The following is a 57,671-nucleotide window of genomic DNA, read 5'->3' on the forward strand; positions in this document are numbered from 1 at the left end:
TACTTATTTTGGTGTGGATATGTATAAAATCCCTACTGACTCTGTCGATAGGGATTTTTGACCAACTAATTTAGCCCTTAGGCCGGAATACCTTCTCTCATAGCTCCTAACCCGCGCCATCCAAAGCGGACTATTTAGCGCTGCGCTTGATAATCGATTAAGTACGAGCCAACCTTCTGGAACACCAGAATTATTTACAGCTACTACAGAGACGGATATTGCTATCATCCATTAAGCCGTTAATGACTCATCCAACTAAGCTATAGCCAGTGTTATAAAACACTATTAATTGAACGAGTTTTAAACTTTAATCTGAATTTATATCTAATGAGCAGTAATAACGTTAACTCTCATTTATGAAATCGTTAAAAGGTACAGCATTGATTATGCTGATTGCATTGTTAATAGGCTCCGGTTTTACTAACCATAAAAAAACCAAGCAACCGCTACATATCCAGATTAAAACAATTCTGAAAGCGAGAGAGCTCTGGGTTAACCTAACCTTCTCCAACCAGTCAAAACAGCCCATTTACCTCAATAAACTGGACATTGGCATGAGCCCCAGACTGATGAATAAGCTCTTTCTGGTCAAAGAAGGCGGGCAGGAGATTGCCTATACGGGTGTGATGGTTAAACGGAGAACACCCACACTAGAAGATTTCGTGTTGCTAGAGCCAGGCAAAAGTGTGAAAACATCGATACGTCTTGATCAATCGTATGCCTTCAAGCCGGGCAAACACCGTTACATTATTCAGTACAGCCACTATCATGGATCACCTAACGATGAGTCGATCCTGAATGAGTTTACGTCAAACCCTTATTCTTTTAGCTTCTCAGCAGTGCCTAAATAGAACTGAGTTTGCGTAATACATTCAAATGCTGAGTCAAAATATCCACAAACGACTTTGACCGTAGTCAGCGTTATCAGTACAGCTAGCCCCTAGATCAGGGGCTTCTGACTTACGAAAAGCTCCGTTTCACTTTGAACGGTAATGAATAATCTTTTGTCGTTCGAGTTGCGGCAAAACCGAAATGCGCTAAATCGTATTGCTACGAGAGGAATTCATATATTAGCAAGGACGGCGCTTGTAGATTAAACTGAAAGCCACAACTTTTGGACTTGATCTTTAAAAATAGCAATGTGGGCGAGTAGAAAACAAAAAAGCACTCAACATTTCTGCTAAGTGCTTGACTTTCAGCGTGATCCCGAAGCGACTCGAACGCTTGACCGTCTGCTTAGAAGGCAGATGCTCTATCCAACTGAGCTACAGGACCAAAAAAGAAAAAAGTTTATAGTTTTTAGCTAAAAGGCTTACAGTTAACAAACCAACTGAAGACCATAAAACCGAAAAACTATAAACTTTTTAGTGTCGGGGTGGCAGGATTCGAACCTACGACCTCCTGCTCCCAAAGCAGGCGCGATACCGGGCTACGCTACACCCCGAAAATTTAGCTTTCTCTTCAGATCGCTCTGCGGAGAGAGAGGGATTCGAACCCTCGGTACCGTTACCAGTACGACAGTTTAGCAAACTGTTCCTTTCGGCCTCTCAGGCATCTCTCCGTAGCCTCTCGTCCGTTCCCGAACGATTGGGACACAAAGGTAGAGCGATTTTTCGTTCATAGCAATAGGTAGCGCATAAAATCTTTTTATAATTATTATTTTCGCCCATCCTCATCAAGTCCTAAACACATGCAACTCTATCACGATCAGGCCCATTACTGTATTTCATGAATTGGTTATATTCGTTATCAAGAACAGATTTTTTTTTATTTGGCCTCTTTTTCTTCTTCTACGGGCTCTATATTTTCAGAACATTCAGGCTCGCTCAGCAGCTTAATACGTCGGCTTGGGGGGTCATACCGAAATTCTTTTTACGTAGTAGTTATCTAATCCTATTAGTGCTTGCACTACTGGGACCTTCTTTTGGCGAAAGCAGTCAAACACTAACAACAACGGGACGCGACGTCTATTTTTTAATTGACGTATCGCGGTCAATGGACGCAACAGATGCCGCTCCCACTCGACTGGAGCGTGTCAAATATGATCTTGGCCAACTATGCGATACCTTACCGAGCGACCGGTTTGGATTAATTCTGACGGCTAATGAATCATTTGTCTTATCGCCCTTGACCGCCGATCACGATGCCCTCAAACGATTTATCCGCGATATACGAACGAATCAGCAGACAGGTAATGGAACTGATCTCTGTTCCGCTATTACGCTGGCTCACCAAAAATTCGTAACTGACTCGTCAACACGTCTAAATGCAAGAGCAATCGTTTTATTTAGCGATGGCGAAAATTTTGGCACCTGTAGTCGAACGAATCTATCTGCCTTACGAACGGCCGGTCTACCACTCATCACGGTTGGCGTCGGTACCGACATGGGCTCATCTATTCGCCAGGGCCGGGATTTTATCCGGGATGATGCCGGGCAAATTGTGCGTAGTCAACTAAATAGATCATTTCTTCAGCAATTGGCCAGCGATGGCAATGGACAATATATCGAAGCAACGAACAATCGGCCATACATACGCGAATTAGCCAGTCTACTTATGGCTCAGCAAGGGTTTCGCATCGATCAAAATCAAGTTTCTGTTTCGTCAAATAAGTATTTTTATTTTCTGATAGCTGCTCTCGTTTTACTTACTTTTGACCTGATGGTAACGGTAAGGACGTTCAGATTATGAAAGCATCTCAAACTTTCGCCTTATTTTTGGCTCCAGATGCGTTAATAACGTAATGACTTATTTATTCATTTTGGTGTGGCTCTGGTGGGAGATGCCTCACTCACTAAACCAGATTTCTCGGAATAATGAAGCTCGGCAGGAGGCTGAGGTCGCTTACGAAGCCGGCGATTACGTGCGTGCCATGCACTTATACGCTAACCTCAGCCGCATCACAACCACTATTGATCCGGGCGTACGCTTAAACTTAGGGCACACCTATTTTCAGCTTAAACGATATGGTAAAGCCCGCTCTCAATATGAGACGCTGCTTCGCTCAGACCGTTCCGATTTACGGACTATTGCTGCTACGCAACTAGGTGTCATTGCCTGCTTTCAGCAGGATTCCGCTTCGGCACTGAAACTATTTGAACTGGCGTTATTGGAGAATCCAGATAACGAAGCAGCTCGCTACGATTTCGAACTAATTAAAAAACGTTTTTCGGGGCAAATACCCAATCAAACATCCCGGAAGAAATCGGCTGAAACCAATTCGCAACAGCCCAGCAAACCACAATCGTCAAGCAGACAACAGGTTGAGCGATCTAATCGGCAGGATGAATTGTTGAATCGTTTTCAACGTCTGAATATTAGCGAAGAACAGGCGCTTCAACTACTCGATGCCATGCAGGACGACGATTTACCGTATGCCTTAACGCAATCGGCACGTCAGTCGACGGCCAAAAAAGCGTCGAATGGTAGCCGCTGGTAGTATAAGCCCTACAATCAGGTTGCTATGTTGTAGTATCGTTGCCTGATTTGATAACTGTAGCCAGCTCAGCATCCATCTGGCTGAACTTAACGAAATAGACCATGAACGAAGTCGTAATAATTTCTGCTGTTCGAACACCTATTGGGTCTTTTGGTGGTATTTTTTCCAGTCTGTCGGCCACAGATCTGGGTGCTGCCGCTATTCGGGGGGCATTGGCTCGCGCGGGTGTTTCGCCCGATCAGGTACAGGAAGTTTATATGGGTAACGTAGTATCGGCTAATCTGGGCCAGGCACCGGCCAAACAGGCAGCTGTTAAGGCCGGACTACCGACCAACATTCCCTGCACTACGATCAATAAAGTATGTGCATCGGGAACGAAATCAATTATGCTAGCCGCTCAAAGTATTCAATTAGGGTTAGCTGATGTCGTGATTGCAGGAGGGATGGAGAGCATGTCTAACGCTCCGTACTACGTCCCTAAGGCCCGTTTTGGATATAAATATGGCAATGGCGAACTAGTCGACGGCCTCGCTCGCGACGGACTGGTCGATGCATACGATCAATGTTCAATGGGTGTCTTTGCCGATCAAACGGCTAGTAAGTACACCATTAGTCGAGAAGATCAGGACAAGTACACCATTCAGTCATACCGACGAGCCGAGGATAGTACGCAGACAGGAGTCTTCAATTCCGAAATTGTTCCTGTTGACGTAACAGGCCGAAAAGGAGCCACGACCGTAACCGAAGATGAAGAATACAAGAATGTCATCTACGATAAAATTCCAACCCTTAAGCCAGCTTTTAGCTCAGAAGGAACAGTAACCGCAGCCAGTTCTTCGCCCATTAGCGATGGCGCTGCTGCACTCGTGATCATGAGTCGCCGGAAGGCCGACGAGTTAGGATTAAAGCCTTTGGCACGTATCGTTGCCTATGCCGATGCCGAACAAGATCCGCAATGGTTTACAACAGCCCCAACGAAAGCTGTACCTTTGGCCCTTGAACGGGCAGGGCTGGCTATTGATGACATTGATTATTTTGAGGTAAATGAAGCCTTTTCGGTGGTGCCACTCGCCTTTAGCCAACTGTTGAACGTACCACAGGAAAAACTGAATGTGCTGGGCGGAGCAGTCTCCATTGGTCATCCTCTGGGTGCATCAGGAGCCCGGATCGTAACGACGCTGACGAACGTACTGCAACAAAAAAGTGGCCGATATGGAGCCGCAGGCATTTGCAACGGTGGCGGAGGAGCCTCAGCCATTATCATAGAAAAACTATAAATAAGGTTGTCACTTTCTCCGGTCTTCACCCACAGAGAGTGATAAACAGACAATGAGTTAATGACTATACAAGAAACCAACTTTCAATTCCCTGGCCAAACGGGCTTCTACCGAGGTAAAGTTCGGGATGTTTATTCCTTCCCCGATAAGCTGGTCATGATTGCTTCTGACCGTATATCTGCTTTCGACGTAGTGCTTCCCCGCCCTATTCCCTACAAAGGTCAGGTTTTGAACCAGACAGCCGCCCATTTCCTGAAAGCAACGGCCGATATTGTTCCAAACTGGCTGCTCGACGTACCAGACCCTAATGTAAGTGTTGGTCTGCGCTGTGAACCCTATGCCGTTGAAATGGTCGTGCGGGGTTATCTGGCTGGTCATGCCTGGCGTCAATACCGCGATGGTCATCGGACGTTATGTGGAGTAGCGCTGCCTGAAGGTCTCCGCGAAAATGATCGTTTGCCAACTCCCATTATTACGCCATCAACGAAAGCCCACGAAGGCCACGATGAAGACATTAGCCGGGAAGAAATCATAAGCCAGGGTATCGTAAAAGAAGATGAGTATGTTCAGTTAGAACAATACGCGTTGGCTTTATTTAATCGCGGTACGGCGATGGCAGCCGAACGAGGCCTGATTCTCGTTGATACCAAATATGAGTTTGGGAATCTGAATGGCAAAGTCTATCTGATTGATGAAGTCCACACGCCCGACTCATCACGCTATTTTTACGCTGATACGTACGAAGCAAACCTAACAGCTAATCAGCCCCAAAAGCAGCTATCGAAAGAATTTGTTCGGGAATGGCTCATTGCCAACGGATTTCAGGGCAAAACGGGGCAAACAGTGCCAGTTATGTCCGACGAGTGGGTAGCCCAGATATCGGCGCGTTATATTGAGCTTTTTGAGACGGTTACGGGACAGCAATTTCAGCCCGCCGACCCAAGTATCGATCCTCAACAACGTATTGAAACCAATATCAGTCAATCACTTTCTAACTAAGTTATCGACGTAGTTTAGTCTGTTATCGCCCATGCAGTGAACGTAGACACACTTGTCGAGCAGTAACGTAACACATGTTTAATGCGGCATTGTTATAAAACCAAAAACCTTCAACCAACTAATTCCATGAATTATACGATTGAAAAAAACGAACAATATGCGCTGATTCGATTAGCCGATGGTGAGTTTAGTGAAGAAATTCCGGCTGACTTCGAGAATCTAAGCCGTTCGCTATTTCGGGAAGGCTACAGCAACATTATTGTCGATATGGCCCCTGTTCAGGCGGTTGATCAGGCAGGCGTAGCGACCATTCGGAAAATAAACCGACAATGTACCAACGAAGTCGGCTTATTGGTGTTAGTGACAAAGAATGATACCTTGATTGACTTTCTGGACAAGTCCAATATCGGCGATTTAACGATTCTACCTACCGTAGAAGAAGCCGTAGATGCGGTGTTCATGAATGAATTGGAGAATGATTTTCGTAGTGAGGAAGACGATGAGTACGACGCAGGAGGAAGCATCGGCAGAGATGCCGATTAACAGTCAACGTTTGCATCAGGATAATGAACACTCAAAACCCGCCAACCCCGCCTTTGCTCTAACGATCTTAGGAGCGGGGTCGGCTACGCCCACATTACGGTATCATCCAACAGCGCAGCTACTCACAGTTGGTAACGACTATATGCTTATCGACTGTGGCGAAGGAACTCAACTTCGATTACTGGAGCAGAAGTTTCGCCCAAACCGGCTGCGATATATTTTTATTTCGCATCTCCACGGCGATCATTATTTTGGCTTACCTCCCCTCTTATCGACACTCAATCTGGCTGGCCGAACAGATGATCTCTTTCTTTTTGGTCCACGGGGTCTGGATGAGGTTTTGACAACAATTTTCCGCGTATCGGACTCCCGACTGGGCTATCGAATCCATTTTCAGGCTGTTGACCCGGATAAAGCGACGATGCTGCTCGACCATCCGCAACTGACGGTTGAATCAATTCCCCTTCAGCATCGAATTGACTGTTCGGGTTATCTATTTCGCGAGAAACCGCACCCACGCCGGTTGCTACGCGAACGTCTACCCAATGACATTCCGGTTCAATACCTGAAATTATTGAAAGATGGGCACGATATTCTGAATCAGGAAGGCCAGATCATTCATGCCTCCGAGGATGTTACGGAACCTGCTCCCCCCGCCCGTTCGTTTGCTTTTTGTTCCGACACACGCTACGTAGAAGGCTTAGTGCCTCAGCTACGTAACGTTGATCTGCTTTATCATGAAGCTACGTTCCTCGAAGACAATGCACAACGAGCCGCCGAGGTGTTTCATTCTACGGCTAAACAGGCGGCTTCCATTGCCGCAAAAGCAGCAGTAGGCCGACTGTTGATTGGTCATTTTTCGTCACGGTATAAACAGTACGAGTCATTTGTTAGCGAAGCCAGGAGTGTTTTTCCTGAAACGTATATTGCAACGGAAGGAGAAACCATAGCCATTGAAAGTTGGAATAAGTAAGATTTCTGGCGGTCCGGTGCCGTTCAGCATGATTTTGTAAACTCCCGCCAGAAACTACTTATATTTAGCCCCAAATATTCGCTATTCATACATGTTAGCCTTTCGCTTAGGCTTTTTGGATGTCGGCTGGCTCGACCTGCTCGACATTTCACTAGTTGCCCTACTGATTTATCAGATTTATAATCTTGTCCGGGGTAGCGTTGCTAGTCGGGTGTTTATTGGCTACCTACTGGTTTATTTAGCCTATCTGTTGGTTAAAGCGCTGGGTCTGAACCTCCTGACTACTATTCTCGAATACTTTATTAGTGTTGGGGCTTTAGCGCTGATTATCATTTTTCAGCAGGAAATCAGGCGCTTTCTTTTGTTAATTGGCAAATCAACCAACGTAGCAAACAGCCGCTGGATACGGCGCTGGCTGCTACGTCAACCGGGTTCTGCTGAACCCATTACTCCGCTACGTCCTATTCTGGACGCCTGCAAAACACTAGGAGCTGAATTTGCGGGCGGGTTAATCGTTATTCGCAAAAACGACGATCTGGAAAAATTCATGCATTCAGGCGAATCGATCGACGCAGAGATATCTAAACCATTGCTCCTGGCTATTTTTAGTCAGTATAGTCCGCTACACGATGGAGCCGTAATTATTGGTGATGGGCGAATTCAGGCGGCTCGTTGTATTCTTCCTGTATCAGACGACGACGAACTACCTCCATCGTTAGGTTTTCGTCATCGGGCTGCTTTAGGGATGAGCGACGCTACCGATGCGGCTACGATTGCCGTTTCGGAAGAAACCGGCCGATTATCGTTAGCCCTTAACGGCGAATTGTTTACCAATCTTACTCTGACCGAATTAGAAGAAAGTTTGGTAAAGTATCTGCAGGAGCCAACTAAAAAAGCAATCGTATAGTTACATTATGCTACTTCATAAAAAAAGGAGTGATTAGGTTAAAACCTAATCACTCCTTTTTTTATGAAGTAAAGAGCTCTTAATAGTCTAACATTCGGGGTAGTTTTTTGGCCTGTTCAACAAAATCAGTCACCTGTTCAACAGACGGCGGACGTTGTGTAAACTGGCGTTTAGTGTTGATCTCGATCAATTTCGCATGCAGATTAACAGCCGAACGTTGCGCCAGTTCAACTACTGTATCAACGCCAGCTTCTTCCATTAGATCGCTATATACACGGCCTATACCTTTAATACGAGCTAAATCAGCACGGTTAGCTAACTCTAACAAAAAAGAAGGATCAATACCTATAGCTGACGCCAATGCTTTACGATCCTGAGGAGTTTTACTGGCTTCGAGCAGCGAATCACTGTCTACCAAGCCTTGTCCTTTCAAAGCGTAAACCATAGCGTCAGTAGTTCCACGAAGTTCTCCTAACGTAATACTCATAACAGATAAATAAGAGGTAGGTAAATTTTTTACTTAGTTACAGATCGACCCTCAATCTGCGTATATACTATTAACGAAATTAACGAACAAGATACTTTTTCCGAGTATCGTTTAACAGGAATTTTTTCTGAACGGTAAAACTATCGGGATGCATCTGTTCGAACTCGTCCTTCCATTCAGCATACCGTTCCGGTTCAGATTCCAGAAAGCGCTGCCTATCAATTTTTTTTAGAATCAGATAATCCTCAAAAGACATATGACAAATTGGCCTCTACTTAGTAACGTTCATACGGCAATTTATTGACTATAACAATAGATAGTAAAAGTAGTGCCGTATTACGTCTCTACTCATCTGACAAATTGACGTAATGTTACCTTAAATATATGAAAAAAACATCCTGGAACAAATCGTGAGCAGACATATGCTCACGTAAACTATAAATCGCATGAACACGCAGTTTGTGGCGTTTACCGATACGGGTTCGCAAGCAGGAAATCCCCCTGGACAAGACCAGGTTCTTCTCGATACGTATTCAAATACAGTCGTAAATGTAGCCAAAAAAGTAAGTCCCTCTGTGGTGCAGATTAAAGTTAGCGCCCGTAGCCAGAACAATGCCCAATCGGCTTCCCCAGGTCGCCGACCCGGCCAATCTCGACCCGGCAATAATGATGGCGGTACGGGCTCTGGCTTTATTATATCAACCGATGGCTATATCATCACCAATAATCACGTTGTTGCCGGGGCAACCAAAATAGATGTTGGTTTGCCAGATGGTCGCGAATTTGAGGCTACCCTCATTGGCCGCGATCCGGCAACCGATGTTGCGGTCATCAAAATTTATGCAGATGGGCTGAAAGCCATTCGTTTTGCTGATTCCAGACAAGTACAGGTTGGTCAGATAGCTATCGCCATTGGGAATCCATACGGGTTTCAGTATTCTCTGACAGCAGGTGTAGTCAGCGCCCTGGGCCGAACGCTACGTTCAGAATCAGGTCGGTTGATCGACGATGTTCTCCAGACTGATGCAGCGCTTAACCCTGGCAACTCTGGCGGGCCACTAGTTAACTCCAACGGCGACGTGATAGGCGTCAATACAGCGGTTATTCTGCCTGCTCAGGGAATTTGTTTTGCCGTATCGTCGAATTTAGCGGCTCTGGTTGCAGGCAAGTTGATTATGGAAGGTCGCGTTCGTAGGGGATATCTGGGCATTGCAGGCCAGCTTATTAATCTAACCGAACGTATCAAACAGTATAATCAGCTCACCATAAAAACAGGCGTAGTGGTTGCCAGTGTAGAAGCCGATGGCGTGGCTGGTAATAGCGAACTATTACAGGGCGATATTATTGTTGGATTTAACGGCGAACCAGTAGCGTCCGTCGACGATTTACACCGATTACTCACCGACGATACAATTGGTCGCCGTATTCAGCTAACCATACTACGTGAGAATCGGCAGAAAGGCGTATTTGTAGTACCCGGCGAACTAAAATAAACCATCGTCAAAACAGGCTTAAAAGCCTATTTATCGGCGTTCGCTCCGTCTCAGTCTGCCAGATCTAAAGATTTTTTCGCTGCTTTGATTAACAATGGCTATAAGTATATAGTTACTGCTATTAAGTTTCAGTAGTTCTTATTTACCATTCATTTCTATTTTTTATGAAACGCATTTTAGCAGTACTCTTCGTTCTAGTCGGCTTTTCAGCTTCAGCTCAGGAATTTAAGCCTTTCAAAGTTAATCTATCGATAGGCTACGCTAAACCACTTAATGCTGGTGTATCGGGTGGTGTCTTGTTCGCCGTAGAGCCTAAATATGGTTTAAGCGATAATTTTGATTTAGGTCTTCGGATTGAATTGGCGGCCGTTGCTCGTGGGATTGAAGTTAATGGCAACACAACCACTGGCGATGTAGGTGCATTTTCGTCTTACTTGCTTACGGGTAACTACCTGTTCGGCAAAGGTGGCATTCGTCCCTTTTTAGGGGTCGGAGCGGGTTTGTACAGCGTAGCTGCAGGTGGCACGGTTTCCGTTACGGATGGCCAAACACCACAACAGGTTAATCTGGTGGCAGCTACCAAATTTGGAGGAATGGTTCGGGCTGGTATTAAAGCTGGGCACTTCGTAGCTGCTGTTGAATATAACGCAGCACCAACTACCGATAACAAGTTGTCAAATACAACCATTACTAGTGAAAACGCTTATCTGGGCGTTAAGGTAGGTTTTGATATTGGCGGTGGCCGTAAATAAGCACGTTTCAGTGCGTATGAATACGAAAAGGGATCTCAGCTGAGATCCCTTTTCGTATTCATACGTACTTATTCTTTCGGCAGTATGAGCGGATGAAATCGAAAGCCTTTTACCCGATTGTATTCAAACGAAGGAGCGGGAATTTTAAAGAACTGAGCTGTGCCAATAAATCGCTGCAAAGAAGGACTGAACGTACCAATTCGGGACAAATCAGCATCCGGCGATATAAAGAATTGTCGATATCGTTCAAACTTTACTTCATTGCCATTTTGGTCGAATACACGGGGGTTATCGTGCCCGCCAATCATACCGCTACCGCTATAACCAAAATCCAGATTTAACCATCGTGGAAACGACGGCCCAACTGGCAATACAGAAGCCAGGTTGACCGATAGCCAATACTGCTGACCGTTATAATCTTTCAGCATCTGCACTCCCGTAGTACGACCTAATATATTGGGGCGATAGGGAGGAAATATAGTTTTTCGGAAGCCGTACTTTAACGTAACAACCTGTTGACCAGAGCCATACTGCTGACCCATAAAAAGGGCTGTCCCTGCTACGTTGGCGATCATATCACCTTTCGAAAAGCCCCATCCTTCCGAATAGCCGTCATACACTTCCAGGGTTGTCTGGAATAGCAAAGCCAGCAAACCACCTGTCAGAATACTAGCTCCTTCGTTTACGCCACTCCACCGCATGAGTTCGTAGCCTCCCCTACTCATGCAATAGGCCGTAGCGGCATGGCCCACTTTATCCATCTGAAGCCACTCGCGATTATCGTTGAACGAATGGAAGGGGACTTTTTTCTTATACCATTGTTTCTTCAGCATCAGCAACGTAACGGTATAAAAAGCGGCTGTTCCAATCAATACGCCAATAAATCGACCTTCACGAATACCGGCCGGATCTGTCGTTGAGGGTATAGGTGTGGCGGGAATAGGCTGAGCCCGAATAGAATGACCTGGAATAGCCACCGCCAAACTCAGTAATACCGCTACCCGCATCCAATGTTTCATGTACCAAAAGTACCAAAACAAGATGCTTAGTCGGTATCCGTTGTCAATTTTCAGATCAGAACCTTATTATTACGTACTGTCGACTACTGCCTAGCTGGTTAGTCAACGCGCAAGTCGTATAGATCGACTGCGCTACGTTAATCGACAAACAAGGATGCTGCTACCCGATCAGCAAACAGTTTACCCGCTTCCGTCAATCGGAGATAGTCGCCATCCTGCATTAGCCAGCCAGCTTCATACATGGCCTGAAGATCGTTGGCTTGCGTTTTAGCAAAATCAGCACTCAGTAATACACTTAACTCGCGTAACGAACAGCCCCACTTGGTGCGCAGGCCCGTCAATAAATAATCGTTCACCTGATCAGATACACTTAGCATTTCGAGCGTAGCGGGTACTTCTCCCCGGCGTATCGCACTGATGTACTGCGCATTATTGGCAACTGTATACTGACGGCTAACGCCATTGTATGAATGAGCACTGGGACCAACTCCTAGATACGCCTTCCGTTGCCAATAGGCCGTATTATGCCGGGCATATTGACCAGGTTTCGCAAAATTCGAGATTTCGTAATGCTCATATCCGGCCCCAGCCAGTGCCTTTGTCAATTCCTCAAACTGCTCAGCGGCCAGATTTTCATCAAGAGCAGCCAGCTTGCCTTTCTGCTGCCATCGACCAAAGGCCGTATCAGGCTCAATCGTCAACGCATAAGCCGACAGATGAGCGACGTCCAGCGACAGCATTTTTTGCAAATCAGTTTGCCATATACCTCCCTGCCGACGCTGCTCTTTCTGGTCGGGAATACCATAGATCAAATCGACGCTCATCGTCTCAAAACCAGCATCTCGCGCCAGTTGAATACAACGTTCAGCTTCTACCGCCGAATGGGCGCGATTCATCCAACGTAGCGTTTCGTCATCAAAAGTCTGGATACCAATGCTGAGCCGATTAACAAAAAGGCGTAATTGATCCAGTTTATCAACGGTAAGGTCGTCGGGGTTGGCTTCCAGCGTAATTTCAGCAGTTGAAGCAACCGAAAAATAGCGATGAATGGTCTCGAACAATTGACCCAATTCCGAAGCGGTCAGTAGCGATGGGGTACCCCCACCCAAATAAATTGTTTCGAGCGTTTTAGTCGGTAAATAATCCTTCTGTAAAGCAATTTCGGTGCAGATAGCGTCAACAAGCGCCGATTTCTGGCTCAGGTTGGTACTGAAATGAAAATCGCAATAGTGGCAGGCCTGCTTACAGAACGGAATATGAAGGTAAAGATGCATCTTACCCTAATGACAACAAAGGCAGGCATTGGGTTCCTGAGTACCGTATACTAACGACACCTGGAACGTATCACTACGTAGTGTTTAACCAATAGATTATGACTTAACTGTATTATTGCCAGTTAATCGTCGGGGCATTTTTTGCAGCGTTTGCCCTTTTTGTACTTCTTACAACATTTTTTCAGGACACATTCGCCACCTACAAACGGGTTGGCTTGAAGGACCGGCTTAGACGTTGTTAACGAAGCAAAAGACTCAGAAAGAATGAACTCAGCAGTCATTTGTACCAATTGTTTACGATACAAAGGTACGTTGTTTAGATTTATTACAAATTAAAATTAACACTAAATATTTTCTGGTAGCCCAAAATGGTGCTCTGGAGCCATTTACTACCTTTCTCTGGCATCCATTTACTACCTGTAGATGACTATATTAGCCATCTACAGGCGGCCGGGCTACATGATTTCGCCCGACAGATAGAGCTGTACCTGCCCTGAAATATCGACTCGTTCGCCTTTTAACAGGCAACGTAGATAACCTCCCCGCTTTGATAATTGAAGCGCTGTAAGGTCATTTTTACCAAGCTGTTCAGCCCAGTAAGGAACGAGCGTAGTATGCGCTGAGCCTGTTACCGGATCCTCGTCAATACCCGACTGGGGGCCAAAAAACCGGGAAACAAAATCAATCCCAGAGCCAGGTTTACCCGGAGCAGTTACGATAACACCACGGGCCGGAACGGTGCTCATCTCCCGAAAATCAGGTTCCAGGGCTTCAATCTGCGCCTGACTTTCGTAAATCAGCATATAGTCGGTTTTCCCTTTATATACCTGCAATGGCTTCTCATTGAGGCTGGTCAGCAAAGCAGGCGGCTGGACGTTCGCCTTGTGAACCGTATCGACCGGAAAATCGAGTGTTAACCAGCCATCCTCACTACGGCATACCTTTAGCTGACCGCTACGTGACTCAAAATAGATATGATCTGTTTCGGGTTTCTGCTCCAGAAAAAACACTACGTAGCCGGTCGCTAACGTAGCATGACCGCATAGATCAACTTCAACGGTTGGCGTAAACCAGCGAATATGATAATTCGCATCGCCCTCTGTTTTCACGTAGAAAGCCGTTTCGGCCAGGTTATTTTCGGCAGCAATTTGCTGCATCTGGTCGTCGGGCAACCAGTCTGTAAGGGGCACTACGGCAGCGGGGTTCCCACTAAAGAGCCGATCCGTAAACGCATCAAGTTGGTAAACACGCATGATTTCAGTGAGAAAAGTCACGAGCGATTTTCATCTTCGAAAGACAGTTATCGCCGGACAAGGTTATAGGGTATAATCTGTTTAGGAGGGTTCTTTTTTACTCATTATTTCGTCCAGCGTTCGTTGCGAAAAAGCCGTTAACGATGGCAGAATTATATCAGCAATATCAAATTTAGGGTTTGTTCGTTCAAATTCGGCAGGCACCGCCACAGTACGCATGCCAGCCGAGTAGGCCGACAAAAGTCCACTACCCGAATCCTCAAAAGTCACACAGTCGGCGGGAGCTACTCCTAACTTGCGGGCGGTCCCCAAATAAACATCGGGAGCGGGTTTGTTACGGGCCTCTAACGTAGCAGAATGCCAAAGCGTCAGATAGTCCCGAATGCGGAGCCGATCAACCACTACTTCAATTAAACTCATCGGCGATGCTGATGCAATAGCGGTAGGAATTTGCTGCCGATAAAAAAACTCCAATGCACCAATAGCACCGGGCATGGGCTCAGCTAACCGGGCAATACGTTCATGGACACCAGCGGTAATTTCTTCGCCCAGGTCGGCATTTGTTCTCCCATTGGCGGCCTGCTCTGTCCAGGGAGCACGGGCAAACCAATAATTAACGACATCTAAAATTGGCAGGCCCGTTGTTTGTTTACATTCTTCATCGGTCAGCAGCAAGCCAACGGTTGCAAACACCTCACGTTCCATAGCTCGCCAGTGGGGTTCCGAATCCACCAGCAGCCCATCCATATCAAATATTGCTGCGCGTATCAAAATCTAGCTGTAAGGGTTAAGTTCAGTCAATTGGATTGGTAGATGGCCGGGTTCGGCTGCTGACTGATACGATCAACCGAAAGCCACTTCTTATACATCGGCTTTCCGGAATGGCTTTACATCGACCGTATCCCAAACGCCTTCAACAATGTAAGGATCTGATTTGAGATAATCGTCCAGTTGCTCCTGCGTGTCAAAATCAAGCAGCAACATGGAACCAATCATAGCACCTGATGGATCGAGCAATGCACCTCCTACTAAAAAATGCCCTTTTGCCTTCAACGCCCGAACACACTCCAGATGGGCAGGCCGAACGGCCATACGGCGATCGAGTGCATTAACATGGTCGTAGGCATGAATAACGTATTGCATTAACGCTGTAACGAATTTTGTAAGGCAAGATACCATCTTTCTGCAAACTAGTAGTAGTCTGGCTTATCATATTCATAAAACTTCATGAAACACGTAATTCCTGACAAGGAATACGTAGCAATCCGCCCAGTTTCACGGATTGGTCAAAAGATTCTTTAGTCTCTTTCGCTACTACGGTATATCGTTAATGAGTTTATAATTAATTTGAGCCTTACAATCTGAATCTGTGTGCTTTCATGACAAAAACTACTCTTCATCACATGCGTAGTAGGTACCCATCACTCCTCATTACGTTGATTTCAGGGCACCTTCTTGCCCAACCGCAACCCACCAAACCCGCTGGTACGCCGGACCGAATGCAACTCACCGTCGAAACCATTATGCAGGATCCCAAGGTTTGGATGGGAACATCACCGTCTAACCCCTACTGGTCCGATGACTCGAAAACGCTGTATTTCGACTGGAATCCCGAGCGGGCCAAAAGCGATTCTCTGTACAAAATCTCGTTCACAAGTGGCAAAACCCTCACGGCTACCAAACCGCTGAAGGTCAGCCCCACCGAGCGTCGGGCCTTACCTACCGAACCGATCTCGGCCTTCAATCGCGCCCGTACGCAGCGCCTGTTTGAAAGACAAGGCGACGTATACTGGCTCGACGTTAAAACGGGTCGTATTCGGCAGCTTACCAATACGGTCGAATCCGAAAGTAACCCTGTTTGGTCGGGCGATGAACAACGGGCTATTTTTCGACGTAGCAACAATCTGTTCAGCATTAATCTGCAAACGGGCGAACTGACTCAGCTGACCGATTTCAGACCAGGAGCTAAAAAAGCAGACCCCAAACTGACCGACTCCGAAAAGTTTTTAAAACAAGACCAACTGCGGCTATCGACCGTTTTAAAGGAACGCAAAGATAAGAAAGATGAAGCCGACCGAATCAGTAAAGCCGACCGACCGAAACGTCCGAAAGAAATCTATCTCGACGACAAAATGCTGTCGATTCCGCAGGTCAGTCCTGATGGCAAATTCATTACGTATCGCCTGGCGAAGAGTCCAACCAATGCTAAAACCGCGCAGGTGCCTAACTACGTAACCGAATCGGGTTATACGGAAGAACTGTCTGCCCGGACAAAAGTTGGCTCTCCACTGCCGAGCTACGAATTTTTCGTGTACGACGTAGCAAAAGACACGGTTCGGACTGTCAGTACTAAAGATATTCCGGGCATAGGCGATAAACCCGACTATCTGAAAACAACCGCCAAGGCGAAAGCCGATACCGCTAAAAAATCGCGGCCAGTCGTTGTCAGTACGCCTGTCTGGTCAGAAGATGGCAAAGTGGCCGTGGTGGTCGTTCGTTCGCAGGACAACAAAGATCGCTGGATTATGCGGTTCGATCCGGAAGCCCTCAAACTGACGCTGCTCGATCGTCAGCACGACGAAGCCTGGATCGGCGGACCTGGCATCGGCAATCAGAACTCCCCCGGCAATATGGGCTTTCTAGCGGATAATCAAACCTTGTGGTTCCAGTCAGAAGCCGATGGCTATTCCCATCTCTATTCGATCAATGTCCTAACGGGTAGCTCAAAAAAGCAACTCACTTCGGGCAAGTTTGAAGTGCAACAGGTTCTATTATCGAAAGACAAGTCTCATTTCTTCCTGCAAACCAACGAAGTACACCCTGGCGAACAGCATTATTACCGGATGTCGGTCAACGGTGGCGAACGCGTTCGGCTAACGACAATGACCGGCGCCAATGAGGTTACCTTGTCTCCCGATGAAACTCGGCTGGCCATTCGCTATTCGTCAAGCAATCAGCCCTGGGAGCTATACGTAGTCGAATTGAAGGAAAAAGGAAAAAGTGAACCGTTAAAACTGACCAGTTCCCAAACCGACGCCTTCAAAAGTTACCCCTGGCGCGAACCAGCCGTCGTGACTATTCCAGCCCGTGATGGCCAAACCATTTACGGACGACTCTACAAACCCCAGAATCCATCGGGAAAGACGGTGGTTTTTGTCCATGGAGCCGGTTATCTGCAAAATGCTCATAAGTGGTGGAGCCAATATTTCCGGGAGTATATGTTCCACAACCTACTGGCCGACAAAGGGTATACCGTACTGGATATTGACTATCGGGCTAGCGCGGGTTACGGTCGCGACTGGCGGACGGGAATTTATCGACATATGGGCGGTAAAGACTTAACCGACCATGTTGACGCCGTTAAATGGCTCGTGCAGAATCATGGCGTCGATGAAAAACGGATTGGCTTATATGGTGGATCGTATGGCGGTTTCATTACGTTAATGGCCATGTTCACCACGCCCGACGTATTTAAGGCAGGGGCAGCGCTACGTCCCGTAACTGACTGGGCGGCCTACAATCATGGCTACACGGCCAATATCCTAAACGAACCGCAGAGTGACTCCCTCTCCTATCGCCAATCGTCGCCGATTTACTTCGCTGAAGGCTTAAAAGGGCACCTATTGATCTGCCACGGTATGGTCGACGTGAACGTGCATTTTCAGGACACTGTCCGACTATTGCAGCGGTTGATCGAACTTCGTAAAGAGAACTGGGAAGTTGCCGCCTATCCAATGGAAGATCACGGGTTTGTAGAACCAACCAGTTGGATGGACGAATACAAACGAATCTTAAAATTATTTGAGGAAAGACTGTAAGGGTAGTTGACTAGTTTCACTCTATAACTAAAAAGGAGCTTGTTGCGATAGACAAGCTCCTTTTTAGTTATTACTGAACCAGTACACGAATAACCGATTTTCGATCACCCGCTTCGGCTTTTAATAAATATAAGCCCGATGAAACGCCCGATAAAGTCCACTCAGCCTGTTGCTTGCCCGTAAACGCAGGCATCTGATAATCGCCTACTACACGGCCTGTTCCATCCAATAACTGCAATTGTATAGGCTGCCGCTTCGTCTGCTCAATTTCGATTCGTAATTTATCGACTATTGGATTCGGCACCACACGTATCGACAAATCGCCCACGGGCTCAGTTGCCGTTAAAATAAACGTCAGCATATTCGACGGTAGCGAAGCACAGCCGCCCTGCGTAACAACAACGTAATAGCTACCACTCTGAAAAGGCAGTAATGTTGGCTGATTGGCATTCGGCACCGGTTTTCCGGCGCTGGTATCCACCTTAACGTACCACTGAATACCGGTCAATACGTCAGCAACCGACAACGTAGTGCTCGTTTGGGTTATAACGGGTTGGGGCGGGATTGGTGCCAGAGCCGAAATAGTAACAAACGTTGTCTTTGTGGCGCAGCGGTTACTATCCAGCACACTAACAGTATAGGTTCCTTCGGCAAGTCCTTTTTGCGACTGCGTCCTAGCCTGAAGCGTGTCTCGCTGTTCCGTTTGCCAGTAGAACGTAAACGGTTTTGTCCCGCCTGTTACCTGAACAGTTGCTTCGCCATCACGCCCACCCGCACAGGCAACATTTTTGATGGTTCCCGGCGAAAGCGACAAAGCAGCGGCATCCGTAACAACGGCTGTAACCGAATCCGTACAGCCAACCTCGTCTGATACCCGGAAGCGGTACGTACCCGGTGGCAGGCTAGGAAACTGATTACTCGCCTGATAACCACGGCCAATTAGCTGGAACTGCCGGCCTGTGCCCGTACCTCCGCCACTGGTAAGCGCTACGCTGCCCGTTGGGCACACACAACACGTTGCGGCAACAGTTGAAGCCTGTACTTTTAGTGGGTCGGCCTTGCCAATCGTTACGGGTAAAAGAGCCGTACAGCCATTTGAGTCGGTTCCTACGACGGTATAGTTTCCCATCGCCAGGTTTTTGAACAGGTTACTTTTCTGCGGGGCCGCCGTGGTCGTTAGCTGGTATTGTACAGAGCCCGTTCCGCCACCCGGCGTCAACGTAATAGACCCGCTATTGTCTCCGAAGCAATTAACCGGTATCACAGCCGCCGTTAAGGATAGTGTACGAGGCTCCGAAACAACAAACGCTTTGGTTCCCAGGCAGCCGTTGCCATCTTTTACTGTAATTTCGTAAGTCTTTGCCGAAAGCCCCGTAAACAATGTTCCTGCCTGAAATGGCCCGGTTCCCAGTTGGTACTGATACGCTCCCGTGCCCCCCGTGCTCGATACGTTAATAGTCCCATCTGAAGAACCTGCACATTTTGGCAAAGCAATGGTTGCTTTTATGTCGAATGATTGAGGAGCCCCAATCACAGCCGTTTGCGACGTAGTACATCCCACACCATCAACGGCTGTTACTACGTAGGTACCTTTGTCTTTCAGATCCAGAAAACTTTCTCCTGTTTGCAGTGGTCCGCCATTAATCTGAAAACGATAAGGCGAATTGCCTCCGCTTGCGGCCACCAGTATACCCCCATCCGATCCGCCCGAACACTTGGCATTTACGGCCTTGACCGTTAGTGTTAACGGCTTGGGATCAGTGATCGTTACGGTCGTCTGAGCACTACAGCCAATAACATCTTTTACAGAAACCTGGTACGTACCGGCTTTTAGATTCGTGAAAATATTTGATTCCTGCCCGCCCTGACCATTCAGCAAATATTGTCTTGGTCCGGTTCCACCGGTCGACGTAGCAAAAATCTGTCCGGTGCTGGTTCCGGCGCAGAGTGCCGGACTTGGCGTTGCGCCGATGGTTACTCCCGGCGAGAGCAGGAGTTGTGCTGAAGCGCTATTGACAGTCCCACATTGGTTCGTTAAGGAAACAGCATACGTACCGGCCTGCGATCCCTGTACATTCGCCAGCGACAATCTAGAACCGTTGGCACCGGCTATAGCAGCTCCGTTACGTGTCCAGGTATAGGAAATACCGCTTCCATTAGCCGAAACCTCAAAAACGACTGTTGAATTTTCACAAGCCGACTGCGACACGGGCGATCCAACAATGGATATTGGCTGATTTACGGTGACGGTACTGTTCGCGGTAGCCGTTGTCGTTCCCTGAGGCCCCGTTACTGAACAAGTTGCTTCATACGTAGTTGTTTGGGTTGGTCTTACCGTTATGCTTGCGGTTGTCTGCCCGCTTGCCCATTGGATTTTTCCGGCAGTTGGACAGCCGGCCAAATTCAACGTAGCACTTCCACCCGAGCATATGGCCGCTGTTGCTGGTGTAATCGATAGCGAGATAGTAGCGGTTGGCGCGGCTGAAATAGACGTCACGGCATAAAAATCATTTACGCCTAACGAATCTGGTTTGGTACGTGCTTTGCCTAAGCTACTGGTAGCCATACAAAGGCCTAATGCCCATATGAGTAGTAAGCCTGAATGCCTGAATAAGAAAGAAGAAGTAGAAGGTAAACGAACGCTCATGAACTAACCGATTTAACCACAGAGCAGCAAAGGTACCTCTTTATGCTATGTAACCCACAGTGCCCTTCATTCGTCAGAACGGTTTTTTAGCACAAGGCAACCTGACTGCTATGTACAGACCCTTTTTCTTAGGGTACGGTTCGAAGTGATGGCCTTATCGGCCTGCCGAACGGGAGTCAGCTTTGTTTGTCAATAGAAAACCCGAGTTGCGGCCCGGGTTTCAGATACTGTTAATAAAATAGGCCCCAGTCGTCCGGAGCATCATTGTCTTTATCAAAACCGTTTACCCACTCTACAAACAGCAGGCGAAACTGTTCGATCTCATCGCGCAATACATTCAGATAAGCAGGAGTAGCCAGTTTTTCAGCTTTGCAGTAAGACGTTTGTGCCAGCAACTCGCGAGCGTGCATTTTAATAATCACTGCGTTTTCCATCCGCAACGTATAGAGATCTCCGCCCTCAGCACCCACAATTTTAGGGGCCAGCATCATAGCGTTGGCGAGCATTTGCTCATGCATCATCAACACATCATCCTCCTTGTTGATCGTTTCAACAATGGCCTGAGTGAGTTCCATGATTTCATTAGCTTTCCGTAAGATCGGCAGATTTTTGATCCGTCGATTCTCCGCTTCCATTTCAGCACGAGCTTCTTCAGGATCGTAATCCTCATCAAAACCGTCCCAGTCCATGAAACTATCGTCGTCGTCCTCGTCGTCAAAGTTCATTGCGAATCGGCGAAGGGGTTCATTACCTTCTCATGGACAAAGTAACACAAACCTTTCGCTAAAACAAACCTATATCCTTAAAAACTAACAATGACGTAACGCTACATTCCAACCCATTTACAAGAATAGTCCATTAAGTAACAGCTTGTAAAATGGGGCATTTTACCATATGTAAATCTATACAAATCAAACCGTTACAGTTTTACATCTCAAGTAAATGATGTAGTATAACGAAAAGATATGCTTTCTTTGTTAAGCCACTCAATAAACTAGCCAATCGGATACGTAGCACAGCGCCTTCAAGATTCCCTGAAACGCTCAGTTCATAACCAAATAGCTACCATCTACATACTTTTCCATCAGGACAAACTCTTATAAAGCCTCCATATGCCATTAAGAGACTACAAGCCATCTTTTTAGTTAACGTATTTTACATAAAGCACACCAAATGCCATTAAATAGTATATATAAAAATTATTGAATAATCTATCTGTAGCCATTTGTTCGAAGACAGGATACAGTTTATTTTTGATTAACGATTGCTTTATCCCTCATGAATTTAACGCTAAAACTTATTCGATCTCTACTTCTTGTTGCCTCTCTATGGCTATTTGAGATCTCTCTGGCTACGGCACAACTCAACGTTTCGTTCCCCGTAAACCGAATGATTATTCAACGTAACAATGCCAACCAGGCAGTTGCCCAGATTGCCGGCAGCTACTCCGTTGACATCGACGCGGTGGAAGCACGAGCGGTTGCCCGTGCCCAGGGACAGGGTACTACAACCGGCTGGACAACCATTCAGACAAGTCCATCAAATGGTCAATTTAACGGTACGCTTACCATTATGGGTGGCTGGTACACCCTAGAAGTTCGTGGAAAACGTAACGGCCAGGTCGTAGCCTCGGTATCGGTAGATCGTTTTGGCGTAGGTGAAGTTTTTGCCATTGTTGGTCACTCAAACGCCCAGGGGTCGGCCTGCTTTATTCCAAGTGATAATTACACTATCGATCATTGCCCTACTACGTCAGGAGCTGTCGATGACCGGGTAACGGTGGTGTCGTTAGATCAATCAACGCCTGAGTTTCAGCAATATGAGAATACAGCCAATACGCGCTACTTACCAGGTCTTATATTCAGCCAGTTGTCAACCTGGAGCGGTATTTCGCCGTTCGCAAGAATGTCTTGGTTCTGGGGGCGTATGGGCGATAATCTGGTTCAGCGTATTCAGGTACCGGTCCTTTTCTACAACGCGGGGTTTGGTGGTTCCAATATGGAACAAACCTACAAAGCTGCCTACGACATTCCTTTCGATCATGGCTTCATCAAATATTCTATTCGGATGCCTTACGTAAACATTCGAAATCTGATGAATCTGTACGTTCCCACAACTGGTATTCGAGCCGTTCTTCTTCAGCACGGCGAAAACGACCGGGGCAATCCTACCGACCTGATTGTTTCCCACCATTATGGCGTAATAGACAAAGTACGGCAGGAATTTAATAAGCCTAATTTATCCTGGATCATTGCGCTTTCGTCGTATGCGGGCGGACGCTTTGATAACGTTCGCCAGGCTCAACAGCAAGTCATCAACCGATCGAACTATTTAACCTTTCAAGGCCCTGACCTGGATAATATATCTTCGCTGGAAGATCGCCCGGATGGTATTCACTATTCGCCTTCTGGTCAGGAAAAAGTAGGACTTCTGTGGGCGCAATCGATAACGAACAGTTATTTGCAAACAATGCAACCGTATATGGCCGAAACTCAACCGTTGGCCAGTATTGCCTGTGCAGATGGCAACCAACTAACACTAACCCAACCAGCAGGTTACCAATATATCTGGAACAATGCGGCCAGTTCTCAGGCCCTAACGGTAGGTGAAGGTATTTACTCCGCTCGGTTAATCAACGGGCAGAACAAAGTCCTGTTTTCTCCGCCCGTCGCCGTACCCAGTTCCGTCAGACCGGCCAATCCTACTATTACCACGAGTGGATCAGTATCCTTATGTCAGCCAGGCAGCGTAACGCTTACATCCAGTTATGCGGGTTCGAATGTATGGAGCACTGCCGAATCGACTCGCTCGATCGTTGCACCTTCTACCGGCGTGTTTTCCGTAACGGCCGTAAATCCGGTCTACGGTTGTCGATCCAATGCAACAAGTTTTACTGTCTCGCTCTCGCCAACCGACCTAGCGCTTTCCATTGGTGTCAGTCGTCGGACAGTAGCTGTAGGCGATACAGCTACCTTTTTTATCACAATAACCAACGAAGGTGGTTGCGACGCGGGTGCCGTTACGTTCCAAAACCGACTACCCGACAATATAACCTTTGTATCATCGGCCAATCTGAGTGCGGCTAATGGGATTGTTACGGGTACGCTTACCAACATCCCCGTTGGCCAGTCGATTATACGTCGATACGTAGCGCGGGTAACAGCGCCTGGTACGTATCAAAATGCAGCTCAGTTAACCGCCCAGACCCGGCTGGACCCCGATAGCCAACCGAATTCAGGTACTGCAGACGGACAGGACGACGCAGCTACGGCTGATTTACGTACTACGGCCTCTGGTGGTTCTCTCTACGTATCGGCCAATCCTAATCAAACGCCATTGCCAGCCGTACAGGGCAATCAGCCTGCACCAACATCCGGTAAGGCCGATTTGAGCCTTTCTATGGAAGCTAGCCAGCGTTACGTTACGGTAGGGCAAATTGTGAAGATTACGATTAAGGTAAATAACCTGGGTGCGTTAACTGCGACCAATATTAAAATAAGGAATGATCTACCAACGGGTCTGCAACTTGTTACGCCACTTCCGGCCGGAATGACCGTTAACGGATCAGTGCTAATGGCCTCCATAAATCAGTTGTCCGTAGGCCAGACAACGAGTCTGACATTCAACGCCACTGTGGCTACCACACAAAATACATTCTCAAATGCCGCTCAGGTCTGGTCGGTCGATCAGGCCGATCCCGACAGTACGCCCGGTAATGGCACAACCAACGGAGAAGACGATACGGCCCAGATTGATTTCCGAACAGATAGCAGTACGACCGGAGCGCGAATAGGCACTGCAACATCCTCACCTGCACCGGCTTTACCCAAAATTAACGGCACGGTCCAACATCGGTTTTCCAGAGAAGGCGGCCAATAGCGGGGTCGGTTTTTGAGAAAAGCAACGAACGAATCCAACAAAAATGAGGGCAATCTGTATATTTGTTGACTTTATAAGTTGCTTTTCCCACTGTACAGAATGACGTATTGTTTAGGAATCAAAGTGGCGTCGGGCTTAGTAGCCATTGCCGACAGACGGCTAACCTCCGGCTCCGAAGTGTCATCGAATCGCAAAGTTTCGGTTCATGAAGTCGAAAATCACTCGCTTTTTATCATGACTTCTGGCCTTCGCTCCGTTCGTGATAAAGCAATTACCTATTTTAAAGAAGTAATTGCGGAGCAGGATCGCTCATTTAACAAATTATATAAAGCGGTCAATGCCTTTGGCGAACAGGTAAAGCGGGTTGCTCAGGAAGACAAAGCATCGATTATAGCCAGTGGTCTGAATTTCAACTTAAATGCCATCGTTGGCGGACAGTTGGAAGACGACGAAGAGCATAAGCTGTTCATGCTCTATCCGGAAGGAAACTGGATTGAAGTCGACCAAGGCTCTCCGTTCAAAATTATCGGCAATTCGGGCTACGGCAAACCGCTGCTCTTTCGGAACCTTTCGTACGAAACCAGCATGGAGGAAGCGCTAAAAATTGGCTTTTTGGCCTTCGATGCTACCCGCGTTAGTGCTAATGATGTCGATTATCCGCTAGACGTAGTGATCTACCCGAAAGATAGTTTCCATATGACCGAATACCGGCTGGAGAAAGAAGATATGGATGAAGTCTCCCACCAATGGAGTGCCTTGCTGAGCAATTCTGTCCGGAAGCTTCCGTCCTATTGGATGGACCCTATTTTCAATAAAGTCCGTTCTGTAAAAAATGTATGACTTACGAAGTATGATGTATACTATATGATACGTAGTCATTTTTCATAGATCATACTTCATACGTACTACTTCATCTTTGCCATGCTGCTTCACGTTCGGCACCAATCTGATTACAACTACGATATTCCGGTTGCTCTAGGCCCTCAGACGCTGTATCTGTATCCCCGAACGTATCCCTACCAACGGCTGCTCAATTATAGTCTGGTTATTGACCCTAAACCATCTCGCATTGTCCGAAACATTGATGTTGAGGGCAACGTGCAGCAATTGGTTTATTTTAATCATCCGACCAACTATCTACGCGTTACGGCCGAAATGGAGCTACAGTCCGACGAATTCAATTCGTTCGATTTCGTTCTTTTCCCGTTCGATACACAACGCGTGCCATTCCGATATCCAAAGTCAGAACAAGATCTGCTGCAGCCGTATCTGGAACGGGTTGGGGTTACACACCGAATTGACGACTGGGCCAAGCAACTCGCAGCAAAATCGGGCTGGCAAACCACTTCCTTTCTAATGGCGCTCAACCAGGCTATTCGCGAATTTACGTATGAGGTTCGGGAAGTGGGGGCCCCGTTTCCACCCGAACAAACGCTTACGCAACGTAAAGGCTCCTGCCGCGACTATACAACCTTATTTATGGCAGCATGCCGTAGCCTGGGCATTGCGGCCCGCTTTGTTAGTGGGTATTTATTCGGTAATCCGCAACAGGAACATCAGCTCCACGCCTGGGCCGAAGTGTATTTACCCGGTGCTGGCTGGCGGGGTTTCGACCCCACCGAAGGATCAGTGGTTGTCAATCGGCATATCTTTTTAACCTCAACCGCTAAACCCGAACTGGCCGCCCCTATCAGCGGTACGTTTATCGGCAAGGCTACATCGACGCTACGTTCTGAATTAGTATTTGTATAAATAGACTAAACAATAGGGCAATTTCATGTAAAACGCTATATCTTTTTCGTCACTGGCACGTTTACCTGCAAACTGGCAGCTATCTTTGTAATCTTATCAGAATATTTATCAGACCCATCACGTGGCATTAATAAAGTCTATTTCCGGAATACGAGGAACGATTGGGGGGCGCAGCGGAAACGGACTGACGCCTTTAGATGTGGTTAAATTTACGGCTGCTTTTGGCCAGTGGCTCCGGCAACGGAATCCGTCAAAACAAACCGTAGTTATCGGGCGCGATGGCCGGCTATCAGGCGAAATGATTTCTAAGCTCGTTTCGTCGACCTTACAGGGGTTAGGGCTGAACGTAATCGACCTGGGCTTGTCAACGACCCCAACCGTTGAACTCGCCGTACCCGCTGAAGGAGCAGCCGGTGGCATTATCCTGACAGCAAGTCATAATCCAATTCAATGGAACGCGCTTAAACTTCTGAACGAAACCGGAGAATTTATCTCCGCTCAGGATGGAGCCGACGTATTGTCCATTGCTGAAGAGGAGTCCTTTGATTTTGCTGAAGTACGTAAACTAGGCAGTTATCAACCCGACACCTCATGGCTGCAGAAGCATATCGACATGATTCTGGCTTTGCCACTGGTTGATCGGAACGCGATTGCTACCCGAAACTTCCGGATTGTTGTGGATGCGGTTAACTCAACCGGAGGAATCGCCGTACCGATGTTGCTGGAAGCCCTGGGGGTAGAAAAGATCACTAAACTTCATTGCGAACCAACCGGCCACTTTGCCCACAACCCTGAACCACTGCCTGAAAACCTGCGCGACATCATTAAGGAGATGGAAAAAGGCAATGCCGATCTGGGTATTGTGGTCGATCCAGACGTTGACCGGCTGGCTCTGATCTGTGAAGATGGCTCTCCGTTTGGCGAAGAATATACGCTGGTTTCGGTAGCAGATTTTGTTCTGAAAAACAAGCCGGGCAACACCGTCTCTAACATGTCGAGCACTGTTGCCTTGCGGGACGTAACGCAGAAATACGGAGGCAACCATTATGCGTCGGCCGTGGGCGAAGTCAACGTAGTGGATATGATGAAGGAGCAGGATGCCGTTATTGGTGGCGAAGGCAACGGCGGCATTATCTACCCCGATTTGCATTATGGCCGCGATGCATTAGTAGGTATTGCTCTCTTCCTGACTCATCTGGCTAAGTCCGGCAAATCAGCCTCTATGCTACGCCGAACGTATCCTAACTATTACATTTCCAAGAACAAAATTGAGTTGACCCCCGATATCAATGTCGATGCGGTGCTGGAGAGAATACAGGCCAAATATGCCCGTAATCCAATTAATACCATCGACGGTGTTAAGATCGAATTCGATAAAGAGTGGGTTCATCTTCGTAAGTCGAATACAGAGCCAATCATTCGTATCTATTCAGAATCAGACACCTTGGCAACAGCCGATCATCTGGCTGGCAAAATCATTAACGATATTCGGGAAGTCATTGCCGAAAAACGATAAAACGACTTTACTACTATTCCAATCCCTTGATAGGCCGCTACAAACGTAGCGGCTTTTTTATACTATGAGCGTGCGGATGATTCTTCTGCTACGTTCTGGTGGAAAATTTTGCCTTTCCTACAGCAACGCTCGGCCGTATAATCCGTCGATCCAGATAAAATACAATTTGGCTAGCTGGCGGTATTTATATATTTGCCAGATGTGTTGGATAACTAAAAATATGTAAAGAAAGTATTCTAATATTTACAGCGTCATATAAGTTTGCTGTAAAAGGGAAATAAGTCAATTTTAGAAGTGGCATCAATTATATCTAAGGCTATCCTACACATAATTATAGCCCTAATTAGTGCACTTAGCCTACTTGTAGTACTAGCTTATTGCCATGTCATGGGCATCAATAGTATCCTTGCAAACTTACTTCTAAGGGATCAAGCAAATATTGATTCGGCTAAATCAAGTACAACGTGGTTAGTTTTATTATGCGTTTTTAGTTTCTTAGAGTGGCTTGTCCTAATCTGGCTCATCAATAAATTCAATTACTGGTATGGCAAAGATTGGTTAAAGCCATCCCAAATGTGGATAGCAAGGGTAATAACGTTGACGACAGGTTTTGTAACAGCAGTTTGCATAATTGTTGGTTACCTATCCTTATTCAAAAGTTGACAACTCTCCTTGTTGTATAAGTGGTGTCATGATGACCTAAAGCCTAAATTCAATACAATATAACCCTACTAACGGTTTTGTACGAAACGACAAATACATCCAATGATTTTACCGAAGGAACGCGATTCCCGATTTATAACCATACGGCGTGGTGGAACCTTAACCGATTCCGATCATCAACAGCTTGCTCTATGGGCCGCTACCTGTGCCGAACACGTACTGCATCTGTTCGAAGAAGTCAACCCCGACGATAAACGACCAAGGCAAGCTATCGAAATGACACGGGCATGGGTCAATGGTGAAATCACGATGAAAGAAGCCCACAAAGCGGCTTTTGTAGCAAACGCTGCCGCAAAAGGAATGCCCGACGCTGCCCGGTTTGCGGCATTGGCAGCCGGGCAAGCTGTAGCTGTCGACCACGTAGCAGCACATGAATTGGGCGCAGCGGCCTACGCCATCAGAGCCATTCAGGCGTCAGTGGATAAAACAGAGCAGGAATCAACAAGTCAACAGGAATGTCAGTGGCAACGCGACCAGCTTCCTGATGCTGTTCGTGAACTTGTTCTTGATGATCAGCAATTACGAAATCACCTGTGTTGGTTTGTATTCACGAGCTGATATACCATAAAAAGCCAGATTATACATACCTATGCCCCACCTCAACCTCTATCTTGTAGAAGAATCTCCTCACCATTTATTAAGTTGTTTTATTTGAGCCTCTCCTCTTTACAGCTAACAATATGACCTATAGGTAGTTAGTAAAAATCAATCAATATGGCATACTTTTTATAACGTATTGATCAACTAACAAAAACGAATTCAAACTACCAACGTTATGGGCTTTCTTAGAGGAGTATTAACAGGATTAGCAATAGGTTATCTGACAGCACCCCGCAGTGGCAAAGAAACCAGAGAACGATTATCGCAACGCGCTAACGAACTGCAAGATCAATGGGAAGAAGGCGTTTCAGAAGTGAAATCGCAGATTGACAAGCTTGTTGGCAATGCTGAAAGCAAGGTTGATCAGTATGCTAATCAGGCAGAACAAAAATTTGATCAATATAAGAACGAAGCAAAATCAACGTATAATAGAGAGCGCGCTAAAGCTTCCTATAATGATACTGTCGATGATGCGGCCGACGCAGCTAAATCTGGCATCAATAGTGCTGAAAACGCATTAAAAATTAATTAATAGATCTACAGATAAAGCTGTAAGTTAATTAGTAGGTATAAAGATAGCCCCCTCATTACTAACAAATTTGTTAGTAATGAGGGGGCTATCTTTATACCTACACCACTCTGTGGTTATTACCTATCCCGGATTAAGTATTTTTAAAAAGAAAGGGCCATATATAAACTGATATTTTATTTTTATATATTAGCTTGTAAATAAATAAAAGGAAAAGATGTCACTTTAATCATTCTTCTTGTACGAGAACTTGAATACAAAGCATTGTATCCTTTAAGCAAAAAATAGTATCATTTAGGACAATACCGTGTACACTTATTTCACTCACTAACAGGAATAACCATGGATGAAACCAGTAACATTGACCGGCGCCGTTTTCTTAAAACGAGTGCCGCTTTAAGTGGAGGGTTACTGATGAGTTTTTACTTACCAACGTTTGGTAAGACACCTAAAGTGGCGTCTTCAGCAGCACCCGCTACGTTTGAACCCAACGCTTTTATTCGGATTGGAGCAGACAATAGTATTACGATTATTTGCAACCACTCCGAAATGGGACAGGGGACATATACATCTATGTCGCAACTCATTGCCGATGAATTAGATGCGGACTGGAAAACCATTCAGATTGAATCAGCTCCGTTAGGCGAAGCTTATGCCAATCCCATATTCAAGGCGCAATTGACTGGCAATAGCATGACTGCTTATACAGAATGGGAACGCATGCGAACTGTTGGTGCTTCAGCCCGGTCCATTCTGGTTCAGGCAGCAGCCCGTGCCTGGAATGTAGACCCAGCTAGTTGTCAGACAAAAAACAGCACTGTTATTCACCCTGCCACCAATCGTCGATTTTCGTACGGAGAACTGGTCGACAAAGCAAGTGGGATAACAGCCCCTAACGATGTTAAGCTGAAAAGTACAGCTGACTTTACCTACATTGGGAAACCCGTTAAGCGACTAGATACGCCCGATAAAACAAACGGTAAAGCCATGTTTGGCCTGGACGTTTCTATTCCAGGGATGTTGGTAGCCGTAGTAGCTCGCACGCCGGTTTTTGGTGGTAAACTCAAAAGCTTTAATGCCGATAAGGCCAAAGCGATTCCGGGCGTCCGGCATGTTGTTCAAATTGACCGGGGGGTGGCTGTGGTAGCTGATGGCTATTGGCCTGCTAAACTTGGCAGAGAAGCGTTGGAAATTGAGTGGGATGAAGGTCCGTTTGCTGCACAAAGTAGCGCAACGCAACGCCAACAATACGCGCAAATGGCCAAAACAGCAGGGAAAGTCGCCCAAAAAGAGGGCGATGTTGCCAAGGCCAAGGGCACAAAGACTATCAATGCCGTTTACGAATTTCCTTATCTGGCCCATGCTCCTATGGAGCCTTTAAACTGCGTAGCCGATGTAAAAGATGACAGTTGCGAATTATATCTGGGCACACAAGCGCAAACGTTTGATCAGTTTGCAGCCGCACAGGCTAGTGGGCTCAAACCTGAGCAAATAAAAATACACACCCAACTGTTAGGTGGCGGCTTTGGCCGACGTAGTGTCCTTGACGGACACGTCATCCAGGAAGCCGTTCAGGTGTCAAAAGCGATCAAAGCTCCTGTTAAAGTGATGTGGAGTCGGGAAGACGATATCCGGGGCGGCTATTATCGGACAGTTTCCTATCATAACATTCGGGGAGTGTTGGCAGCATCAGGGCAACCAGCAGCCTGGAGTCATGACATTGTCAATGAATCATTTATTATTGGAACTCCACTGGCGGGCTCTATGGTAAAAGATGGGATTGATGAAATTGCTGTTGAAGGCGCAGCTGAACTCCCTTACGAGATCCCCAACGTGCAGGTTAACTGGCATCAGGCGGTTTCCCCTATTCCAACGCTATGGATGCGTTCGGTTGGGCACTCTTACAATGCTTTTGTTAAAGAAACATTCATCGATGATTTAGCCCGTACGGCGGGGCAGGACCCTTATCAGTACCGGCGAAAACTTCTGGAGAAGCAACCACGTCTAAAACAGGTACTGGAACTGGCAGCCCAAAAAGGCGACTGGGGGAAACCACTACCCAAAGGGCATGCACGCGGCATCGCCGTTCACCATTCTTACTTCAGTTACGTGGCCCAGGTTGCCGAAGTTTCCATTACACCGTCAGGCAAGGTAAAGGTACACCGTGTCGTCTGCGCTGTCGATTGTGGCCCTGTCATCAACCCCGACACTGTGAAGGCACAAGTGGAAGGCAGCGTAATCTTTGGATTAACCTCGGCTTTTTACGGAGAACTTACGTTGGAAAAAGGGCGGATACAGCAACGTAATTTCCACGATTACAAAATGCTACGTATGAATGAAGCCCCCGATGTTGAGGTACATATTGTTCCTAGTACCGATAAAATGGGCGGTATTGGCGAGCCTGCCGTTCCGCCAATCGCCCCAGCAGTAGCGAATGCTCTATTTACGCTAACCGGCAAGCGAATCCGAAAGCTACCTTTCCCGGCAGACGTAAGAGCATAGCTATAAAACCAATCCCATTCACAAAAGATAAGCAATTAGTTGTATGGCGACTTTAACGGTCAATGATAAAAATTACGATGTTACTGTAAGTCCGGATACCCCCCTGTTGTGGGTAATCAGAGAAAATATTGGACTGACAGGCACAAAATTCGGCTGTGGGATGGCTCAATGTGGCGCCTGCACAGTACACATGAACGGCGAAGCCGTTCGCTCTTGCGTAACACCCTTATCACGGGCAGAAGGCAAAAAAATAGTAACGATCGAAGGATTATCGGATGAAGTAGGCAAGCGAGTTCAGCAGGCCTGGATCGACGAAGAGGTTCCTCAGTGCGGCTATTGCCAGAGTGGACAGATTATGGCTGCTGCGGTTCTACTCCGCACTACGCCTAATCCTACTGATACCGATATCGACAATGGCATGAGTGGAAATATCTGCCGCTGTGGCACGTATCAGCGGATTCGGAAAGCCATTCATAAAGCAGCCCAGGCCAAATAGCATTAATGTTAGTCAGATTGGTCGTACACACAGGATTCAGGCTTGTTACTAACCTATGAGGCTAGTATTTATCTATCGCATATGCAGTTGTCTCGCTCTGTTGGTTTGCAACAGATTGGTCAGCGCCCAAGGAGTAGACCCTTACTCGCTGTTTTCGCTTACAGGCGTTTCAACCGCTATTTCAAGCAAAACAAACCTGAACCTATATGGTGTGTACAATCCTTTTGACCAGATTAAAGCTATAGCGGCCATTCCGTTGATTCGGGTTAATAAATATGTTACGCTCTCACCGTCTTGTATGTATGTATCACTGCCCGGCTCCAGAAAAGAATTCCATATTTTAGGAAGTGTTCAACTGGCCTTCCCCCTGGGAAAACACGTCACACTGGAAGACCGGAACATGTGGTGGCACCGCTTTCGCGAGAGCGAATTACCTGATTTAGATTTTTACCGAAACCGATTACGATTTATCTATCAAAAGTCGATGCGCGACAAAACATTGCGGCTGTTTGCTGGCAATGAGTTCTTTTACAGCTTCGACCAAGGTCGCTTTTCACGTAATCGACTCGGTTTCGGTGCCGGGTATCCGCTCGTTAGCTGGCTAACAGCCGAAGCTGTTTATACATGGCAGGTAGACAGAAATCTCCCTAACCGGTCTGTGGCTTTCCTCACATTGACAGTGCCATTAGACCACTACGGGGTTTTCAGACGGCGGTCTCCTAACCCCAGTAAACAAAGAGACAAACAGCTACCTGTTTTTTGACGTAACTCGACTTTCCACAAATCTATTATTCACTTACAGCTATGAAAAGCGGTAGACAAGTACATGTTCAGGGCATAAAGCGAAGCTTATTGCTACTGATTGCCCTGATTTTCTTCATATCAGTGGCCTATCAACAGATAAAACCAGAGCCACAAGCTCCTTCTTCTCCATCTGTACCCCAAAAGGAGATGGCTTACGCGTTCGACTCGAAACCATCGAACCCTAAACCAAAAACCAAAGCGGAGCTACAGCGTGAGAAAGAATCGCGTGAAGCATTTATGGTTGCTTATACCGTATTTATGCACCCACGCTGCATGAACTGCCATCCCAATGGCGACACCCCACTGCAGGGAGAAGATAGCCACCTTCATACTCAGGGTGTAACAAGAGGGCCCGACGGCAAGGGATTATACGCCCTGAAATGCAAAAACTGCCATCAGGATAATAATATCGCGGGTTTAAATATGCCTCCTGGTCAGCCTAACTGGCAGATGCCCCCCGCTCACCTGAAAATGATATTTCAGGACAAAAGCCCTCGTCAGTTAGCGCTTCATTTTAAAGAGTCAAAATTCACAGGCTTTAAAAATCTGGAGCAAATGATTGAGCACGTAGAAAAAGAACCACTAGTGCTTAGCTGCTGGCACCCGGCCCAGGGCCTCACAACACCACCAATCAGCCATGACGAATTTGTGGCCAAAGTAAAAGAGTGGATTGAAAAAGGAGCAGCCATTCCTGTCAATTAACGACTCTGTTACCTACTGTCAATAGTAAAGCTCCTTTGACTAATCTGACTTCTTGAAGCAAGAATCCTGATTAGCCAAAGGAGCTTTTTTAGGTTTTATAAACAGTACTTACTACTGAATTGCAACGGGCACCTCAACGTTTTCCCACTTCAGCACGATGCCTTTGTTGGTAACATCATATAAAAGCCGCTCATTCATCTGCGCTGATTTCTTAGGCTTCGTTGTTACTCTCAGTTGGTCCTGCGCCTGCTCATACTTGAACGCCCCCCACTGATTAGGCACTTTGTTAAAAATAATGGTCCATTCGCTTTCGCCCGGAATAGCAAAAAAACCGTATTTACCCGCGGGCAATTCTTTTCCTTCTACTTTAATGTCTTTGTCGGTTTCGAACGTAGTAGCTTCATTAGCACCAGCACGCCATACTTTTCCATAAGGTGCCAACGTACCACTCGGATCCCAAACTTTCCGCCCTTTCACGGACGGACTACTGTAGTTAATCGTAATAGTAGCTCCTTTTATTTTGCCGGTTGCCGTGGCTGGTGGGCTAGGCCGATTAGCTTTATCGCCCTGAGCCCAGCTCATCATTGTCATCATTACCCCCATCAGTGTCAGGGCAATGGTCCAGTTCATACGCTTCGTAATCATTGTTATTAAAAGTTAGGATTAACGACTAAAATTGGGCAAAGTTTTGGCGAAAACCTTACCCGATGCTGTCTTTTTTAGGAATGGTAACTTATGAGGGATCAACGGATAATCACTTTTTCTTTTTCGCCAACAACCATTGCTCCAGCATCTTAATATAATACCCTCCCACCACAGAGCGAGCCTGGAAACCGACCTGTTTTGCATTGGTTGTTTCGTGCCAGTCGTTAAGCGGTACGCGTGAAGGAGTCTCGTTCGCAAATTTCCAGACAGGCCTTATAAAGGCTTGAAAATCGTCCGGCGACTCCGCTAACGTAGCCGTCCACATAATCCAGTCTGATTTGGTATAGGTTTTTCGACTATCCAATGGTAAGCCGTATGGTTTCTGCTGTTTCAGATAAAAGGCGATTTCTTTCCGGGCGACTTCGGTAGGGAATACGTTCAAGTCCAGCATTTTATCCCAAACGATATTGTACTTCTGGCTCCAGCTGCCAGCAGGTTTATCGAAGGTTAAGGCATAGTGGTCACCATCAGCATCCATCTCCATCCACTTCTTAGCCATTTCGCGAGCTAATGTAAGATGTTCATCCGCCGTTTTCTGGTCGCCCATCATCCCGGCCAATTTCCCGTAACAGGCGATACCGATAATCGCTTTGGCCGACAAATTAGCATTACGGGCCAGGTGCCCCGCAAAATCATCCGTACAAAGCTGGTTGGTCGGATCGAAGCCATCGCGTTTCAGAAAGCTAACCCACTTGGTAAGCGTTGGCCAATGCTCCCGGGCAAACGTAGCGTTGCCGTCAACGTGTGCTGCGGCAGCCGTCAGAATAATCATATTTCCGGCCTCTTCCACAGGCATATCTTCGCCGTATGTCTGCCCGTTAGCCAGCGGATACGTACCCACATCATGCGCCGGGAAATCTTTTTTCCATCTGCCCGACTCACTATAATCGAAAATGAAACGTAGTAAGCCCTTTGCCAGCTCGTTGTTATATAATAGGAACAAGGGAGCCGATGGATATGTAACGTCTACCGTTCCAATCGATCCGTTCGAAAAGTTTTCCTTCGAAAAGAAAAAAACAGGCTCTGTTTTCTGATTGCCTTTCGGCCCGGCTACGATCTTATGGGCAGCAATGGCCTGTCTGTAGGCCAGTACGCACAAATCAGCGTATTCTTTACCGCCAGCTTTTTGCGCATCGGTACGTAGCTTGGCGTCAAAAGCCGTACTTTTTTGCCGAAGCCGTGAATAATCTTTCGCGGCAGTTTGCAGTAGCATCGGCATCGTTGTTTTCCCGTCCCGACACCACCAGGCCCGCAGGTTCTGATTAAAATACTGCACGGAATACAGATCGTCGTAAGCGAGCATCAGGTATTTTTCAACTGGCTTTGTTACGTTGCCCATGTTCAGCACCGTCGCCAACGCTACGTTCTGCGCAACTTCTCCAGCCACTCCTTTAGCCGAACTGGCTAATTGCCCACTGTCAAGAAACGATTGTTTCAACGTAGTGGCGATACCCGACGCAGTTCTAGATTCCGTACTCTGAGGAACCGCCAGATAAGCATACCCCCAGTCGATTCGGATATTGTCTCCTTTTTTCTGCAGAATCGGCTGTTCTTCCGTCCCAATCATTTCGTAAGAAATACCAGACGCCTGACCAGCTTTAGTTACCACTTTTTGCCCGATTGTATTGGTTGCTAACGTACCGGCTTCGCTAAAATAGATTTGTACGGCGTGTGGTTTTTCATCGGCAGACTGCGCACTGAACGTAACATACGTAACGGGTCTTGCCACTACATCGAGTTCGTCCATGAGTAGTGGCGACAGAAAGTTTACAGTCAACTTCACCGGGCCTGCCGTAAACGCATAGTTTGTTTGCGTTGCCGACACGGTTACGTTCGTTTGCTCCGCCGTATTAATCACTGCCGACTTAATGGGCTGCACAATACCTACGTCGATAAACGAACCACCACGAGGACTGACACAATGCACGGCCAGTACGTTTTTTCCGGTACGTAATGCCTGCTGACCAGCTTCAGAAAGCGGCAAATGAATATACTCACTCACGTAGCCCGGCTTCGAAAGTATCTGAACGCCATTCAAATAAACTTCCACATCATCGTCGTGATTGACGACTAGCTGTAAGTTTTTACGATCAGCTTTACCATCGAAAGTGAACTCCCGCCGGATGTAGATATCGTTTGACTCCTGGGTGGCCCATCGAGTACGAGCCTCAGGCGTATCGCCAAACGGACCGGCGCCCGACTTCCATCGCCTGGCGTCAAAATCCGGCTTCTCCCAACCCGTTTCCGGTTTTGTAGTCGTGTATTGAGCCGTATAGGACTGTAATTCAGCGGTGGGTAAAATGGAAGCATACGTAGTGGGAACTGCTCCTAAAAACTGATAAGCCTTACCGTCTACCCGAATCATTCCTTCCAGCGACTGTGGCTTACCTGTCCAGTGGCGAGTAGGTGAATCGGTCAGTTTATCGGTCATACTCCAGACACTGAAGTAGGGATCATGGGTCACGAGTGGATAAGCCGGGGGACGTAGCGTTTGCGCCAACGAGTGACCCGACGTAGCAAAAACCAGAAAAGAAAAAACGGAATAGAATAGAACGTTTTTGTGCATTGATAGCCTAATTTTTAGTGCCGAATAATCAATCCATACTAAAAATCAATTTTGGCGCAGCTTTACTTAGTCAACGCCAGAATTCCTGTAAGCAGATAGCTTTTCTGCTATCAAGATTGCGCCAAAAACGAAGGTAGCTGCACCTTAAAAGATGGTTTCCCTCCATCAGCAATCGGTGTCAGCGTATTCATGTGTATGCAGCCAGGAAGACTTGCAAGTAACTGCAGTTTTACTTAGTTTTATCCGCATGCACCCCTACTAGTCAAGGTGGTCACTTAACAGATTTTATCCTACCCTTTTCCCGATGAAACGAGCCTTACTCCTATTGCTTACTGGGTTCTCTACGTATACGCTGTACGCTCAATCAGCCGTTCAGAAACGCTATCAGACCGAGTTGATCATGGCCGAAGACGGTAGCACGATTCAACTTGATGCGGGTACTTTCACGTTTACAGGTAGTTTATCGCTTCAGGACAAAAAGCGCATCGTAATACGCGGAAAAGGCATCGATAAAACCGTGCTCAGTTTCAAAGGCCAGACCGACGGAGCCGAAGGACTACGTATATCGAATGGAGAAGATATAGTCATCGAAAACCTGACCGTTCAGGACACGAAAGGTGACGGCATTAAAACTATGAATGTGAAAGGAATTACGTTTCGCAACGTAAAAGTTGAGTGGACAGGGCCGCCCAAAGCAGAGAATGGCGGCTATGGTCTGTATCCTGTTCAATGCGATAACGTAGTGATTGACGGCTGTACGGCCATTGGAGCATCTGATGCCGGTATCTATGTGGGACAGTCGCGCGGGATTGTCGTTAAAAACAGCAAAGCGCATCACAACGTAGCTGGTATCGAGATCGAAAACTCACGTAATGCGGATGTGTTCGATAACGAAGCCTATGAGAATACAGGTGGTATTCTCGTATTCGACTTGCCCGATCTGGTCCAAAAACAGGGCGGAAATGTGCGTGTGTTCAACAACTACGTTCACGACAATAATCTCCCGAATTTTGCCCCTGAAGGAAATATTGTCGCCAGCGTAGCGGACGGAACGGGTCTGCTCATTCTGGCCGCCAATGGAGTTGACGTGTTCAATAATCGGTTCATTAACAATCAGAGTATGAGTACGGGTATCATTAGCTACTTGTTTACGCAACGACCCATAACCGACAAAACCTATTACCCATTTGCGACGGCCATATCGATTCACGACAACGTCTACGAACGTAAGGCAGGCCCACCCACCTCGTACGGTCATTACGGTGAGCTTTTTAAAACAATCCTTAAAACTGGTCAGCAGATTCCTCATATTTTTCATGATGGCATTTTTGACCCGGCTACGCTCGATCAAAATGGAATGCCGCTGGCCGGCCGACGTATCTGCATTCGAAACAACAAAAATCAAAGTCTCATCAACCTCGATGCCGGAAGGGATTTCAAAAACATATCCCGCAATGCTACGCCCTACGATTGCCAGTTACAACCACTTAAAGCCGCAATTGTCAACACCCGTTAACGGATGCGCACTTACTTATTAGGAGCCTCTCTGCTGATCCTCTGGCTGACGCTGGTCAGCTGGAAAACGACTGCTGTGCCCGAAAAGCTATCGGACTACGGCTTTTTTGCCGGTAATCTGGCCAATCAACAACCAGCAGCCGACGTTGTTCCCTACACGCTGAATACTCCCTTGTTTTCAGATTACGCGGAGAAACTTCGGTTCGTCAAACTACCGCCAGGGCAGTCTGTAACGTATACCGATACAGCTGTACTGAATTTTCCGGTCGGCACTACGTTGATCAAGACCTTTTACTACCCTCACGACTTCCGCGACCCCACTAAAGGTCGCCAACTGCTGGAAACGCGGTTGTTGGTCCATCAACCGGGTGGCTGGAAAGCGTTGACGTATGTCTGGAACTCCGATCAGACCGATGCCTTGCTGGAGGTAGCCGGAGAAACCAAAACCGTGCAGTACGTAGATGGTCAGGGTTCCACCCGTCAGCATGCCTATATGATTCCTAACCTAAACCAATGCAAAGGGTGTCATAATCGTCAGGAAGTCATGACGCCCATCGGTCCGTCGGTACGGCAACTCAACGGCAATCTGGTCTACGCCGGAGCCGCCAGCGAAGAGAATCAACTGTTGCATTGGCAACGAACCGGTATGCTAACGGGTATGCCTGCGCTGGCCGACTGTCCCAGAACGCCCGTCTGGAGCAAGCCCGAAACGGGTTCTCTCAACGACCGCGCCCGGGCCTGGCTCGACATTAACTGTGCTCATTGCCATAACCCGCAGGGCCCAGCCATGACCTCGGGACTAAATCTGAGTTATCGGGAAACAAACCCTACGGCACTGGGCATTCTAAAGACGCCCGTGGCTGCCGGGCGTGGGTCGGGTGGACACGCCTTCGATATCGTACCGGGCAACCCCGATGAATCAATTCTGATTTACCGACTGCATTCGACGGACCCCGGCGATATGATGCCCGAACTCGGCCGAAAGACGGTACACACCGAAAGTCTGGAGCTGCTCCGAAACTGGATAAAAGCGATGAAATAAGTCGACAATAAGCTCATTGTTAGCCAGCCAGGGCCAAACAGACAGGGCTTTTCGACGAATTCAGTTTATCTAGTAGGACATTAGGTATCAACGTCTTAGTAAATAGACTGAATTCCCCAAAAAGTAAATTTATCATTTAAGCACCGACTCGATTACAGTTCCAACACAACCACTGGGTTCCAATAAACTCAGGAGAGCAGCTACTGTTGGCGCCGTATCCGCAACGACCGTCCGCGAAAACGTTTCGCCCGGCTTTATCCCCCAGCCATAAAACAAAAGCGGAATGTGCGTATCGTAATTATAAGGCGAACCATGACTGGCTGTTATAGCCCCTGCCATCCAGTCTGGCTCAACAACAAGCTGAATATCACCACTTCGTTTCGCATGTGTACCGTTTTTATACAGTGAAAGCAGATGATCATTCAAACGAGCTTTCCCTAATTCGTCCAGATTTAGCACATCCGCTACTCCGTCAAAATCGAGTATGACCTCTCGAATGGTCTGATAAACATCGTTAACGGTAATTTTTTTCGTTTGCAGGGTCTGATGATTCAGGTAAAGCTGATAATTTTCCGAAGCCCGGATATACTCTCCTTCGCCAAAAGCCTTGGTCAAAGCAGTTTTCACGGCCGTATTGATCCCACTTATATTCAATCGACCTGCTGGCAGATGGTGTTCTTTCCATAAATCTACTACGTCCATTACCCCATGATCAGCTGAAATGAAAAACAAATAATTACCTTTCCCAACCCAGGCATCCAACGTCGATAGAATATCCGCTATATCGCGGTCCAGTCGCAGATAAATGTCTTCTTCTTCCACTGAATTAGGTCCGAACGCGTGCCCTACATAATCTGGCGAGGAGAAGCTGATTGCCAGAAAATCGGTAGCCGCGCCTTTTCCCAGCTTTTCTGCTTTAAGCGCTTCCAAAGCAAACTCTTTAGTCAACGTATTGCCGTGGGGTGTGCTGGCAATAATCCCGAACGCATCGCCAGACCGGCCTGCCAGTTCATACGGGAACGTGGCTTTCTGGGCTCCCGCCAATTTTAGTTCGTAAGGCTGGTCGTCCGGTGTACTTTCCGTGTATTGATCGATGGGTAATAGTGTTTGCCAGCCAGCTTTCATAAGCGTTGTTGGCCGTTTTAGAGCGTTATAGTCCATTACCCACTGGGGCAGATCAGAGCGGTAAAACGTACTGGTAATCCAGTTACCGGTTTTGCTATCGAACCAGTAGGCGCCGTTAGCCGTATGTCCGGCGGGCAAGATCGCTCCCCGATCTTTAAGGGCTACCCCAATCGTTTTCGACTGATAATTAGTACCAATTCGTAATTGATCCGTAATGGTACTAACCTGTAAATTTCTCGGCGACATTTTACCGGCCACTGCATTGGTTGTCCCTACGGCCTGTACACTCGTGTCACCCACGCAATACACGTTACGTCCCAGGCGTTTGTCGTACCAGTCATTCCCGACAATACCATGTATAGCAGGCATCGAACCCGTATAGACCGATGCATGTCCAGCAGCCGTAACAGTGAGCGCATAATGGTAGTGATGATTCCGGCAGTTAAATCCATCCCGTAACAATCGTTTGAATCCCCCTTCCGAATATTTGTTGTAATACCGATACCAGTAATCGTAGCGCATTTGATCGACAACCACACCGACCACCAGTTTTGGGCGGGCCAGTGTCTGACCAGCCGCCGGAACTTTCTGTTTGGATTGAGCCAGTACCTGCATGGTAAGCAGACCTAGCAATACTGTAAGACGAATCATACTGTTAGCATTGAACAAAAGAGACAGTCCATCATGGCTGTCTCTTCCAGGTTATAGACACCGCAGCAGGCTACTTAGTGATTCTAGCCGCTGCGCGATAGTCTCTGATTAATTAAAAAGAATACGTTAGAGAAGCCCAGAAGCTTCTGGGGAGAATAATCCGGCCAATCTGTAAGGAGCCGGTTTCGAAATTACCATTCTGCAGAAACTGGTCGCCCCGAACATTGCCTTCCGTCAGGCCACGGCTGTTAAGCAGATTATCGCCCCAAATACGAAGCCCAATGGCTTTCGTGGCCCGGTAATCGATACCTACCGAGAGTTCATCGTAGCTACCCAACTGGTAGACGTTACTAGGCGAACTCCACCGCTTGCCAATATGCCGCAGACTGGCGAAGAAATCCATCTTTTTATACGTGTATGTTCCCGAAAGTTCAAGCAGGGCATCGGGAATCCGTTCAGCTTTATTGCCCGACCAAACGAAAGGTTTACCCGCCAGATCGGCCCGGGCGGTCGATGGAGCCGTGACTTCGTAGCTGGTGTATTTACTATTCTGGAAGGTTGCCACAAACCGGAAGTTCAAATTAGGTTTGGGGGTATAGCTCGCTTCGATTTCAGCACTTATATTCCGGCTCGACGCAAACGTAGGTATTGTGATGAATGATCCTTTCGTATCAGGAATCAGCATGCTGGATGAAATATTGCTCAGACTAGCATAGACTAACGAACTGAACAATGAGAATTTAGCCGTATTGACTTTATATCCCGCTTCAGCCATGAAAACACCCCGATCCCGAACGGTCGACGGGTCAAAATTAAAGTTTGCATAATCGCCAATGGTAAGCGCACTGTAGGTACGGGTTGCCCGGCTAAACAGCGCATGTTGCTCATTGATCTTGTAGTTTAGCCCCAGCGACATGGTTCCGTAGGTGTTGCTTTCGTCGAAAGGGGTATAGTTTGTATAGGGTGCTACGTTTTGCAAACGCTGTCCTTTGATATGAAATCGGTCCAGACGTAATCCCAGGTCGACGGTCCATCTATCCCAGTTAATTTCGTCCGACGCCCAGGCCGATGTAGTTGTGGTTATCCCTTTCCGGTAGCCCGATATGTTTACGTTGCTAAAACCATTTCCCTGGTTGGTATTGACCAGCACCACCCGTGGCTTATCCTTAATTTCGGTGTTGAAAGCTGCTCCAATCGTCAACATATCGATGTCGTACGTATGAATGCCTGCCCCAAACGATAGCGAGTGATTTTTAACCTGCTTGGCGATGTCCAGGTTATCCGAAAATTGCTTGTCGGCGTTTGTTGTAGCCGAGAGCGATTGACCGGTATAATAACCGGTTGGCTTGTTTAGTTGCTGGCCATCCTGGTAATAATAGTTAACATCGCTTCGGTAGGCCGATGCGGCTATTACGAGCGTCCCATTGAAACTACCATTCGTTTGCTGATACCGCAGATTGTTCTTGATAACCCATTCGTTACGGGTTGTATGCTTGAATTCGACCCCGCCCGCCAGCAATTTGGTGTGAAACCCATCCGATAGATCATAGTTATAGGTATTGCCGTTAGGAGCTTTTACGCTCACCTGGGTATCGCGGGTAGCCAGGGTCTGAGTCAATAAATCAAAGAAAGGCAACGCTTCTCCCAGCCCCGAACCATTGTAGCTATAATAGGCAGGCACCAGCCAGGAGGTTTTGTCGTTCAAGTATTTGCCGTATACCCGAATGTAGCTATTGGGTGTAAACTGATACGTAAGATTGGCTTTCAACTGACCACCCTCATTGGCCCGATACGAGGGTGGACGAATGCCATCATCGGCCCGATAAAATCCGCCTACATTGAATTTCACCTTAGGTGCCAGCGGTCCGCCTACGTTAAAGTCCAGCCGGGTAGCATTTTGCGACAGACCACGCGTTAACTTTACTTTACCCGATAACTGATCTGTACCCGTATTGGAGATAACGTTAATCAGGGCACCAGGCGTGTTGGCCAGCAAAATAGCCGCATGGCCACCCCGAACCGCTTCGACCGTCTTGACAGTCAGGTCTACTTTATAGTACTGATCGGCCGATGGAATACTACTGAAACCCGTTGGCAACACCGGTAATCCATCTTCCATAACGCCCATAAATACATATCCACCACCCGGAAGACCACGTACCCGTACGCTACCCGGGCCATCGCCCCCGCTCGCTTCCGGCGAAAGGCCCGGAATAGCTTTGAGCATGTCAGTACTGTTGAGCGGTGGCCGTTGACTGAGTTGTTTAGCGTTGATGGTTGATACCGCTACGCTGGACTCAATTTTCTTCTTTGGAGAACCACTGGAAGTTACAATCACCTGTTCAAGCTGCAGGTTATCTTCCTGCATAACCAATGTCAGTTGTACATCGTTAGCGCCTACGGCCACCTCTTTTCGAAGCGTAATGAATCCAATACTACTTACCGTTAACGTATAAACACCTTCCGGAATATTGGCGAATGTAAACGTACCGCTCTGGTTCGTTACCTGACCCATGTTCTGATAGCCCAGCAGCACGGTAGCCCCGATCAAGGCTTCTCCTTTGGCATCAACTACCCGTCCCGACACTTTATAGGTTGCTTTGGGGGCTTCTTTTTTTTCGTCAGCGGGGGCTGGAGCAGGCTTCAGTGAGGGGGTAATAATGATGAGTTTTCCCGAAACCCGATAGCTTAGGTCCAAGGGGGTTAGTACGTCGTTCAGGACTTTTTCCAATGGCTGCTGTTCCGCATGAACACTCACTTTTCGGTCCGACTGAATAAGTTTAGCACTGAAGACAAAGCGAGCCGTCACTTGTTTTTCGAGCAGAGGCAACAAGGTTTCAACGGTATATTTCTGTGAATGGAACGTAACCCGTTGCTGCAATACGTCCTGTGCTCTACCATCAGTAGCATAGGAGCCGCTCACAAACGCAGCAAGAATAAAAAGTTGAGTGAGCGTAAGACGCATAAGGGTAAAGACTATTTGTATATATAGCCGATTTTTCATTGTTTTGAAGGTGTATTAAGGTTAACATTTTGATACAGCAAACCCCGTCATCTTTGTAGAAGATGTTCGAACGATCCGTAAAGAGATGGGGAGAAAATGAGGGGCAACGGTGCTGGAACCACTGATTCCCCTTTTTGTTGGGCTAAAGGTAGGTTTAGGCTATTGACATGGGCAACTTGGGTTTGGGGTTAATTACATCCTTTACTGTCGACAATGATCTGCCCATCCAGTATCTCGTATCGGGCACCGATGGCTTCGCAGATAACAGAAAGTTTTTCGTAGAGCGACTGATCGGTAAGGGTCGCTGTTAGTGGACAATGACTCAGCACATCTTTGTCGAACAGTATATCAACCTGATAAGCTCGTTTCAGATCAGTTAATACGTCGGAGACGGGCGTATTCGTAAATTGAAATGGGACAGATTTATCGGCCGATGCCACAATTTCCGGGTTATCGCGGAGGGTTTTCACCAGTCGATCCTGATCGCGTTCAAAGATTACCTTCTGATTGGTTGTCACAATCAACCCGTTCAATTCCCGGCTGGCTCCCCGTTGACGAATCTGTTTATCGGTTGTTTCGCTTACGGATACCCGCCCTTCCTTCACCTCAACGGTTGTTTTAGTCGCTCCGTCAGCCGCCTGGATCAGGAAACTAGTTCCTAATACTTTCGTCATCAGCTCATTGGCATATACAACAAAGGGGCGTTTAGTATCTTTCGTCACCTCGAAGAAAGCCGTTCCCGATAGGTAGATTTGCCGCCGGTCGGCCGCGAACTGAGCCGGATAGCTGATTCGGGCATCTGGGTTAAGTATTACCCGACTTCCATCGGCCAGCCGCACGATCTGCTTAACCTTAGTCTGGTTTTTTCGCTCAAGTAGTGTCTGCCCCGCAATACGTTGTTCATACACACTGGCGGGCTTCTGGATCGTCCACAGCCACCAACCTACGCCTAGCAGGAGAATAACGACGGCAGCCCGAATCAGCCAGGTCAAACGACCACCAATCGGAATAACCTTTACCTCAGAAGATTCTTCCTGATCTGAGAGGAGGCCAATGGGAGTTTCCTTGCTGACCCTGGCCTTACTAATTAACTTCTGAATTTCGCTATGTATTTCGGAGTCGCTCAAACGACTTTCATACCGTTGGTACACACTACGTAACAACGCCTGCGCATGCTGAATATCGAATTCCTGCTGCGGATTCTGCTGCCCGTATTGATGCCAGAAAGCAACTTCATCAGCTTCCTGATACCGTACCCAGCGTTGGAACCGGGCATCCAGTACAAAGTCTTCGAGACAATAATCAGCGTATGGATTCATGAGAATAAAAGGCGTCTACGTATACATATGCAACCTCTCACCCGGAATAATCAAAAAAAATCAATTATTTTTCAAAATACGGCTAACGACTCAGCCAGCGTAGTCAAAATCGACTTTTCAACTCCTGAATGGTACGGTAGAGGAGGTTTGCCACAGCCGGTCTGGAAATCGACATGACCTGCGCAATCGACTCATTATCGAGATTCTCGTAGAATTTCAGGTAAATAATTTCCTGCTGCCGTTTGGAGAGCGTAGTCAAATGGTGAGTAAGCTGCTGGATTTGGAATGTGTGCGTCTCGCCGTCAATGATCTGTTGCTCAATAGACAATTCGCCTAAATCATCGCCATCAAAATCGAGTTCTTCGCCCGTTGTAAGCCACTGCTGTTTCAGGCTCTCTTTATAAATCTTACGCCGAAGCGATTTAAGCAGGTAAAATTTAACAAACTCGGTATCGCCCAGGGTCTCGCGTTTATACCAGAGTTCCATGAACAAATCCTGTAGGCAATCTTTTACAAACTCCCGATCTTTTGAAAACTTGACGCCATAATTAAATAAACTCTTATAGAACCGGTGGGCTATCTGACCAAATGCGGTTTCATCGCCCCGGCGGAAGGCATTCCATAAATCTGCATCCAGTACGTCGGTTTTATCAGGACCTGCCATTACGCTAATAAATCACAAACATAGCTACCACGGCTAATAATAATATATTTTTTTCTATCTCTTATCCTAATATAACTAAGGCGTTCTTGTGAATGGTGATTGATATAACCCACTTAGAAGAGCGCTTCAGAATGAACTCTCCTCATTTTTGGCAAAACCATCTCTATTTGCAGAGTCCAGTAACACTAGAATAATTACCATGAAATACCTCCCTTGTAGTAGCAATAGAGTAGACCGCTGTAGTACTATTATAAATCAAAACAGGCACTTACCTATTTATAGGTACATATACTTAACAGCAGGCAGAAAAATCAATAAAAACAGCATGCTGTAAATCAATCACGCCAAAATATTTTAATCGATATTTAACTAGTAAATATCATATTTATTCTGGTCTTTATTATTTAAGTATCCTCTCTTTGAGTTACATATATTTACAAATACCGAACAATAAATAACAATAAAATATTATCATATATAATATAATACAAAAACATTTTATTGAGATATTTCCAGTCAAATATTTCATATACAGACGTTTGCAAATAACAACAAAGCGCTTACGCCTGACTCTCTCTATACATAACTTAGTTTATACACTATACTAAGCCCAGTAACATAGACACTAGTCTACTCTATATGTGTGATATGAAGGAAATTCTATTTATCACTCTACGTAGCCCCTAAAGCATCGCATACCAGAATATTATAAATACTTAAAAACTAACTCAACCCGGTAGCCTCATACCCAGGTTGTGGACAGATGTTAACCATTCTATTCAATCAGTGATGGAGTGGTGAAGCGCTTTACAATTAATAGCCTACATCGTTTGCTAACGAACCTTATTCCACCCATTATATAATCTACTGACTACATGAATAAACCTCTACCAATCATAGTTAATTACATAAAAATCGGCTGGATAAGCTGCTTCCTATTTCTCACCAGCATCACAGCAGGTTGGGCGCAAACTACAGGCATTCAATACGCCGTAAAGCTACTCTCCGACGGACTTACCTATCAGGTATCGCTATCAAGTACCAATACGTTCACGGGACAGGACCGAATAACAAACACCGGACAGGTTACGATCCTGGCCCCGGCGGGCAGTTTTACAGTTACGTCGCTCACCTCTGTCAATGGTATCTGGGGTAGTAATGCTCCAGTACGTGCTCCATCACAGAATCCAAGTAAAGATTATTTTATATTTGGATTAACACCAGACGGAGCGTCGATACCCTACGTAGCCAATGGAGAAACGATCCTGTTTACCTTTCGGAACGTGGGACCCTGCGCCGGTCCTCTTGAGGTATGGGCAACTGGAGACCCTTTCTACCCGGCACCTCCTTCACAACCCATCAACGTAGGAAACGACCTAACCGCATTAGGATTTGCCAGGATAGGTTATTCAGGCAATGTCTGGCGTGGTAACTATGCCGTTGGTTCGGCAAACTGCCTGCTACTACCAGTGGTGGCTATTCTGAGTCCAGCTCCGAACAGCTTAACGAGTCTGACACCCGTAGTCAGCGGTACGGTTACGGCCAATTCCAGCGTAACGCTAACCGCGCCAGGTGGCCAATCCTGCGTCATTGCCGATGCCGGCACAGGCAACTGGTCATGTAATTCGCTGACGCTGACGGCAGGACCCGTTACGTTAACCGCTGTAGCAACCAACAATGTTGGGCCCAGCAACACAGCCACTGTCAGTTTCACCGCTGTCGGACCGCCTACGATCAGCATTACGTCGCCCGCCCTTAATGCACAAACCAACCAATCTCCACCCATCAGTGGAACAGCCACGCCAGGGGCCAGCGTAACGGTAACCAGCCCTAATGGAAGTTCCTGCGTGACCACAGCCGATGGTAACGGCAACTGGTCTTGTACTGGAATTACCGTTCCAACTGGGCCTGTGACAATAACGGCGGTTGCCGGTACTATCGGCGGTAAGACGCCAACTACCAGCAATTTTACGGCAAACCCACCGCCTACTATCAGCATTCAAAGTCCAACGCCCGGCACCTCGGTTGGCAACTCTATAACTGTCAGCGGAATTGCAACTGCTGGTGCCAGCGTAACCTTACTCGGCCCCAATAGCCAATCCTGTACAACAACGGCCAATGCTGGTACAGGTTCCTGGTCATGCAGTTCCTTTTCGCTCCCGGCTGGTCCCGTTACGTTGACGGCCGTGGCCAGTAATATTGGTGGAACAGCCACTAGCACAGCCAGCTACACGGTTCTTACTACGTTGGCTTCCTGCGGGCAGGCCTTAAATTTCCTATCTTCGTTTGCAATACCGTTCCGGGTTGTGGATCCAGCATCGATACAGGTTACGGCGCAGCCCGCTGCGGGTAAAGTTTACGTCAACAGTGATGGTACAGTACGCTACCAGCCTGCCTCCGCAGCGGCAACTACTGCCACCTTTACATTACAGGCAGCCCAGGTTTCCTCAACGTCGCTGATTACCTCCAGCACAATAAGTTACAGCAATAACTGCGGAACGTTATTAGGCGCGGACTTATGCTCGGTGATGAATCCTCAAAACCTGACCACAGCGTCTACCACCGATTTTGTTCAAATCAATCAGACAGCACTAAACGGAACCGTATTGATCCGAGCCAAATTAAATGGCACGGCACCCAAAGGCGACGTGGCAGGTTTTGTTATTGGAGGTAGTGGCATTATATCCGTATCTGCGTTCCCAACACTCGTCGTCAGAACGTATCTGGGTGGCGTTTTCAAAGAAAGCTATACGACTAATACGTTGGCTAGTCTACAAGTGCTGTCGGGCTCACGCTACGAAGTTAGTTTCCCAACATCAACATCCGATTTCGACGAAGTTGAATTCAGAATAACGGCAGCCGTTGGTATACTGGCGACCAGCAATGTCTACTACGGCTTCTCCAGACCCGTTTCTCAGTACAAATCGGTCACATTCAACGTAGCCGTTCCGGCAGGCCTTTGCACGGATGTGTTATCCCAGACAACCTGTCCTCAGGCATTTTCTGTGCTGAGTAACGACATAGCAGTTGGCTCTGGAATACTGGACCCAACTACGGTAACCATTGTGTCGCAGCCTTCGAATGGCAGCGCGACGGCTAACGCCGATGGCACGATCAATTTCCGCCCAACTAACCCATCTTCTGGCACAGCGGCCATTACGTATCAGGTTTGCACGAAAGAAAACACGGCTGCTACTGCCAACAACACCACAGTCGGTATAACGTCCAGTGGTTTTTCAAGCCCGGTCTGCGTCGGATGTTCCATTAATAACGTATCGGCGGTTGGCGATGCCGATCTAACCAATAACGCCAGCATTGTTACAACGGTTGGGGTAGACGGTTATGGATCTATTCGGGCTAAGCTCAGTCGTATGGCCCCTGCGGGCGATTTTGCTGGTTTTGTTGTGGAAAACACCGATTTACTTACCCTGGTCAGCTCATTAACAATAGTTACCTACAAAGGAGGAATACTGCAGGAAGCTAAAGGAACCAGTGCTTTACTGAATGTTATTAACCTCTCAGGAAACCGGATTAAGGCTCGTTTTCAGACTACTAAGGAGTTTGACGAAGTAGAAGTACGAGTCGGTTCATTCATCACAGCCGCAGCCACGACCAACGTATTCTACGGATTTGCCGAATTTGGTCAGACCTGTTCGCAATATACAGCCACGGTCAGTTTCCCGGCGGGCATGGCTTATCAGTGTCAAGGCGCCTTTATGTTTGGCAACTGTACAACCTCAACCGTAAGCGGAACATTTATCGTCGGTATTCCTTCGTCAGGAACTCTTACGTTCCCGCTTACGGTCAACCTGCTTGGCACAACAACCGTTTCTGTGTCTGGCAGCGGCATTACCGGGACCAGTACCCAGACCATTGTCAGCGGTCAGACAACGTTCAGCGTTCCGGTCAGCTATGACGGCAGCGGACCACGTGGGGTTCGATCGATGACCATTACGTCTGGCGAAGCAACGGGTACCTGTAGCACCACGGTACTGATTCATGTGCTCCCCACGGTCGCGATCAACACGCCCGCAACAGGTAGCCAGACCAATCTGACGCCAACAGTCAGCGGCACAGTAACAACGGGGGCCAGCGTAACCATTTTAGGACCGGGAAACCAATCCTGCTCGCCAGTTGTCGATGGAAACGGTAACTGGACCTGCTCATCGTTCGCTTTCAGTGCTGGTCCCGTTACGTTGACAGCCGTGGCCGTTAATGAGGTTGGAAGCGCCACAGCCGTCACAACCTTTACAGCCGTAGCTCTACCAACCATTGCTATTACGGTACCAGCGCCCAATAGCTTAACCAGCCTTACTCCAGCTGTGAGTGGTACGGTTACGGCGGGGGCGTCGGTTACCTTACTGGCGCCGGGCGGTCAATTCTGTATACCTACAGTTTCGGGCACGAGCTGGAGTTGTAACTCACTCACGCTGACGGCTGGTCCCGTTACGTTGACGGCAGTGGCCGCCAATGTGGGAGGAACGGCCAGTACGACGACCACGTTTACAGCCGTGGCCCCACCAACCATTGCCATTACGGTTCCGGCCCCGAATAGCCTGACCAGCACCACACCGACGGTCAGTGGTACGGTTACAGCGGGGGCTTCGGTTACCTTACTGGCACCGGGCGGCCAATTCTGCACTCCTACCGTATCAGGAACCAACTGGAATTGTAACTCGCTCACGCTGACAGCTGGCCCCGTTACGTTGACGGCAGTGGCGACCAATGTGGGCGGAACAGCCAGTACGACGACGACGTTCACAGCCATTGCCCCCCCGACCATTGCCATCAATACGCCAGCTCAAAACGCAGTGACGTATCTGAATCCCGTCATCAGCGGAACAGCAACAGCTAATTCCAGCGTAACCGTAGTGGGGCCAGGTAATTCGCCCTGTGTAGTAGCTGTCAGCAGCGCCGGAAGCTGGTCCTGCACATCGATGACCTTTGCACCTGGTCCTAAGAGCGTTACAGCTTCGGTTACGACCATTGGCGGGTCAGCCTCGGCCGTGACTAGTTTCACGGTAGAAGCTCCGCCCTGTACAACGCCTACTGCGCTGACACTCCTGACCTCGTCGAGCGCCATTACTATCGGTCAGACTGTTTCGGTAACGGCCCTTGGTGGTAATCCCGGTGTATTAACCTGGAGCGTCAATCCAGTCACAGGAATCAGTCCAACCAGTAATGGCTCTGGCTCTCCTACCGGCTCGATAACGTTTGCCACAGCTGGTAGCTATATATTATCCTATACAGCTACAAACGGTAGTACTCCCGTAAACTGCGCAGCGCCGATCAGCGTAACAGCCAGTGTTTCCATCCAGGTAACTGATCCGCTGGCTGTTGTCCGCCCGAAGGTATTCTTAGCGGGAGCCTATAACCCGATAGACGGGCTCATGCGCGACGATTTACGCACAAAAAATCTACTTCCCTTGCTAGAGCCTTACTCGACACCCGTCCTGGTAGGCACAGGATTTACGCACAAAGGGGGCGGAGGTAACGAATCAACAACGACCACTGTGTTTAGCACTACGGGTACTAATGCGATAGTGGACTGGGTATTTGTTGAATTACGAAATCCGTCGAGCGCATCGACTGTAGTAGCTACCCGTTCGGCCTTATTACAGCGTGATGGCGATGTAGTTGACGTAGACGGCACATCGCCGGTAACGTTTGCCGTAGGTGCAGGTAGTTATTATATCTCAATACGTCACCGAAATCATTTAGGCGTCTTAGCGTTGAATACGATAGCCCTCAGCAGTACGGCCGTAACGGTTGATTTTACCAGTTCTTCTACTCAAACCTATGGCGACCTTAATGCTCAGCAAACCATTAACTCCAGTAAAGCCCTTTGGGCAGGCGATGCCGATGGCAGTAGGAGCCTGATTTATAGCGGTGGAGGAAATGATGTTTCCACTGTGTTTAGCCAGGTTTATTTTGATACAGGCAACGTTTCCTCACTACCAACTTATATCGTTCAGCGGTATTTGACGGGCGACTTAAACCTGGACGGTGAGGTAAGGTATCAGGGAGCCGGTAACGACCTTCAGGTGATCTTTACCAGCGTGCTTCTCTATCCCGGTAATACGGGCTATAATCAGGAGTATATCATCCTCGAACAAATCCCTTAATTGAGAGTACGTCCAGCCTGATAGGTAAGCAGGCTGGACGTTTCTACATACTACTATCAACTCAATAACAAGTTTATACCAATCTGGTTTACAACCGCAGAAGTGCGCATTTTTAAGATAGTATAAACGTCTATCCCAGAACGAATTAAGACATGCAAAATAAATCCTATCCATCCCTATCCTTGCGTCTGGCGCTAGGCCTCCTGCTTGGGCTAGGAAGTCTAACGGCTGGCCTGGCTCAGGATGGTATTTATTATGCAGTGAAGCTGCTCCCGGACAAAGTCACCTATCAGGTTTCCTTATCCAGTACCATCGGCTTATCGGGCATTAGTCAGACAACTAATAGTGGTCAGGTAACTCTGGTAGTACCTACAGGCAGCTTCCAGGTTAGTACGATTCAGAGCGTGAACGGCATCTGGACAAACAATACAACCATACGGGCTCCGAGTCAGAGCCCTGGCTATGATTATTTTATTTTCGGCATGTCGCCAACAGCTCCGCTTATTCCTTATAGTGCTACGCAGGAAACTATTCTTTTTACGTTTGTTAATAATGGGACCTGTGCTGGCCCGGTAGAAGTATGGACTAAATCGGACCCGTTTAAACCAGATCCGCCCAGGCAACCCATTAATGTTGGGAATGACCTGACCGCTTTAGGTTTTAGAAATGGAACAACCTTATATAATGCCTGGAATGGAAATTATAACGTTGGTGGTGCCAACTGCTCAACAGCAACACTCCCAACAGTTGCCATCCTAAGTCCGACCGCAAGTTCAACCGCAATGGGCCCCACTGTTCCGATAAGCGGCACAGCAACTGCAAGCGCAGCTGTTTCTGTCTCTGAAAACGGGAATCTGCTTTGTTCAACAACAGCTACCACCGCAGGCACCTGGACCTGTATGGTAAGCCTGCCGGATGGTGTACATACGCTACAGGCAATTTCCCGAAATACGGCAGGAAGCAGTAGTCCGGCAACTACTTCATTTACAGTGGTATCGCCGGTCAACTGCAAACCGATTTGCGTTCCTATAACGATCAGCATAGTCCGGCGAAGGCGGTAATTATAGCCCCTCTACATGCCCCGCTCAGCCCTGGAAGCTTCTGAAGCCTTCCGGGGCTTTATTTAGTGATACGCCAGTTTGGCAACTCGTCGCGCGTGATAACGCTCTCGCTGTTAAAAACTGCTTTCAACGTATCGACCGGCTGTTTTTTGATGTGGTCATTTCCCGTCCAGACCGAAAACCAGGACCACCAGGTTCCAAACGTACGTATGCTAGCCGGGCTAGGCAGCTGTCCCGATTCAGAGAGGGTTACCAGCTTTTTACCAGTCAGCGACGCCTGTGCACTCTCCCAGTTGCTGCTTAAGGTATTGTCGGAATGACTATAAATATCCAACCCAACAATATCAACGTATTGATCGCCCGGATACCACTCCGCATTGAACGTATCAGTAGCCGTATATACCCAGATTAAGTTATGCAACTGATGATGATTTGTCAGCCGATCATAGAGAATATGCCAAAGTTCTTTGAAGGGCTCTGGCCCTTTAGCCCCCCACCAGAACCAGCCGCCTGCTGCCTCGTGGAGCGGTCGCCAAAGAACAGGTACATCGGCGGCCTGAAATTTCCTGAGCTGAACCGCAATCGTATCTATATCACGTAGTAAAAGCTGGTAGCGTTCACTGTTTTTGTCGGCCAGAGCTGCTTTAAGATCAAACGTAGTAGCTGTCGTATAGAATCCGCGCCACCACAACTTATCCGGGGCCTGGTTTATCAGATCGGTAGGCGCGTTCCAGTGCCACATCAGACTGACGATTCCACGTCCCTCCCCTTTTGTTGCCCAATTGATAATTGCGTCGCTGCTACGTAGTACGTTTACCCCGTGCTCCACACGACTTGGCGAATAATCCATCAGATCAAAAGCACCGATGGCGGGTTCCCGACCCGTTTTTTCCAGAACGTACTCAATATCGTCCTGCTGCCCCGATACCACTTTATGCCCGTACTGATCGACCAGAAAGGAAAATAATCCTTTTGTCGACGCCGTAGCCCGTGCATCAGCCAATTGCTTAGAAGGTCTGGCAGGCAGCGAAACAGTAGCTGGCATTAGCTGAACGTAATCTACATCGTAATAACCCCAGCCTTTTTGTAGTACGATCGTATTCAACCCGTTACGTAGCAAAAACTTACCAATGTCGGCCTTTCCAAATCCGGTCGTCGTTTTTGGCAGCGTACCGCTGCTCTTTTTGCCATTCACCTCGAAATCGACACCCTTGTTGCCACTGGGTGAAGCGTAACCAATTGACAGATTATAAAGCCCTGCCGACGCGTTAAATGTCAGGCTTACTTTATCCGCTACGTTATCCATATCGGTAACGTAACCCGTTCCCGAAAAGCCAGAACGGGTAGTAGATACCGTAACCCCCGACAAATCGCCCAGCTCGGCTTCCAGTCGTCCGTTCACTACCGGCACAACAGGCAATCCAGCACGTAGCGTTTCTGAACCGGCAGCTAAGCCAACGAACGTACTCATACTACTTAACACCACCAACAGAGACGAACGCCAGTATTCATGCAAAGAGGACGAATACGGCTCTCTGTTACGCACAAAAAACTGCATAAAAGCCAACATATAGCCAGGAAACAGACGTTGATCTGTTTCTCAGAAGCACCAGAAAAAGAGAAGATGAAGATTAGTAAAAAACCTCCCGAAAATGAATTCCGGGAGGTTGAATGAAAACTATTTTACGAGCACAATATCGTCAAAATAGAAGGTTTCGTCCTGTTTGTCAGGCCCTTGAATACGGAAACCAACTTGTTTCAGTGTTTTGCCGGCCGTCCAGAAATCAATGTCCGATAACTTTAGTTTGAAATACGTCCAGGTTCCGGCCTTCACGTCAATTTTGTTTTTATCGACATAATCGCCGAATCCAGCCTTACCCGCATCCGTTGTGAGGTACAGCGAATAGTCGGCCGAAGCGCCTTTGATCCAGCCCGTTACGTAGGTGTAATCGGCCGAGTACGCAATAGCCGACGACGACCAGTTGGCAAAACCGATCAGGTGCCAGTTTCCCTTCTGGAAATTCTTCCCGATGGATGCCGTCCCCGATTTAAATTCTTTGGTCGAAATAACGGCCGCATCGCCCCAGGAGCCATCCTGAAAACCATCACCATAAGCATCCGTAAAAATTTTATAGGCCCGATCGATGTTAACAAACTCCTGCTTCGTACGCATTCGTCCGGTGCTGTTCGTAATGGTCAGCGTTCCCCGCGTCAGGGTTGTGCTGGGCATCTGAACAACGAGCTGCTTTTTCTCTTTCGATACAATCGTTGCGGCATCGGAAATACCTTTCACGGAATCGGCAACAGCCACGGCCGTAACATCATCCAGGTTATTACCCGTGATCGTTATCGTGGTTCCCTTCGTGAAATTGTAGTTCGACACATCGCTAACAGTCGGGTAGGCCAACCCTCTGAACGGCACGGTGAGTGTTCGACCGGCGCTATTGGTAAAAATAATGTTCTGAGAGCCACCGGACACTTCCGTAGGAACCCGGAAAATGATGGCGTTGTCGGTGTTGAGGGTAGACTGAAAACCAGCTGCTACGTTGCCTTTATCGAATACAATACTACGTATATCACCCAGCCCGGTTCCGGTTAAGGTGATGGTAGCTCCACCAGCTGCCGAATCGGGCGACAATGCCTTGGCTACTGGATTACCAGGCCCGATCTGAGGGCTTCCATCCGTATCTTTTTCGCAGGAGCTTATGGCTAGTCCGGCCAGTACCGTCAGCAACGAAAAGCCCGCCAATCGAGAGAATCTATTGAATATCATCAGTGTAACGATTATCATTCTCCAGCTGAGGTCTGTCAACGTCAGCCGGAGAACTGGTCAAGTTTTTATTTATAGTACGGAACAGGATCTTTGGCAAGTTCAGGGTCCTGCACAATTTCACCGGCAGGAATAGGCAAATACATTTTGTCTTCCGTGAAATTGGTGAGATACGTAGGAGCGGTTACAGTACCACGGTTCTGTTTCTCAATCATCGACTTGGCTTTGGCAAATCCCTGACGCTGAATATCGTACCAGTAATCGCCCTCAAACGCAAACTCTACCCGACGCTCGTGCAGAATATCGTCGAGCGTGAACGATGTTTTCGGGTTTAGTCCAGCGCGGGTACGTACTTTATTCAGTGCCTCCAGTGCTTTGGCATCGTTGGTCGAAGCACTGGAGGCTAGAGTGGCCTCCGCGTAGATCAGCAGAATGTCGGCATACCGTAACAGCACTACGTTGTTTCCTGAGTTTTGCCCCAATACGGTTTCTCCACCAAAACTCTTACCGGGACCGGCAAAGTATTTAGTAATATTCGCACGGGTCGGACTGAGGCTGCCACCGTCTTCAACGGGCTGTAACGTATCGTACTTGAATCCATTCGCCATGAATGCGTTGTATTTCGGCATATTGGCCCGTTGTGGCTTCCAGTTTGAGTTTGTCCAGCCGTGTTCCATCACCGACCACTGCCGACGCAGATCACCGAATTCGTATTCTTTCAGCAAATCGAGCGAAGGCAC

At 47.6% G+C, this 57,671-nt stretch carries 43 protein-coding genes and 3 tRNA genes (1 of these 46 running past the window's edge); 25 read left to right on the forward strand and 21 right to left on the reverse strand.

The annotated features are described in order from the left end of the window. The first annotated feature begins 356 nt into the window (after window positions 1–356). Window positions 357–851: a hypothetical protein gene (locus GK108_RS28335; RefSeq protein ID WP_163954969.1), complete on the forward strand. Its 495-nt coding sequence runs from the start codon at window positions 357–359 to the stop codon at window positions 849–851. A 350-nt stretch (window positions 852–1,201) separates the two neighbouring features. Here the strand turns inward: GK108_RS28335 and GK108_RS28340 are convergent. From GK108_RS28340 to GK108_RS28350, 3 genes are all read right to left on the reverse strand, one after another. Next, window positions 1,202–1,275, reverse strand: a tRNA-Arg gene (locus GK108_RS28340). A 95-nt stretch (window positions 1,276–1,370) separates the two neighbouring features. Further along, window positions 1,371–1,444 (reverse strand) — tRNA-Pro (locus GK108_RS28345). 30 nt (window positions 1,445–1,474) lie between these two features. Beyond that, a tRNA-Ser gene (locus GK108_RS28350) sits at window positions 1,475–1,561 on the reverse strand. Between the two features lie 338 nt (window positions 1,562–1,899). Here GK108_RS28350 and GK108_RS28355 point away from each other — a divergent pair. The 7 genes from GK108_RS28355 (at window position 1,900) to cdaA (ending at window position 8,138) form a co-directional block, all read left to right on the forward strand. Further along, a complete protein-coding gene (locus GK108_RS28355; protein WP_317166591.1) occupies window positions 1,900–2,691 on the forward strand; it encodes a vWA domain-containing protein in 792 nt (263 codons plus the stop codon). Window positions 2,692–2,743: 52 nt separating this feature from the next. Continuing rightward, complete coding sequence (locus GK108_RS28360; protein WP_163954971.1) at window positions 2,744–3,439, forward strand: tetratricopeptide repeat protein; 696 nt, start codon at window positions 2,744–2,746, stop codon at window positions 3,437–3,439. Window positions 3,440–3,540: 101 nt separating this feature from the next. After that, the gene (locus tag GK108_RS28365; RefSeq protein WP_163954972.1) at window positions 3,541–4,716 is read left to right on the forward strand and encodes an acetyl-CoA C-acyltransferase; all 1,176 of its coding nucleotides are present in this window, start codon (window positions 3,541–3,543) and stop codon (window positions 4,714–4,716) included. A 60-nt stretch (window positions 4,717–4,776) separates the two neighbouring features. Continuing rightward, on the forward strand, window positions 4,777–5,715 hold the full coding sequence (locus GK108_RS28370; RefSeq protein ID WP_163954973.1) for a phosphoribosylaminoimidazolesuccinocarboxamide synthase: 939 nt from the start codon (window positions 4,777–4,779) through the stop codon (window positions 5,713–5,715). Window positions 5,716–5,841: 126 nt separating this feature from the next. Further along, window positions 5,842–6,258 carry an STAS domain-containing protein gene (locus tag GK108_RS28375; RefSeq protein ID WP_163954974.1) on the forward strand — a complete coding sequence of 139 codons (417 nt, stop codon included), beginning with the start codon at window positions 5,842–5,844 and terminating at the stop codon, window positions 6,256–6,258. Beyond that, window positions 6,215–7,231 carry a ribonuclease Z gene (locus GK108_RS28380; protein WP_163954975.1) on the forward strand — a complete coding sequence of 339 codons (1,017 nt, stop codon included), beginning with the start codon at window positions 6,215–6,217 and terminating at the stop codon, window positions 7,229–7,231. The genes GK108_RS28375 and GK108_RS28380 overlap by 44 nt, the downstream gene beginning before the upstream one ends. 91 nt (window positions 7,232–7,322) lie before the next feature. Beyond that, complete coding sequence (gene cdaA, locus GK108_RS28385) at window positions 7,323–8,138, forward strand: diadenylate cyclase CdaA (protein WP_163954976.1); 816 nt, start codon at window positions 7,323–7,325, stop codon at window positions 8,136–8,138. Window positions 8,139–8,217: 79 nt separating this feature from the next. Here cdaA and GK108_RS28390 read toward each other — a convergent pair whose 3' ends face one another. Continuing rightward, entirely contained in the window at window positions 8,218–8,625 is a 408-nt protein-coding gene (locus GK108_RS28390) for a DUF4332 domain-containing protein (protein WP_163954977.1), read from the reverse strand. Window positions 8,626–8,704: 79 nt separating this feature from the next. After that, a complete protein-coding gene (locus GK108_RS31125) occupies window positions 8,705–8,881 on the reverse strand; it encodes a hypothetical protein (protein ID WP_170305425.1) in 177 nt (58 codons plus the stop codon). A gap of 190 nt (window positions 8,882–9,071) precedes the next feature. Between GK108_RS31125 and GK108_RS28395 the strand changes: the two genes are divergently transcribed. Continuing rightward, window positions 9,072–10,118 carry a S1C family serine protease gene (locus GK108_RS28395; RefSeq protein ID WP_163954978.1) on the forward strand — a complete coding sequence of 349 codons (1,047 nt, stop codon included), beginning with the start codon at window positions 9,072–9,074 and terminating at the stop codon, window positions 10,116–10,118. A 164-nt stretch (window positions 10,119–10,282) separates the two neighbouring features. Further along, the gene (locus GK108_RS28400; protein ID WP_163954979.1) at window positions 10,283–10,870 is read left to right on the forward strand and encodes an outer membrane beta-barrel protein; all 588 of its coding nucleotides are present in this window, start codon (window positions 10,283–10,285) and stop codon (window positions 10,868–10,870) included. Between the two features lie 68 nt (window positions 10,871–10,938). Here the strand turns inward: GK108_RS28400 and GK108_RS28405 are convergent, their stop codons facing one another. From GK108_RS28405 to GK108_RS28425, 5 genes are all read right to left on the reverse strand, one after another. After that, window positions 10,939–11,889 (reverse strand): DUF2279 domain-containing protein, encoded by a 951-nt coding sequence (locus tag GK108_RS28405; RefSeq protein ID WP_246225245.1) that lies wholly within the window; start codon window positions 11,887–11,889, stop codon window positions 10,939–10,941. 137 nt (window positions 11,890–12,026) lie between these two features. Next, a complete protein-coding gene (hemW, locus tag GK108_RS28410; protein ID WP_163954980.1) occupies window positions 12,027–13,163 on the reverse strand; it encodes a radical SAM family heme chaperone HemW in 1,137 nt (378 codons plus the stop codon). A 455-nt stretch (window positions 13,164–13,618) separates the two neighbouring features. Continuing rightward, on the reverse strand, window positions 13,619–14,416 hold the full coding sequence (locus GK108_RS28415; protein WP_163954981.1) for a PhzF family phenazine biosynthesis protein: 798 nt from the start codon (window positions 14,414–14,416) through the stop codon (window positions 13,619–13,621). 81 nt (window positions 14,417–14,497) lie between these two features. Then, entirely contained in the window at window positions 14,498–15,187 is a 690-nt protein-coding gene (gene hxpB / locus GK108_RS28420) for a hexitol phosphatase HxpB (protein WP_163954982.1), read from the reverse strand. Window positions 15,188–15,277: 90 nt separating this feature from the next. Then, the gene (locus tag GK108_RS28425) at window positions 15,278–15,559 is read right to left on the reverse strand and encodes a YciI family protein (protein WP_163954983.1); all 282 of its coding nucleotides are present in this window, start codon (window positions 15,557–15,559) and stop codon (window positions 15,278–15,280) included. 260 nt (window positions 15,560–15,819) lie between these two features. Here GK108_RS28425 and GK108_RS28430 point away from each other — a divergent pair, with 260 nt between their 5' ends. After that, window positions 15,820–18,234 carry a S9 family peptidase gene (locus tag GK108_RS28430; RefSeq protein WP_163954984.1) on the forward strand — a complete coding sequence of 805 codons (2,415 nt, stop codon included), beginning with the start codon at window positions 15,820–15,822 and terminating at the stop codon, window positions 18,232–18,234. Window positions 18,235–18,304: 70 nt separating this feature from the next. On the opposite strand, the gene GK108_RS28435 is transcribed toward GK108_RS28430, so the two are convergent. Continuing rightward, window positions 18,305–20,881: a T9SS type A sorting domain-containing protein gene (locus tag GK108_RS28435; protein ID WP_246225247.1), complete on the reverse strand. Its 2,577-nt coding sequence runs from the start codon at window positions 20,879–20,881 to the stop codon at window positions 18,305–18,307. 230 nt (window positions 20,882–21,111) lie between these two features. Continuing rightward, complete coding sequence (locus GK108_RS28440; protein ID WP_163954985.1) at window positions 21,112–21,606, reverse strand: hypothetical protein; 495 nt, start codon at window positions 21,604–21,606, stop codon at window positions 21,112–21,114. Window positions 21,607–22,159: 553 nt separating this feature from the next. Between GK108_RS28440 and GK108_RS28445 the strand changes: the two genes are divergently transcribed. From GK108_RS28445 to GK108_RS28490, 10 genes are all read left to right on the forward strand, one after another. Further along, window positions 22,160–24,760 carry a hypothetical protein gene (locus tag GK108_RS28445; RefSeq protein WP_246225249.1) on the forward strand — a complete coding sequence of 867 codons (2,601 nt, stop codon included), beginning with the start codon at window positions 22,160–22,162 and terminating at the stop codon, window positions 24,758–24,760. 99 nt (window positions 24,761–24,859) lie between these two features. Further along, window positions 24,860–25,600: a peptidase gene (locus tag GK108_RS28450; RefSeq protein ID WP_163954986.1), complete on the forward strand. Its 741-nt coding sequence runs from the start codon at window positions 24,860–24,862 to the stop codon at window positions 25,598–25,600. Between the two features lie 81 nt (window positions 25,601–25,681). After that, complete coding sequence (locus GK108_RS28455; RefSeq protein ID WP_163954987.1) at window positions 25,682–26,512, forward strand: transglutaminase family protein; 831 nt, start codon at window positions 25,682–25,684, stop codon at window positions 26,510–26,512. 121 nt (window positions 26,513–26,633) lie between these two features. Next, window positions 26,634–28,028, forward strand: coding sequence for a phosphoglucosamine mutase (gene glmM / locus GK108_RS28460; protein ID WP_163954988.1), 1,395 nt, complete (start codon window positions 26,634–26,636; stop codon window positions 28,026–28,028). Window positions 28,029–28,793: 765 nt separating this feature from the next. Next, complete coding sequence (locus GK108_RS28465; protein WP_163954989.1) at window positions 28,794–29,309, forward strand: putative immunity protein; 516 nt, start codon at window positions 28,794–28,796, stop codon at window positions 29,307–29,309. 217 nt (window positions 29,310–29,526) lie between these two features. After that, a complete protein-coding gene (locus GK108_RS28470; protein ID WP_163954990.1) occupies window positions 29,527–29,883 on the forward strand; it encodes a YtxH domain-containing protein in 357 nt (118 codons plus the stop codon). Window positions 29,884–30,222: 339 nt separating this feature from the next. Further along, window positions 30,223–32,382: a xanthine dehydrogenase family protein molybdopterin-binding subunit gene (locus GK108_RS28475; protein ID WP_163954991.1), complete on the forward strand. Its 2,160-nt coding sequence runs from the start codon at window positions 30,223–30,225 to the stop codon at window positions 32,380–32,382. Window positions 32,383–32,425: 43 nt separating this feature from the next. Then, window positions 32,426–32,878, forward strand: coding sequence for a (2Fe-2S)-binding protein (locus GK108_RS28480; RefSeq protein ID WP_163954992.1), 453 nt, complete (start codon window positions 32,426–32,428; stop codon window positions 32,876–32,878). 115 nt (window positions 32,879–32,993) lie between these two features. Next, window positions 32,994–33,641, forward strand: a complete 648-nt coding sequence (locus tag GK108_RS28485) for a DUF2490 domain-containing protein (RefSeq protein ID WP_163954993.1) — start codon at window positions 32,994–32,996, stop codon at window positions 33,639–33,641. A 41-nt stretch (window positions 33,642–33,682) separates the two neighbouring features. Then, window positions 33,683–34,384, forward strand: coding sequence for a hypothetical protein (locus GK108_RS28490; RefSeq protein WP_163954994.1), 702 nt, complete (start codon window positions 33,683–33,685; stop codon window positions 34,382–34,384). Between the two features lie 111 nt (window positions 34,385–34,495). Here the strand turns inward: GK108_RS28490 and GK108_RS28495 are convergent, their stop codons facing one another. Then, window positions 34,496–35,029 (reverse strand): DUF2911 domain-containing protein, encoded by a 534-nt coding sequence (locus GK108_RS28495; protein WP_163954995.1) that lies wholly within the window; start codon window positions 35,027–35,029, stop codon window positions 34,496–34,498. A gap of 109 nt (window positions 35,030–35,138) precedes the next feature. Further along, a complete protein-coding gene (locus GK108_RS28500) occupies window positions 35,139–37,655 on the reverse strand; it encodes a glutaminase family protein (protein ID WP_163954996.1) in 2,517 nt (838 codons plus the stop codon). Window positions 37,656–37,959: 304 nt separating this feature from the next. Here GK108_RS28500 and GK108_RS28505 point away from each other — a divergent pair, with 304 nt between their 5' ends. Next, window positions 37,960–39,171 carry a parallel beta-helix domain-containing protein gene (locus GK108_RS28505; protein ID WP_163954997.1) on the forward strand — a complete coding sequence of 404 codons (1,212 nt, stop codon included), beginning with the start codon at window positions 37,960–37,962 and terminating at the stop codon, window positions 39,169–39,171. 3 nt (window positions 39,172–39,174) lie between these two features. After that, window positions 39,175–40,212, forward strand: coding sequence for an SO2930 family diheme c-type cytochrome (locus GK108_RS28510; protein ID WP_163954998.1), 1,038 nt, complete (start codon window positions 39,175–39,177; stop codon window positions 40,210–40,212). A 132-nt stretch (window positions 40,213–40,344) separates the two neighbouring features. On the opposite strand, the gene pafA is transcribed toward GK108_RS28510, so the two are convergent. From pafA to GK108_RS28530, 4 genes are all read right to left on the reverse strand, one after another. Further along, complete coding sequence (pafA, locus tag GK108_RS28515; protein WP_212592908.1) at window positions 40,345–41,988, reverse strand: alkaline phosphatase PafA; 1,644 nt, start codon at window positions 41,986–41,988, stop codon at window positions 40,345–40,347. Window positions 41,989–42,100: 112 nt separating this feature from the next. After that, window positions 42,101–44,992, reverse strand: coding sequence for a TonB-dependent receptor domain-containing protein (locus tag GK108_RS28520; protein ID WP_163954999.1), 2,892 nt, complete (start codon window positions 44,990–44,992; stop codon window positions 42,101–42,103). 188 nt (window positions 44,993–45,180) lie between these two features. After that, window positions 45,181–46,311 carry a FecR family protein gene (locus GK108_RS28525; protein WP_163955000.1) on the reverse strand — a complete coding sequence of 377 codons (1,131 nt, stop codon included), beginning with the start codon at window positions 46,309–46,311 and terminating at the stop codon, window positions 45,181–45,183. Between the two features lie 103 nt (window positions 46,312–46,414). After that, on the reverse strand, window positions 46,415–46,975 hold the full coding sequence (locus tag GK108_RS28530) for an RNA polymerase sigma factor (RefSeq protein ID WP_163955001.1): 561 nt from the start codon (window positions 46,973–46,975) through the stop codon (window positions 46,415–46,417). A gap of 875 nt (window positions 46,976–47,850) precedes the next feature. On the opposite strand from GK108_RS28530, the gene GK108_RS28535 reads away from it, so the two are divergent. Continuing rightward, on the forward strand, window positions 47,851–53,100 hold the full coding sequence (locus GK108_RS28535; RefSeq protein WP_163955002.1) for a beta strand repeat-containing protein: 5,250 nt from the start codon (window positions 47,851–47,853) through the stop codon (window positions 53,098–53,100). A 152-nt stretch (window positions 53,101–53,252) separates the two neighbouring features. Further along, a complete protein-coding gene (locus tag GK108_RS28540; RefSeq protein ID WP_163955003.1) occupies window positions 53,253–54,161 on the forward strand; it encodes an Ig-like domain-containing protein in 909 nt (302 codons plus the stop codon). A gap of 58 nt (window positions 54,162–54,219) precedes the next feature. Here GK108_RS28540 and GK108_RS28545 read toward each other — a convergent pair whose 3' ends face one another. From GK108_RS28545 to GK108_RS28555, 3 genes are all read right to left on the reverse strand, one after another. Continuing rightward, window positions 54,220–55,719, reverse strand: coding sequence for a glycosyl hydrolase (locus tag GK108_RS28545; RefSeq protein WP_246225250.1), 1,500 nt, complete (start codon window positions 55,717–55,719; stop codon window positions 54,220–54,222). Between the two features lie 120 nt (window positions 55,720–55,839). Continuing rightward, window positions 55,840–56,934: an IPT/TIG domain-containing protein gene (locus GK108_RS28550; RefSeq protein ID WP_163955004.1), complete on the reverse strand. Its 1,095-nt coding sequence runs from the start codon at window positions 56,932–56,934 to the stop codon at window positions 55,840–55,842. Window positions 56,935–56,999: 65 nt separating this feature from the next. Further along, a protein-coding gene (locus GK108_RS28555) for a RagB/SusD family nutrient uptake outer membrane protein (protein WP_163955005.1) crosses the window boundary here: on the reverse strand, window positions 57,000–57,671 show its final stretch. Its footprint extends 897 nt past the window's final position; only the last 672 of its 1,569 coding nucleotides appear in the window; its start codon lies beyond the right edge, outside the window; its stop codon occupies window positions 57,000–57,002.

The sequence above is a fragment of the Spirosoma terrae genome, assembly GCF_010435915.1.
Taxonomy (GTDB): Bacteria; Bacteroidota; Bacteroidia; order Cytophagales; family Spirosomataceae; genus Spirosoma; species Spirosoma terrae.

Coding starts and splice junctions, on each gene's coding strand:
- GK108_RS28335 (WP_163954969.1), top strand. CDS start 357: ATGAAATCGTTAAAAGGTACAGCATTGATTATGCTGATTGCATTGTTA.
- GK108_RS28360 (WP_163954971.1), top strand. CDS start 2,744: ATGACTTATTTATTCATTTTGGTGTGGCTCTGGTGGGAGATGCCTCAC.
- GK108_RS28365 (WP_163954972.1), top strand. CDS start 3,541: ATGAACGAAGTCGTAATAATTTCTGCTGTTCGAACACCTATTGGGTCT.
- GK108_RS28370 (WP_163954973.1), top strand. CDS start 4,777: ATGACTATACAAGAAACCAACTTTCAATTCCCTGGCCAAACGGGCTTC.
- GK108_RS28375 (WP_163954974.1), top strand. CDS start 5,842: ATGAATTATACGATTGAAAAAAACGAACAATATGCGCTGATTCGATTA.
- GK108_RS28380 (WP_163954975.1), top strand. CDS start 6,215: ATGAGTACGACGCAGGAGGAAGCATCGGCAGAGATGCCGATTAACAGT.
- cdaA (WP_163954976.1), top strand. CDS start 7,323: ATGTTAGCCTTTCGCTTAGGCTTTTTGGATGTCGGCTGGCTCGACCTG.
- GK108_RS28390 (WP_163954977.1), bottom strand. CDS start 8,625: ATGAGTATTACGTTAGGAGAACTTCGTGGAACTACTGACGCTATGGTT.
- GK108_RS31125 (WP_170305425.1), bottom strand. CDS start 8,881: ATGTCTTTTGAGGATTATCTGATTCTAAAAAAAATTGATAGGCAGCGC.
- GK108_RS28395 (WP_163954978.1), top strand. CDS start 9,072: ATGAACACGCAGTTTGTGGCGTTTACCGATACGGGTTCGCAAGCAGGA.
- GK108_RS28400 (WP_163954979.1), top strand. CDS start 10,283: ATGAAACGCATTTTAGCAGTACTCTTCGTTCTAGTCGGCTTTTCAGCT.
- GK108_RS28405 (WP_246225245.1), bottom strand. CDS start 11,889: ATGAAACATTGGATGCGGGTAGCGGTATTACTGAGTTTGGCGGTGGCT.
- hemW (WP_163954980.1), bottom strand. CDS start 13,163: ATGCATCTTTACCTTCATATTCCGTTCTGTAAGCAGGCCTGCCACTAT.
- GK108_RS28415 (WP_163954981.1), bottom strand. CDS start 14,416: ATGCGTGTTTACCAACTTGATGCGTTTACGGATCGGCTCTTTAGTGGG.
- GK108_RS28425 (WP_163954983.1), bottom strand. CDS start 15,559: ATGCAATACGTTATTCATGCCTACGACCATGTTAATGCACTCGATCGC.
- GK108_RS28430 (WP_163954984.1), top strand. CDS start 15,820: ATGCGTAGTAGGTACCCATCACTCCTCATTACGTTGATTTCAGGGCAC.
- GK108_RS28435 (WP_246225247.1), bottom strand. CDS start 20,881: ATGAGCGTTCGTTTACCTTCTACTTCTTCTTTCTTATTCAGGCATTCA.
- GK108_RS28440 (WP_163954985.1), bottom strand. CDS start 21,606: ATGAACTTTGACGACGAGGACGACGACGATAGTTTCATGGACTGGGAC.
- GK108_RS28445 (WP_246225249.1), top strand. CDS start 22,160: ATGAATTTAACGCTAAAACTTATTCGATCTCTACTTCTTGTTGCCTCT.
- GK108_RS28450 (WP_163954986.1), top strand. CDS start 24,860: ATGACGTATTGTTTAGGAATCAAAGTGGCGTCGGGCTTAGTAGCCATT.
- GK108_RS28455 (WP_163954987.1), top strand. CDS start 25,682: ATGCTGCTTCACGTTCGGCACCAATCTGATTACAACTACGATATTCCG.
- GK108_RS28465 (WP_163954989.1), top strand. CDS start 28,794: ATGATTTTACCGAAGGAACGCGATTCCCGATTTATAACCATACGGCGT.
- GK108_RS28470 (WP_163954990.1), top strand. CDS start 29,527: ATGGGCTTTCTTAGAGGAGTATTAACAGGATTAGCAATAGGTTATCTG.
- GK108_RS28475 (WP_163954991.1), top strand. CDS start 30,223: ATGGATGAAACCAGTAACATTGACCGGCGCCGTTTTCTTAAAACGAGT.
- GK108_RS28480 (WP_163954992.1), top strand. CDS start 32,426: ATGGCGACTTTAACGGTCAATGATAAAAATTACGATGTTACTGTAAGT.
- GK108_RS28490 (WP_163954994.1), top strand. CDS start 33,683: ATGAAAAGCGGTAGACAAGTACATGTTCAGGGCATAAAGCGAAGCTTA.
- GK108_RS28495 (WP_163954995.1), bottom strand. CDS start 35,029: ATGATTACGAAGCGTATGAACTGGACCATTGCCCTGACACTGATGGGG.
- GK108_RS28500 (WP_163954996.1), bottom strand. CDS start 37,655: ATGCACAAAAACGTTCTATTCTATTCCGTTTTTTCTTTTCTGGTTTTT.
- GK108_RS28505 (WP_163954997.1), top strand. CDS start 37,960: ATGAAACGAGCCTTACTCCTATTGCTTACTGGGTTCTCTACGTATACG.
- GK108_RS28510 (WP_163954998.1), top strand. CDS start 39,175: ATGCGCACTTACTTATTAGGAGCCTCTCTGCTGATCCTCTGGCTGACG.
- pafA (WP_212592908.1), bottom strand. CDS start 41,988: ATGATTCGTCTTACAGTATTGCTAGGTCTGCTTACCATGCAGGTACTG.
- GK108_RS28520 (WP_163954999.1), bottom strand. CDS start 44,992: ATGAAAAATCGGCTATATATACAAATAGTCTTTACCCTTATGCGTCTT.
- GK108_RS28525 (WP_163955000.1), bottom strand. CDS start 46,311: ATGAATCCATACGCTGATTATTGTCTCGAAGACTTTGTACTGGATGCC.
- GK108_RS28530 (WP_163955001.1), bottom strand. CDS start 46,975: ATGGCAGGTCCTGATAAAACCGACGTACTGGATGCAGATTTATGGAAT.
- GK108_RS28535 (WP_163955002.1), top strand. CDS start 47,851: ATGAATAAACCTCTACCAATCATAGTTAATTACATAAAAATCGGCTGG.
- GK108_RS28540 (WP_163955003.1), top strand. CDS start 53,253: ATGCAAAATAAATCCTATCCATCCCTATCCTTGCGTCTGGCGCTAGGC.
- GK108_RS28545 (WP_246225250.1), bottom strand. CDS start 55,719: ATGCAGTTTTTTGTGCGTAACAGAGAGCCGTATTCGTCCTCTTTGCAT.
- GK108_RS28550 (WP_163955004.1), bottom strand. CDS start 56,934: ATGATATTCAATAGATTCTCTCGATTGGCGGGCTTTTCGTTGCTGACG.